The 54567-nt window shown below is 64.3% G+C and carries 58 protein-coding genes and 2 pseudogenes (2 of these 60 running past the window's edge); 24 read left to right on the forward strand and 36 right to left on the reverse strand.

Annotation, left to right across the window (positions count from 1 at the left end; genetic code table 11):
• The 5 genes from EJ077_RS29965 to EJ077_RS29985 form a co-directional block, all read right to left on the reverse strand.
• Nucleotides 1-588, reverse strand: the 5' end (the start) of a protein-coding gene (locus EJ077_RS29965; RefSeq protein WP_208698463.1) for an acetate--CoA ligase family protein. It extends 1491 nt beyond the left edge of the window; the window shows 588 of its 2079 coding nt (coding positions 1-588); the start codon lies at nt 586-588; its stop codon lies beyond the left edge, outside the window.
• An 86-nt stretch (nt 589-674) separates the two neighbouring features.
• Entirely contained in the window at nt 675-1838 is a 1164-nt protein-coding gene (locus EJ077_RS29970) for an acyl-CoA dehydrogenase family protein (RefSeq protein ID WP_208698465.1), read from the reverse strand.
• 4 nt (nt 1839-1842) lie between these two features.
• The gene (locus EJ077_RS29975) at nt 1843-2937 is read right to left on the reverse strand and encodes a carnitine 3-dehydrogenase (protein ID WP_208698467.1); all 1095 of its coding nucleotides are present in this window, start codon (nt 2935-2937) and stop codon (nt 1843-1845) included.
• Complete coding sequence (locus EJ077_RS29980; protein WP_208698469.1) at nt 2934-3563, reverse strand: HD domain-containing protein; 630 nt, start codon at nt 3561-3563, stop codon at nt 2934-2936. The genes EJ077_RS29975 and EJ077_RS29980 overlap by 4 nt, the downstream gene beginning before the upstream one ends.
• A 22-nt stretch (nt 3564-3585) precedes the next feature.
• Nucleotides 3586-4503, reverse strand: a complete 918-nt coding sequence (locus EJ077_RS29985) for a 3-keto-5-aminohexanoate cleavage protein (RefSeq protein WP_091586279.1) — start codon at nt 4501-4503, stop codon at nt 3586-3588.
• A gap of 80 nt (nt 4504-4583) precedes the next feature.
• On the opposite strand from EJ077_RS29985, the gene EJ077_RS29990 reads away from it, so the two are divergent.
• A complete protein-coding gene (locus EJ077_RS29990; protein WP_208698471.1) occupies nt 4584-5561 on the forward strand; it encodes a GlxA family transcriptional regulator in 978 nt (325 codons plus the stop codon).
• A 9-nt stretch (nt 5562-5570) separates the two neighbouring features.
• On the opposite strand, the gene EJ077_RS29995 is transcribed toward EJ077_RS29990, so the two are convergent.
• Both EJ077_RS29995 and xylA read right to left on the reverse strand, forming a co-directional pair.
• Entirely contained in the window at nt 5571-5780 is a 210-nt protein-coding gene (locus EJ077_RS29995; RefSeq protein WP_208698474.1) for a hypothetical protein, read from the reverse strand.
• Nucleotides 5781-5987: 207 nt separating this feature from the next.
• Nucleotides 5988-7313, reverse strand: a complete 1326-nt coding sequence (gene xylA / locus EJ077_RS30000) for a xylose isomerase (protein ID WP_208698476.1) — start codon at nt 7311-7313, stop codon at nt 5988-5990.
• Nucleotides 7314-7425: 112 nt separating this feature from the next.
• On the opposite strand from xylA, the gene EJ077_RS30005 reads away from it, so the two are divergent.
• Complete coding sequence (locus EJ077_RS30005) at nt 7426-7788, forward strand: nuclear transport factor 2 family protein (protein WP_208698478.1); 363 nt, start codon at nt 7426-7428, stop codon at nt 7786-7788.
• 212 nt (nt 7789-8000) lie between these two features.
• Here EJ077_RS30005 and xylB read toward each other — a convergent pair whose 3' ends face one another.
• From xylB to EJ077_RS32660, 4 genes are all read right to left on the reverse strand, one after another.
• A complete protein-coding gene (gene xylB, locus EJ077_RS30010; protein ID WP_208698480.1) occupies nt 8001-9455 on the reverse strand; it encodes a xylulokinase in 1455 nt (484 codons plus the stop codon).
• Nucleotides 9456-9534: 79 nt separating this feature from the next.
• On the reverse strand, nt 9535-10860 hold the full coding sequence (locus tag EJ077_RS30015; RefSeq protein WP_208698482.1) for a tetratricopeptide repeat protein: 1326 nt from the start codon (nt 10858-10860) through the stop codon (nt 9535-9537).
• Between the two features lie 48 nt (nt 10861-10908).
• Nucleotides 10909-11532: a LysE family translocator gene (locus EJ077_RS30020; protein WP_208698484.1), complete on the reverse strand. Its 624-nt coding sequence runs from the start codon at nt 11530-11532 to the stop codon at nt 10909-10911.
• Between the two features lie 167 nt (nt 11533-11699).
• Nucleotides 11700-11822: a hypothetical protein gene (locus tag EJ077_RS32660; protein WP_281040186.1), complete on the reverse strand. Its 123-nt coding sequence runs from the start codon at nt 11820-11822 to the stop codon at nt 11700-11702.
• Nucleotides 11823-12060: 238 nt separating this feature from the next.
• On the opposite strand from EJ077_RS32660, the gene EJ077_RS30025 reads away from it, so the two are divergent.
• From EJ077_RS30025 to EJ077_RS30040, 4 genes are all read left to right on the forward strand, one after another.
• The gene (locus EJ077_RS30025; protein WP_208698486.1) at nt 12061-12831 is read left to right on the forward strand and encodes a L,D-transpeptidase; all 771 of its coding nucleotides are present in this window, start codon (nt 12061-12063) and stop codon (nt 12829-12831) included.
• A gap of 98 nt (nt 12832-12929) precedes the next feature.
• Nucleotides 12930-14096, forward strand: coding sequence for a diphosphate--fructose-6-phosphate 1-phosphotransferase (locus EJ077_RS30030; protein ID WP_208698488.1), 1167 nt, complete (start codon nt 12930-12932; stop codon nt 14094-14096).
• A 34-nt stretch (nt 14097-14130) separates the two neighbouring features.
• Complete coding sequence (locus tag EJ077_RS30035) at nt 14131-14850, forward strand: MBL fold metallo-hydrolase (protein WP_208698491.1); 720 nt, start codon at nt 14131-14133, stop codon at nt 14848-14850.
• Nucleotides 14851-15038: 188 nt separating this feature from the next.
• Nucleotides 15039-16601 (forward strand): DegQ family serine endoprotease, encoded by a 1563-nt coding sequence (locus tag EJ077_RS30040; RefSeq protein WP_208698493.1) that lies wholly within the window; start codon nt 15039-15041, stop codon nt 16599-16601.
• Nucleotides 16602-16682: 81 nt separating this feature from the next.
• Here EJ077_RS30040 and EJ077_RS30045 read toward each other — a convergent pair whose 3' ends face one another.
• The 9 genes from EJ077_RS30045 to EJ077_RS30085 all read right to left on the reverse strand — a co-directional run bounded on the left by EJ077_RS30045 (nt 16683) and on the right by EJ077_RS30085 (nt 26663).
• Nucleotides 16683-17774: a 3-deoxy-7-phosphoheptulonate synthase gene (locus EJ077_RS30045; protein ID WP_208698495.1), complete on the reverse strand. Its 1092-nt coding sequence runs from the start codon at nt 17772-17774 to the stop codon at nt 16683-16685.
• Nucleotides 17775-18197: 423 nt separating this feature from the next.
• Nucleotides 18198-18992 carry an SDR family oxidoreductase gene (locus EJ077_RS30050; protein WP_208698497.1) on the reverse strand — a complete coding sequence of 265 codons (795 nt, stop codon included), beginning with the start codon at nt 18990-18992 and terminating at the stop codon, nt 18198-18200.
• Between the two features lie 377 nt (nt 18993-19369).
• Nucleotides 19370-20362 carry an inositol 2-dehydrogenase gene (gene iolG, locus EJ077_RS30055; RefSeq protein ID WP_208698499.1) on the reverse strand — a complete coding sequence of 331 codons (993 nt, stop codon included), beginning with the start codon at nt 20360-20362 and terminating at the stop codon, nt 19370-19372.
• 115 nt (nt 20363-20477) lie between these two features.
• The gene (locus EJ077_RS30060) at nt 20478-21245 is read right to left on the reverse strand and encodes an ATP-binding cassette domain-containing protein (protein ID WP_023772158.1); all 768 of its coding nucleotides are present in this window, start codon (nt 21243-21245) and stop codon (nt 20478-20480) included.
• A 2-nt stretch (nt 21246-21247) separates the two neighbouring features.
• Nucleotides 21248-22324 carry an ABC transporter permease gene (locus EJ077_RS30065; RefSeq protein ID WP_208698501.1) on the reverse strand — a complete coding sequence of 359 codons (1077 nt, stop codon included), beginning with the start codon at nt 22322-22324 and terminating at the stop codon, nt 21248-21250.
• A 110-nt stretch (nt 22325-22434) separates the two neighbouring features.
• Complete coding sequence (locus EJ077_RS30070) at nt 22435-23376, reverse strand: sugar ABC transporter substrate-binding protein (protein WP_208698502.1); 942 nt, start codon at nt 23374-23376, stop codon at nt 22435-22437.
• Nucleotides 23377-23918: 542 nt separating this feature from the next.
• A complete protein-coding gene (locus tag EJ077_RS30075; RefSeq protein WP_208698504.1) occupies nt 23919-24839 on the reverse strand; it encodes an SDR family oxidoreductase in 921 nt (306 codons plus the stop codon).
• Nucleotides 24836-25990 carry a tRNA epoxyqueuosine(34) reductase QueG gene (gene queG / locus EJ077_RS30080; protein ID WP_208698506.1) on the reverse strand — a complete coding sequence of 385 codons (1155 nt, stop codon included), beginning with the start codon at nt 25988-25990 and terminating at the stop codon, nt 24836-24838. The genes EJ077_RS30075 and queG overlap by 4 nt, the downstream gene beginning before the upstream one ends.
• Entirely contained in the window at nt 25971-26663 is a 693-nt protein-coding gene (locus EJ077_RS30085; protein WP_015314714.1) for a glutathione S-transferase family protein, read from the reverse strand. The genes queG and EJ077_RS30085 overlap by 20 nt, the downstream gene beginning before the upstream one ends.
• A gap of 161 nt (nt 26664-26824) precedes the next feature.
• Here EJ077_RS30085 and EJ077_RS30090 point away from each other — a divergent pair, with 161 nt between their 5' ends.
• Complete coding sequence (locus EJ077_RS30090; RefSeq protein WP_208698508.1) at nt 26825-27631, forward strand: undecaprenyl-diphosphate phosphatase; 807 nt, start codon at nt 26825-26827, stop codon at nt 27629-27631.
• 102 nt (nt 27632-27733) lie between these two features.
• Here EJ077_RS30090 and EJ077_RS30095 read toward each other — a convergent pair whose 3' ends face one another.
• Entirely contained in the window at nt 27734-28111 is a 378-nt protein-coding gene (locus EJ077_RS30095) for a YraN family protein (protein ID WP_208698510.1), read from the reverse strand.
• Nucleotides 28104-29006: a 16S rRNA (cytidine(1402)-2'-O)-methyltransferase gene (gene rsmI / locus EJ077_RS30100; protein ID WP_208698512.1), complete on the reverse strand. Its 903-nt coding sequence runs from the start codon at nt 29004-29006 to the stop codon at nt 28104-28106. The genes EJ077_RS30095 and rsmI overlap by 8 nt, the downstream gene beginning before the upstream one ends.
• Nucleotides 29007-29193: 187 nt before the next feature.
• Here rsmI and EJ077_RS30105 point away from each other — a divergent pair, with 187 nt between their 5' ends.
• Nucleotides 29194-29379, forward strand: coding sequence for a hypothetical protein (locus EJ077_RS30105; protein WP_208698514.1), 186 nt, complete (start codon nt 29194-29196; stop codon nt 29377-29379).
• Between the two features lie 7 nt (nt 29380-29386).
• Nucleotides 29387-29575, forward strand: coding sequence for a hypothetical protein (locus EJ077_RS30110; protein WP_208698516.1), 189 nt, complete (start codon nt 29387-29389; stop codon nt 29573-29575).
• Between the two features lie 55 nt (nt 29576-29630).
• On the opposite strand, the gene EJ077_RS30115 is transcribed toward EJ077_RS30110, so the two are convergent.
• From EJ077_RS30115 to rph, 5 genes are all read right to left on the reverse strand, one after another.
• A complete protein-coding gene (locus EJ077_RS30115) occupies nt 29631-29945 on the reverse strand; it encodes a low molecular weight protein tyrosine phosphatase family protein (RefSeq protein WP_208703170.1) in 315 nt (104 codons plus the stop codon).
• 12 nt (nt 29946-29957) lie between these two features.
• A complete protein-coding gene (gene hemW / locus EJ077_RS30120; protein WP_208698518.1) occupies nt 29958-31136 on the reverse strand; it encodes a radical SAM family heme chaperone HemW in 1179 nt (392 codons plus the stop codon).
• Nucleotides 31133-31780 carry an RdgB/HAM1 family non-canonical purine NTP pyrophosphatase gene (rdgB, locus tag EJ077_RS30125; RefSeq protein WP_208698520.1) on the reverse strand — a complete coding sequence of 216 codons (648 nt, stop codon included), beginning with the start codon at nt 31778-31780 and terminating at the stop codon, nt 31133-31135. Before rdgB ends, hemW begins: the two co-directional genes overlap by 4 nt.
• Nucleotides 31780-32190 (reverse strand): VOC family protein, encoded by a 411-nt coding sequence (locus EJ077_RS30130; protein WP_208698522.1) that lies wholly within the window; start codon nt 32188-32190, stop codon nt 31780-31782. Before EJ077_RS30130 ends, rdgB begins: the two co-directional genes overlap by 1 nt.
• A gap of 182 nt (nt 32191-32372) precedes the next feature.
• The gene (gene rph, locus EJ077_RS30135) at nt 32373-33089 is read right to left on the reverse strand and encodes a ribonuclease PH (RefSeq protein WP_208698524.1); all 717 of its coding nucleotides are present in this window, start codon (nt 33087-33089) and stop codon (nt 32373-32375) included.
• Nucleotides 33090-33323: 234 nt separating this feature from the next.
• Here rph and hrcA point away from each other — a divergent pair, with 234 nt between their 5' ends.
• The 6 genes and pseudogenes from hrcA (at nt 33324) to EJ077_RS30165 (ending at nt 39011) form a co-directional block, all read left to right on the forward strand.
• Nucleotides 33324-34406: a heat-inducible transcriptional repressor HrcA gene (gene hrcA / locus EJ077_RS30140; RefSeq protein ID WP_208698526.1), complete on the forward strand. Its 1083-nt coding sequence runs from the start codon at nt 33324-33326 to the stop codon at nt 34404-34406.
• Between the two features lie 175 nt (nt 34407-34581).
• Nucleotides 34582-34779, forward strand: coding sequence for a hypothetical protein (locus tag EJ077_RS30145; RefSeq protein ID WP_127277913.1), 198 nt, complete (start codon nt 34582-34584; stop codon nt 34777-34779).
• 86 nt (nt 34780-34865) lie between these two features.
• Nucleotides 34866-36215 carry a PQQ-dependent sugar dehydrogenase gene (locus EJ077_RS30150; RefSeq protein ID WP_208698528.1) on the forward strand — a complete coding sequence of 450 codons (1350 nt, stop codon included), beginning with the start codon at nt 34866-34868 and terminating at the stop codon, nt 36213-36215.
• Between the two features lie 115 nt (nt 36216-36330).
• Nucleotides 36331-36948 carry a LysE family translocator gene (locus EJ077_RS30155; RefSeq protein WP_208698530.1) on the forward strand — a complete coding sequence of 206 codons (618 nt, stop codon included), beginning with the start codon at nt 36331-36333 and terminating at the stop codon, nt 36946-36948.
• A 178-nt stretch (nt 36949-37126) separates the two neighbouring features.
• On the forward strand, nt 37127-38107 hold the full coding sequence (gene cysK, locus EJ077_RS30160) for a cysteine synthase A (protein ID WP_135933151.1): 981 nt from the start codon (nt 37127-37129) through the stop codon (nt 38105-38107).
• Between the two features lie 288 nt (nt 38108-38395).
• Nucleotides 38396-39011 (forward strand): annotated as a pseudogene (locus EJ077_RS30165) (glutathione S-transferase family protein).
• A 30-nt stretch (nt 39012-39041) separates the two neighbouring features.
• Here the strand turns inward: EJ077_RS30165 and EJ077_RS30170 are convergent.
• Both EJ077_RS30170 and EJ077_RS30175 read right to left on the reverse strand, forming a co-directional pair.
• Complete coding sequence (locus EJ077_RS30170; RefSeq protein WP_208703171.1) at nt 39042-40286, reverse strand: RNA polymerase sigma factor; 1245 nt, start codon at nt 40284-40286, stop codon at nt 39042-39044.
• A 7-nt stretch (nt 40287-40293) separates the two neighbouring features.
• On the reverse strand, nt 40294-40662 hold the full coding sequence (locus tag EJ077_RS30175; protein ID WP_208698531.1) for a YciI family protein: 369 nt from the start codon (nt 40660-40662) through the stop codon (nt 40294-40296).
• A gap of 129 nt (nt 40663-40791) precedes the next feature.
• Here EJ077_RS30175 and EJ077_RS32450 point away from each other — a divergent pair.
• Nucleotides 40792-40941 (forward strand): annotated as a pseudogene (locus tag EJ077_RS32450) (DUF1850 domain-containing protein); the annotation flags it as partial.
• Nucleotides 40942-41170: 229 nt separating this feature from the next.
• Here EJ077_RS32450 and EJ077_RS30185 read toward each other — a convergent pair.
• Nucleotides 41171-41311: a hypothetical protein gene (locus EJ077_RS30185; RefSeq protein ID WP_013892047.1), complete on the reverse strand. Its 141-nt coding sequence runs from the start codon at nt 41309-41311 to the stop codon at nt 41171-41173.
• Nucleotides 41312-41714: 403 nt separating this feature from the next.
• On the opposite strand from EJ077_RS30185, the gene EJ077_RS30190 reads away from it, so the two are divergent.
• The 3 genes from EJ077_RS30190 (at nt 41715) to ligD (ending at nt 45753) form a co-directional block, all read left to right on the forward strand.
• Entirely contained in the window at nt 41715-42221 is a 507-nt protein-coding gene (locus EJ077_RS30190) for a ferritin-like domain-containing protein (RefSeq protein ID WP_208698536.1), read from the forward strand.
• 109 nt (nt 42222-42330) lie between these two features.
• Nucleotides 42331-43203, forward strand: coding sequence for a Ku protein (locus EJ077_RS30195; RefSeq protein WP_208698538.1), 873 nt, complete (start codon nt 42331-42333; stop codon nt 43201-43203).
• A gap of 9 nt (nt 43204-43212) precedes the next feature.
• Nucleotides 43213-45753 (forward strand): DNA ligase D, encoded by a 2541-nt coding sequence (gene ligD, locus EJ077_RS30200; protein ID WP_208698540.1) that lies wholly within the window; start codon nt 43213-43215, stop codon nt 45751-45753.
• 191 nt (nt 45754-45944) lie between these two features.
• Here ligD and EJ077_RS30205 read toward each other — a convergent pair whose 3' ends face one another.
• Nucleotides 45945-46619: an ArsR/SmtB family transcription factor gene (locus EJ077_RS30205; protein WP_208698542.1), complete on the reverse strand. Its 675-nt coding sequence runs from the start codon at nt 46617-46619 to the stop codon at nt 45945-45947.
• A 161-nt stretch (nt 46620-46780) separates the two neighbouring features.
• Here EJ077_RS30205 and EJ077_RS30210 point away from each other — a divergent pair, with 161 nt between their 5' ends.
• On the forward strand, nt 46781-47113 hold the full coding sequence (locus tag EJ077_RS30210; protein WP_208698544.1) for an NIPSNAP family protein: 333 nt from the start codon (nt 46781-46783) through the stop codon (nt 47111-47113).
• Entirely contained in the window at nt 47110-47445 is a 336-nt protein-coding gene (locus tag EJ077_RS30215) for an antibiotic biosynthesis monooxygenase family protein (protein ID WP_208698546.1), read from the forward strand. Before EJ077_RS30210 ends, EJ077_RS30215 begins: the two co-directional genes overlap by 4 nt.
• A gap of 174 nt (nt 47446-47619) precedes the next feature.
• Here the strand turns inward: EJ077_RS30215 and mbfA are convergent, their stop codons facing one another.
• Nucleotides 47620-48603 carry an iron exporter MbfA gene (mbfA, locus tag EJ077_RS30220; protein ID WP_208698548.1) on the reverse strand — a complete coding sequence of 328 codons (984 nt, stop codon included), beginning with the start codon at nt 48601-48603 and terminating at the stop codon, nt 47620-47622.
• Between the two features lie 172 nt (nt 48604-48775).
• On the opposite strand from mbfA, the gene EJ077_RS30225 reads away from it, so the two are divergent.
• The 3 genes from EJ077_RS30225 to EJ077_RS30235 all read left to right on the forward strand — a co-directional run bounded on the left by EJ077_RS30225 (nt 48776) and on the right by EJ077_RS30235 (nt 50983).
• Nucleotides 48776-49099, forward strand: a complete 324-nt coding sequence (locus EJ077_RS30225; protein ID WP_208698550.1) for a hypothetical protein — start codon at nt 48776-48778, stop codon at nt 49097-49099.
• A gap of 376 nt (nt 49100-49475) precedes the next feature.
• A complete protein-coding gene (locus EJ077_RS30230; protein WP_208698552.1) occupies nt 49476-50453 on the forward strand; it encodes a threonine/serine dehydratase in 978 nt (325 codons plus the stop codon).
• Between the two features lie 104 nt (nt 50454-50557).
• On the forward strand, nt 50558-50983 hold the full coding sequence (locus EJ077_RS30235; protein ID WP_208698554.1) for a hypothetical protein: 426 nt from the start codon (nt 50558-50560) through the stop codon (nt 50981-50983).
• On the opposite strand, the gene EJ077_RS30240 is transcribed toward EJ077_RS30235, so the two are convergent.
• The 4 genes in view from EJ077_RS30240 to EJ077_RS30255 are tightly spaced (at most 13 nt apart) and all read right to left on the reverse strand, a layout consistent with a single transcriptional unit that may run on beyond the window.
• Nucleotides 50980-52116, reverse strand: coding sequence for an ABC transporter permease (locus EJ077_RS30240; RefSeq protein ID WP_208698556.1), 1137 nt, complete (start codon nt 52114-52116; stop codon nt 50980-50982). The two genes, EJ077_RS30235 and EJ077_RS30240, sit on opposite strands and share 4 nt — an antisense overlap.
• Nucleotides 52113-53033 (reverse strand): ABC transporter ATP-binding protein, encoded by a 921-nt coding sequence (locus tag EJ077_RS30245; protein WP_208698558.1) that lies wholly within the window; start codon nt 53031-53033, stop codon nt 52113-52115. Before EJ077_RS30245 ends, EJ077_RS30240 begins: the two co-directional genes overlap by 4 nt.
• The gene (locus EJ077_RS30250) at nt 53030-53983 is read right to left on the reverse strand and encodes an HlyD family secretion protein (RefSeq protein ID WP_208698560.1); all 954 of its coding nucleotides are present in this window, start codon (nt 53981-53983) and stop codon (nt 53030-53032) included. The genes EJ077_RS30245 and EJ077_RS30250 overlap by 4 nt, the downstream gene beginning before the upstream one ends.
• A gap of 13 nt (nt 53984-53996) precedes the next feature.
• On the reverse strand, nt 53997-54567 hold the 3' portion of the coding sequence (locus tag EJ077_RS30255) for a CerR family C-terminal domain-containing protein (protein WP_208698562.1). Its footprint extends 113 nt past the window's final position; the window shows 571 of its 684 coding nt (coding positions 114-684); its start codon lies beyond the right edge, outside the window; its stop codon occupies nt 53997-53999.

A 54567-nucleotide genomic window follows, 5' to 3' on the forward strand; every position in this document is an offset into this window, starting at 1 on the left:
CATTTCCGACAGGCCGGTCTGCGCCTGGTTGCCGGCGGTCATCAGGAAGGCGATCGGCAGGCCGCGCTTCTGCATCGTCATGTTGATGGCGATGTTGGACGACTGGGTGATGATGGCGACGCCCTTGCCGCCTTCGTCCAGCCTGATGCCGCCATGCTGGTCCGGCCACAGCAGCGCGCCGTCGGCATAGTTGATCAGGCCGTAGCAGTTCGGTCCGATGATCGGCATCTGGCCGGCGGCCGCGACCAGTTCAGCCTGCAGCCGTTCGCCGTCGTCGTCATAGGCCTCGGTTTCGAGAAATCCGGCGGCAAAGCAGACGGCGCCACCGGCGCCGCGCTCAGCCAGCGCCTTGACCACATCGATCGTCAGATGCCGGTTGACGCCGACAAAGGCGGCATCCGGCGCGCCGGGCAGGTCCGCCACCGAGCGGTAGGCCTTGCATCCGGCAACCTCGTCCTTGGTCGGGTGCACCGGCCAGATATCGCCGGCAAAGCCCATCTTGATCGATTGCGCCACGACGGCGGCGGCCTGCACGCCACCGAACACGGCGATCGATTTCGGGCGCAGGAGACGTTCGAGTTTATGCATGGTCATCTTTTCGTTTTGAGCGCGATCTCAGGGCAAACGATCTCGTTTGCCCGACAAACCGAATCTCGGCTTTGCGCGATCATGCTCTAAGCGCCGAACGGGCGCAGCAACGCCCGCGAAATAATATGTCGCTGAATCTCCGAAGTGCCTTCCCAGATGCGCTCGACGCGGGCATCGCGCCAGATGCGCTCCAGCGGCAGGTCGTCCATCAGCCCCATGCCGCCATGGATCTGGATTGCCTCGTCGGCGACAAAGGCGAGCATTTCGGTGGCCTTCAGCTTGGCCATGGCCATGTCCTGGTCGGTGACGGTGCCCTGATCGTACTTCCAGCCGGCTTCGAACACCATCAGGTCGGCGGCCTTGAGTTCCGTCGCCATGTCGGCAAGCTTGAACGACACTCCCTGGAACTTGCCGATCTGCTGGCCGAACTGCTGGCGCTGCGCTGCGTATTCGACGGCATGGCCAAGCGCCCGCTCGGCACGGCCGAGACAGGTGGCGCCGACCTGCAGACGCGTGGCGCCAAGCCAGGAATTGGCGACGTCGAAGCCCTTGTGCACCTCGCCCAGAACCTGGGATGCCGGCAGCCGGCAATCGTCGAACTCCAGAATGGCGTTGGTGTAGCCGCGATGCGAGACGTTGCGGTAGCCGTCGCGCACCGCAAAGCCCTTGGTGCCCTTGTCGACGAAGAAGGCGGTGATCTTCTTGCGTTTGCCGCGCGGAGACTCCTCTTCGCCCGAGGCCATGAAGACGATGGCGAAATCGGCGAGATCGGCGTGCGAAATAAAATGCTTGGTGCCGTTGAGCACCCAGTCGTCGCCGTCCTGCACGGCTGATGCCTTCATGCCGCGCAGGTCGGAGCCGGCGCCCGGCTCTGTCATTGCCAGGCAATCCCATTTCTCGCCGCGGATGCAGGGGAACAGATATTTTTCACGCTGCTCCGGCGTGCCGGCGAGCAGAATGTTGGAAGGACGCGCCACGCAGGTCCAGTGCAGCGCGTAATTTGCCCGGCCGAGCTCCTTTTCGTAAAGCAGCCAGGTCACCGTATCGAGCCCCGCGCCGCCGACGTCGGCCGGCATGTTGGCGGCGTAGAGCCCGGCCTCGATCGCCTTGGCCTTGATCTCCTCGATCAGTTCGCGGCGCAGCACGCCGGTGCGCTCGACCTCGCGCTCATGTGGATAAAGCTCGTTCTCGACGAAGGCACGCGTCGTCTCGACAATGAGCTTTTGCTCTTCCGAAAGACCGAAATCCATGGCCTCAGCCCTTCTTCTTTTTCTTCGGCTTTTCGGCTTTCTTCACCGGCTTGGCGGCCTTGGCCTTTTCAGCCGCCTTTGAAGCGGTCGGCTTCTTCGCCGCCAGCTTGGCGAGCTGTTTGGTATAATCCTTGTGCAGCGCGCCGGCGCCCCAGCCCTTGCCCTTGTTCTGCTTCGACAGCGCATCCATGATCGCGACCAGATTGTCGTCGCGGATCTTTTCCAGCTCGCGGATCGACAGGCCGTGCGCCTGGTCGTCCGACTGGGTGGCGATCAGGTCGACCAGCTCGTCGTTGAACTCCGGCACGTCCATCAGCTTGGTCCATGGCCATTTCAGGCAGGGCCCGAACTGCGCCATGAAGTGGCGCATGCCGGCCTCGCCGCCGGCGACGCGATAGACCTGGAACATGCCCATCTGCGCCCAGCGCAGGCCGAAGCCATAGCGCATGATGTCGTCGAGTTCCTCGACGGTGCAGATGCCGTCCTTGATCAGCCACAGCGCCTCGCGCCAGGCGGCTTCGAGCAGGCGGTCGCCGACGAAGGCCTCGATCTCCTTTCGGATCACGACCGGCTTCATGCCGATCGAGGCATAGATTTCCTTGGCGACCTCGACCGCCTCGGGGAAGGTCTGGTCGCCGCCGACGATCTCGACCAGCGGCAGCAGGTAGACCGGGTTGAACGGATGGCCGACGACCAACCGCTCGGGATGCTTCTTCATCGCCACCTGCATGTCGGTCGGCTTGATGCCCGAGGTCGAGGAGCCGACAATGGCGTTGGCCGGCGCATGCGCGTCGATCTCGGCCAGCACCCTGTGTTTGAGATCGAGACGTTCCGGCACGCTCTCCTGGATGAAATCGGCATCGGCGACCGCTTCGGCGATCGTCTTGGCGAAGGTGAGCTTGCCCTCCTTGGGCAGACCGCCGGGCACCATCTGCTTATAGGCGCGGCGCGCGCCCTTCATCACTTCCGAAACCTTGCGTGAAGCTTCTGGATCGGGATCGAAAATGGACACGTCGATGCCGTTCAAGAGCAGGCGCGCGACCCAGCCGGCGCCGATGACCCCGCCGCCAATGGCGGCCGCCTTGTTGATGATGCTCATTGAGAGGCTCCGGTTCTTGTCCTGGCGGTTTCGGGATCGGTGAGGGGCACGCGCTCGCCGGCGCGGATGACTGACAGGTCGTAGGCCTTGCGGGCGAAGACTTCGAGTACGAAGGGCCGGAAGAATTCGATCGGCAGCGTCTCATAGTCGGGGTCGAAGCTCGACTGGTCCCAGCGCTCGCAAAACTGGTCGCAATCGTCGAAATAGGCATGGCCGGCGAAGCGGTCGCGCGCATGGCGATTGCCGCCGAGATGATGGGCGTAATAGAGGCGCTGGAAATCGCCGTGCTTCTCCACCACCCAGGTGCATTGCTCGCGCACGAAAGGCTTCAGGATCGACGCGGCGTATTCGTCGTGATTGTAGGGCGCGTAGATATCGCCGATGTCGTGCAGCAGCGCGCAGGCGATCCAGTCGGTGTCAGCGCCGTCGCGCCAGGCCCGTGTCGCCGCCTGCAGCGAATGGCCGAGCCGGGTGATCTTGTAGCCGGACAGGCCTTCGTCGAGCTGCACCAGCGCGTCGAGCAGCCGCTCGCCGGTTTTGGCCGCATAGTCGATTTCATGGGCGGTCAGGAACTCGTAGTCTTGCCTGTCGCCATCCTTCATCGCGGTGAATTTGACGGTAGCCATAGCGACCCTCCCTGCGAATAATTTATGCCGCTATCGGCGCTCGCTTGGTCAGGTTGAGCTTCTTGCGCACTTCTTCGGGGCCAAGAATCCTGGCGCCGAGATTGGTGACGATGGAGGCGGCGCGCTCGACCAGCTGCGCATTGGTCGCCAGCACGCCCTTGTCGAGCCAGAGATTGTCTTCCAGGCCGACGCGGACATTGCCGCCGGCGAGCACCGCTGCCGCCGCATAGGCCATCTGGTTGCGGCCGATCGCGAAAGCCGACCAGTTCCAGGTCGACGGCACGTTGTTGACCATCGCCATGAAAGTGTTGAGGTCGTCGGGCGCCCCCCACGGCACACCCATGCAAAGCTGAACCAGCGCGTCCGGATTGAGCACTTTCTCCTCGACCAGCTGCTTGGCGAACCACAGATGCCCGGTGTCGAAAGCCTCGATTTCCGGCTTGACGCCGAGCGCCGTCATCATGCCGCCCATGGCACGCAGCATGCCGGGCGTGTTGGTCATGACATAGTCGGCTTCGGCGAAATTCATGGTGCCACAATCAAGCGTACAGATTTCCGGCAGGCACTGGCGCACATGTTCCATGCGGTTGGTGGCGCCGCCCATGTCGGTGCCCTTTTCGTTGAGCGGCAACGGCGCTTCCGGCGAGCCGAACACCATGTCGCCGCCCATGCCGGCGGTGAGGTTCAGGATGACGTCGACGTCAGCCGCGCGGATACGCTCGGTCACCTCGCGATAGAGATGCACGTCGCGCCTGGGCTTGCCGGTTTCGGGATCGCGGACATGGCAGTGGACGATGGCCGCACCGGCCTTGGCCGCATCGATGGCCGAATCGGCGATCTGCTTGGGCGAGCGCGGCACATGCGGGCTGCGGTCCTGCGAGCCGCCGGAACCGGTCACAGCACAGGTAATGAAAACCTCACGGTTCATCGCGAGCGGCATCGAAACTCTCCTCCCATTCGAAAACAGCCACTAGCATCGCTCGACTTGATCAAAGCTGCTTTGCGTTTTACGAAGGCCATATGATAAAAAGCGAAAAATCGGTCTTTCGCGCCGAACGCGAGACCCTCAAGGTGACGTTCCTGGTGTTTTCCGGGTCGTCCATCATGTGCGTCGCCTCGGCCGTCGACCCGCTGCGCGCCGCCAACCGCATCTCCGGCGAGACCCTGTTCGATTTCAAGTTGGTCTCGGTCACCGGCGAGGCTCCGGTCACCACCTGCGGCCTGCCGGTGGCGGTCAGCGGGCGTTTCGACGCGGCAGAGCCCACCGACGTTCTCGTCGTCGTGGCCGGTTTCGGCACGCAGAATTACGCGACGTCGGCTCTGCTTTCAAGTTTGCGGAGGGCGGCGCGAGCGGCCCGCGCGTGCGGGGGCGTCGAGGCCGGCACCTGGCTGGTGGCGCGTGCCGGCTTGCTGGAAGGGCGCAGCGCCACCACCCATTGGGAGGACATGGAAGATTTTTCCTCGGCCTTTCCCGGCGTCGATGTCCGGCCGGACCGCTATGTCATCGACGGGCCGGTGTTCACCTCGGGCGGCGCGTCGCCGACTTTCGACCTGATGCTGCATCTCATTCGCACGCGCCTCGGCATGGCCGTGGCGCTCGATGTCGCCAGCGTCTTCATCTACGACCAGGCCCGGGCGGCGACCGATGCCCAGCCGCTGGTCTCGCTCGGCCGGCTCGACGGCTATGATCCGCGCCTGGCGCAGGCCATTCGCTTGATGGAATCGCATGTCGACCAGCCGTTGACCGTCGAGGCGGTCGCCAAACGCGCCGGCGTGACTGCGCGGACCCTGGAAAGCATCTTCCGCAAGTCGATCGGCGAGACGCCGGGCGCCTATTATCTCAGGTTGCGGCTGGGCGCCGCGCGCCGGCTCGTTGTCGATACGCGGATAGCCATGGCGGATATTGCCGGGCGGACGGGGTTCTCGTCGGCCGCGGCTTTTTCCAGGGCATTTTCAAGAGCTTTTGGCGAAGCCCCTGTCAGGCTTCGCCGGGGTTGATTTGGGAAGTCAGGCAGCATTCTGGCGGTCGCTGCCGCCATCGATCTGCGAGCGCATCTGCCGCGCGAGATGGGTCTCGAAGCGGCTGGCAACGGCGCGGTCCCATTCATTGGTGCTGCGTGCGCCCTGTTTTGGATGCGGCATTTCCATCAGCCGGTCAATGATCGATCCAGCTTCGCCAGGTGAGAGCAGGGCGTCGATTTCACGTTCGTTCTGCATATCGGTTCGCCTCCTTCTTCCTCTTCCGCCACGAGCGATACCTATACGAGATTCGTGACGGCAGTTTGAAGGCAAGAGCGAGGTCATTGAGAGGCGGCAAGGGGCAAAAGCTTGTCGTCGGTTTCAGCATGGCGCGCAAAAGGTTTCCGCGCGCCAAGCTTTCGAAGCGCATAGTGCGCGGCTTGGATTGCCAACGGTCGGGCAGCGTCAGACGTAGCGGTTGACGATGTTTTCGAGCAGTTCCTGGCGGCCGGAGCGCGGCTGCGGCTCGATCTTCTTCTTCACCACGCGTTCGGCGATCTCTTCCAGCGTCCGCTTGCCCGACAGCATCGCCTTGGCCTCGGCGCCGTTCCAGCCGGCGTAGCGTTCGGCGAGCGGAGCCGACAATGCCTTGTCCTCGACCATGCGAGCCGCCGCCTTCAGGCCGCGCGCACACGAATCCATGCCACCGATGTGGCCGATCAGCAGGTCCTGCGGGTCGAGCGACTGGCGGCGCAGCTTGGCGTCGAAATTGGTGCCGCCGGTCTTGAAGCCGCCGGCCTGGAGGACCTGGTAATAAGCGAGCGCCATCTCCGGCACGTTGTTGGGGAACTGGTCGGTATCCCAGCCCGACTGGTAGTCGTTGCGGTTCATGTCGATCGAGCCGAAGACGCCGAGCGCATTGGCCAGCGCCAGTTCGTGCTCGAAGGAATGGCCGGCCAGGATGGCGTGGCCCTGCTCGATGTTGAGCTTGACCTCCTTCTCCAGGCCGAAGCGCTTGAGGAAGCCGTAAACGGTCGCGACGTCGTAGTCATACTGGTGCTTTGTCGGCTCCTGTGGCTTCGGCTCGATCAGGATGGTGCCCTTGAAGCCGATCTTGTGCTTGTAGTCGACGACGAGGTTCAGAAAACGGCCGGCCTGCTCCTGCTCGCGGGCAAGGTCGGTGTTGAGCAGCGTCTCATAGCCCTCGCGCCCGCCCCACAGCACGTAGTTCTCGCCTTTCAGCCGCTTGGTGACGTCGATGCAGCTTTTCACCGTCGCCGCGGCGTAGGCGAAGACATCCGGATCGGGGTTGGTCGCGGCACCGGACATGAAGCGGCGGTTGGAGAACAGGTTCGCCGTACCCCAGAGCAGCTTGACGCCGGTCTGCTTCATCTTTCCCGCGAAATAGTCCGCGATTTCATCGAGCCGGGCGGCACTTTCAGAGAAATCCTTCCCCTCGGGCCGCACATCGGCATCGTGGAAGCAGAAATAGGGAGCGCCGAGCAGCGAGAACATCTCGAAGGCGACATCCGCTTTCAGTTTCGCCAGTTCCATCGTGTCGACGCCGCCGGCCTTGGGGAACCAGGGACGGTCGAAGGTCTGGCCGCCGAACGGGTCGCCGCCCGGCCAGGCGAAGGAATGCCAGTAGGCGACGGCAAAGCGCAGATGGTCTTCCAGGCGCTTCCCGGCCACCACTTCGTCGGGATTGTAGAAACGATAGGCCAGCGGATTGGTCGAATCCGGTCCCTCATATTTGATCTTCTGGATGTCGCCGAAAAAGCCGCTGCTCATGTTCTCTTCCTCTCCAAGATAGTTTTGCCTGATTACCTCAGGCGTAATTGGTTTCACGCCGGCGCTGATCGAAAACGGTCATGTCAAAACCGTCAAACGAAGGAGACAGATCATGACCGACCTCGACACGATCGCCCAAAACTACATCACCGCCTGGAACGAGAGCGATGCCGGCCGCCGGGCAGCCTTGCTCAAGGCTGTTTTCACCGAAGACGTCAGCTATCGCGATCCGCTCATGCAGGGCGACGGCCATGAAGGCGTCGCGGCGCTGATCGACGGCGTGCAGCAGCGCTTTGCCGGCTTCCGCTTCTCGCTGAAGGGGACGCCGGACGGCTTTGCCGATAAAATCCGGTTTTCGTGGAATCTTGGCCCTGAGGGCGTCCCGTCCGTTATCGAAGGCACCGACATCGGCGTCATCGAGGACGGTCGCCTGAAGAGCGTGACCGGCTTTCTGGACAAGGTGCCGGCGCAGTGAAGAGCGCAAACCGCCAAGGCTAGCGCTGCCCCTCATCGCCCTGCCGGGCACTTCTCCCCGTACAGTGACGGGGAGAAGTGGGCTGACCGCGGTGCCGACGCCCTTCTTGCAACATTGGTGATTGGCGAAACCCGCGGCGACAGCTTCCCTCTCCCCGTCCCTATACGGGGAGAGGATGCCGGCAGGCAGGTGAGGGGCAGCGCCGCCATCCGTCATTGCGTCGCGCCCTTGATCGCCGGATACAGCGCCCGGTACCGCGAATACGCATCCGCGTAGGCGCGCGCCAGCCCAGCATCCGGCTCCACTGTCGCATCCGTGCGCGGCGCCGTGCACACGGCCAGCGGATCAGCACCCGTCGCTGCGATCAGTCCGAGCCTCGCCGCACCAAACGCAGCCCCGAAATCGCCGTCGGCGGGGATGTCGACCGGAAGCTGCAGCGCGGTGGCGATGGCCTTCAGCCAGTAACGCGAGCGCGAGCCGCCGCCGATCGCCGTCACCCGCGTCAAGGTGGTGCCGGCCGTCTTCAACGCTTCGAGGCTGTCGCGGAAGGCGAAGGCGACGCCTTCGAGCACGGCCTGGGTCAGCACGGCCCGGCCCGATTCATGCGCGAGCCCGGTGAAGGAACCGCGAATGGCGGAATCATTGTGTGGCGTGCGCTCGCCCGAAAGATAGGGCAGGAAGGACACGCCGGTCGGCGCCTTCAGCGTCTCCCCGAGTTCCGATGTCAGCTCGCCTGCGCCCTTGCCCGTGATCTCCGACAGCCAGTTGAGCGAATCGGTCGCCGACAGGATGACGCCCATCTGATGCCAGGTGTCGGGCAGCGCATGGCAGAAGGTGTGCACCGCGCTTGCCGGGTTGGGCAGATAGGATGCGTTGGCGGCAAACAAAACGCCCGACGTGCCGAGCGAAACAAAAGCGTGGCCGGCGCCGACCGTGCCCATGCCGCAGGCGGAAGCCGCATTGTCGCCGGCGCCGCCGGCCACCGGAATGCCGGCCGCGATGCCCCATTGCGACGCGAGTTCGGCGCGCAGCCCGCCAGCCTTCGCGGTGCCCTCGACCAGCGCTGGCATATGGCTCTCGTCGAGCGATGTCGCGGCGAGCAGGTCCGCCGACCAGCGGCGCTTGCCGACATCGAGCCAGGACGTACCGGCTGCATCAGACATTTCGGAAATGTGTTCCCCGGTCAGCCAAAGCCGCAGGAAATCCTTGGGCAAAAGCACCTTTGCCACCTTGGCGAAGACAGCGGGCTCGTTGTTCTTCACCCAAGCGAGCTTTGGCGCGGTGAAGCCGGGAAAGACGATGTTGCCGGTGAGCGCGCGGAAGCGTGGATCGGCGTCGAGCGCGGCCGCCTCGACATGGCTGCGCGTGTCGTTCCACAGAATGCAGGGGCGCAGCACCTGGTCGGCGGCATCGAGCAAGGTCGCGCCATGCATCTGGCCGGACAGGCCGATACCTTTCACCGCGGCGAACTGCCCGGGGTGCGACGCCTTCAGTTCGGCGATCGCATCTTCGCAGGCGCGTATCCAGTGCAGCGGATCCTGCTCGGACCAGCCGGGATGCGGGCGCGAAACGTCAAGCGTGCCATGGCCGGAGCCGATGACGCCCTGTCCGGCATCGATCAGCAGCGCCTTGACGCCCGATGTGCCCAGGTCGAGGCCGAGATACATGGTTTCCTCCCACGTTCTTATTTTTTCGGAACCCGAAAAATATGCTTGAGCCAGTTTTTAAGGCAAGATCAGCTCCGGGTCAATTCTCCGACAAATTGGCGGCGCGCCGTGAAAACAGCGCCGACAGCGGACTGCCCGAGCGTACCATCGAGCGCTCCATCGTCAGCACCTTGGCGAGCGCGGCGTCGCCGGCGCGCAGGGCGGCCTCGATCAGCGTGAGATCGATGACGTCGCGCTGCGCGTGGCTGCCGCCAAAGCGATGGGCGATGGCCCGGATCGGAGTGATCAGTCGGGTGGTTTCGGCGTAATTGCCCTCTCCGAACGCCTTGATCGCAAGCGTCAGTGGATGGCCGACATCCCGCGTGAAAGCGGCATTGTCGTCATTGCCGCGCATCGCCTCGCGCTGGGCCTCGAGCAAGGACCGGGCCGGGGCGTCGAGCCCGGCACCGACAAAGGCCATCATCGCGTGGGCGTCGTTGAAGGCGTAATTGCTGGAGGCGGCCTTGGGCGTCCAATTGGCGGCCAGCGCCGCCCAGCGGTCGCCGACATCGACGCCACCGAGATGAAGCCGCCACAGAATCGCCGATGCATCGACCATGTTGAGCGCTAGCGTCGATCTGGCACCGTAGATCGGCCCGTCATAGAGCGCCAGCACCTCGCCCGTCTCGCCGAGATCGTAGTGAAACAGCGCCAGGTGCCACCAATTGTGCACCTGGAGGAAGCTCTCCTTGGTCCAGGCATCGGGATCGGCGCGCATCCAGGCAATGCCGTCCCTTTGCCGGCTTTGCATCTCCATCACATGCGCCACCGCATGTTGCGCCCAGCCGTCGCGCGGTTCAATCTCGACCGCTGTGCGACCCAGCCTTTCGGCCTGTTCGTACTCAGCCATCTCTTCGAGCCCGAAGGCCTGCATGCCGAGGATGGCGTGGTAACCCGGCATGTCCGTCCGCCATGACGGCAGGGCGCGGGCGATGCGGTCGCGCAGCATGCGGGCATTGCCGGTGAAGAAGTCGACCTGGTGTCCGACCTGGAGCGCCACGGCATCGAGCGGGAAATCGATCGCTATGTCCTGCAGCATGCCGGAAGCCTGATGCCAGCGGCCCTTGGCGAGCTGGCCGAGGGCCGAGACATGCGCCCGCTCGCGCGTTGTCGCGGCAAGCGGCAGCGCCGCCTCGTGGCAGATCCTGGCCACCGCCGTCGCCTCCGGCTCGGTGGCAAGGCCGAAAAGGTAGCCCTTGAAGACATGCGCCATGACGAAACCGGGGTCCTGCGCGATGGCGCGATCGACGGAGTTGACCGGATCGCCGATGAAACACTGCAATTCGCGCACGGCCTGGCTGTAGGGCGTGAACCCGGCTTCGGTGGCGCCCGAAAATGTCAGGCCGAATGCATCCTTGATTGCCATGCAATGTCCTTTGATCGGCCTTCGATCCTTCGGCCCAAGGAGATGTCCCTAATTGCCCGACCGCATCGCCACCGTGGCGATGCCGGCGCCGACCAGCAGCGTGCCGCCGGTGCGGTTGAAGATGCGGATCGCCTTGGGATTGCGTACGATGTTGCGGGCGCGTGCCGCGATCAGCGCGTAACCGAAGGCGTTGGCGAAGGCGAGCACCAGGAAGGTCGTCTCGAAGATCAGCATCTGCGTCCAGAAATTGGCATGCCGGTCGAGAAACTGCGGCAGGAAGGCAACGAAGAAGGTGATGCTCTTCGGGTTGAGCGCGGTGACCAGCCAGGCATGCGCCATCATCTTGGCCGAGGATACCGCGTCGGTGCGCGGTTCGGCCTTCAGCGTGCCGCCGGCGCGAAACAGTTTCACGCCGAGATAGATCAGATAGCCGGCGCCGATCAGCTTCAGGATGGTGAAGACGGTAGCCGATGCGGCCAGCAGCGCGCCGATGCCGAGCATCGACAAGGTCATGGCGGTGAAGTCGCCGAGCGCCACGCCGACGGCCATCGGCAAAGCGGTGCGCCAGCCCTGGCCCAGCGCATAGGACACGACCAGAAGGATGGTCGGACCCGGAATGATGAGGAGGATGGTCGACGCGGCAGCGAAGGCGGCCCAGTTTTCGAAGGACATGCTCGTCTCCTTTGAGCTCAAAGAAGAGGATAAATCCTTGGGTCCTGAAGAATGTAAAGGGCCGAGTTTTTGTTTTTGCGCATACCGGCCGGGGCAACCGGCACGACTTTTACCGGGGCCGCGGTTACTGGGACCGCAATGTCAATTGCGCCAGCGGCAGCACGGCGTCAGTTCGCGCCGCCCAGCGTGCTCACGATATCGGCCAGGGTGACATTGGCACCCAGAACCAGGGCTGCGGCGACAATGGCGGCGGCAAAAAGCTTGATGTCGGTTTTTAACGTCTTGCACATGGAAGCCCCTCGCTGATCGCCTGGAGAGGTAGGAAACACCGGCGCCGGGATTATGACCCGACGGGGGTGATTTTGTGCCGGGACCCCGGATGGCGACCGTCGGGAAGGGCGAAACGGTACTACCGCCGCACGCAAACGCAAGCAGCGCAAGGCATTCACGCTTTATCAACCATGAATGATGAAAATGCCCGCTATCCGGCCGGACCGTGCTTCCCGCCGACAGCGTAGGGTTGGGTATATGCGTGAGTTGCCGCAAGGTCCGACGCCGCCGCGAAACGGCGACGCAACCGAAACCGATCTTCTCCTCTCTCGCCGCGCCGTCCTGTCCGGGGCGGGCGCTTTGGCGCTGCTTGGCGTCGCCGGCTGCTCGACTTCCGGTGGCGGCGACCTGCCGGCGCTGCAGCTCGACGATACGGTTACCGGTTCGGTGCGGCCGATCCGGCCCTCGATCAGCGTCGACAAGAACATCACCAGCGCGGACGTCATGTATGCCGCGCTGACCGACAACGGCTTCAACGTGCCCGAGGTGCCCTATCTCAAGGTGAAGCCGGAATTCCGCCGCCAGATCGTCGTCGACACGACAGGCGAGGCGCCCGGCACCATCGTCGTGCATCTCAAGGAGCGCATGCTCTATCTCGTCCAGCCTGGCGGCGACGCCATCCGCTACGGCGTCGGCATAGGCAAGGACGGGTTCCGCTGGTCCGGCCGCGCCAACATCCAGTACGGAAGGGAATGGCCGACCTGGACGCCGCCGCCCGAAATGATCCAGCGCAAGCCGGAACTGGTGAAGTGGCAGGGCGGCCAGCCCGGCGGCCTCACCAATCCGCTCGGCGCCCGGGCGCTCTACATCTACCAGGACGGCAAGGACACCGGCTACCGCATCCATGGCTCGCCGGAATGGTGGAGCATCGGCCAGGCGATGTCGTCGGGCTGCGTGCGCCTGATCAACCAGGACATCATCGACCTCTACAGCCGGGTATCGAAGAAAAACCCCGTCGTCGTCATGTGATCGTGGCCGCGGTTTGCAACCGTCAGACTCTCCCGTTGCGCGATAGCGAAAGACAGGCCAAGGTGCCTTGAAAACCATCGCCTCGGGAGACGTCAGGAATGGCCGGAACTTTTGTTATCGCGCAGGGTGGCGGTCCGACCGCCGTCATCAACCAGACGGTGGTGGGCGCCACGTTGGAGATCCGCAAGCGCCATCCCGGCGCCAAGGTGCTGGGCTCGATCCACGGCGTGCGCGGCATCCGTGACGGCAATTATGTCGACCTTTCGGCCATCCCCGAGGACCGGCTGCGGCTGATTGCCGGAACGCCGAGCGCGGCATTGGGCTCGACACGCGACAAGCCGGATGCCGCCTATTGCGAGGTCATCCTGAAGGGCCTGCAGAAGGCGGGGGCCGACGCCTTCATCTATATTGGCGGCAACGACACCTCAGGCACGCAGCAGATCCTGACCGATGCCGCCGGCGGCAAGATCGCTTTCGTCCATGCGCCGAAAACCATCGACAACGATCTGGAAGAGAACGACCATACGCCGGGCTTCATATCGGCGGCCGAGTTCGTCGCCGGCGCCTTCCTGTCCGTCGACCTCGATTTTCGCGCGCTGCCCGGCATCTATGTCGGCATCGTCATGGGCCGGCATGCCGGCTTCCTGACCGCGGCCGCCGCGGCCTGGCAGCTCGATTCCGACAGCGGCCCGCATCTCGTCTACGTGCCGGAGCGGCCGTTCTCGGCGGCCGGCTTCATCGACGACGTGCGCGCCACGCTCGACCGCCACAAGCGCTGCATCGTCGCCGTGTCGGAAGGCGTCAGCACCGCCGACGGCAAGGCGCTGGTCGAAAGCCTGGTGCCGGCGGACAAGCTCGAACGCGACCAGCACGGCAACGTCAAACTGTCGGGCAGCGACCTGCCGGCGGCGCTCGAACGGGCATTGGCCGAAGGGCTGCCGGGCAAGCGCGCCCGCGTCGACGCACTCGGCTACATGCCGCGCGGCTATGTCGGCGCCATCAGCGCGGTCGACGCGCAGGAGGCCTTCGATGCCGGCGCCTTCGCCGTCGGCGTCGCCGAACAGGGCGGCGGCTCGGTGGCGCTGCAGTATGATGGCAGCAAAATAGTGCTGAAGAAGGTGCCGCTGAAGAACGTCGCCGGCAAGACCCGCCACATGCCCGACGATTTCATGAAGCCCGACGCCAACCAACTGTCCGAGACCGGCATGGCCTATCTCAAGCGGCTGGTGCCTGAAAAATACAAGGTCGGAAAACCGTTCGTCTGATGTGGGGCTTGGAATTAATGCCTGGTCCCGCCTGATGGACACCTGGTTCAGCAAGCGCATCGTCGACGACAGGACGACGATGCTGACCGAGCCGTTCGTGCACGACTATGTGCGCGCCAACACCTGGCATTTCACCGGCCGCGACGCCGACCTTCTGGTCGACACCGGCATGGGCATCTGTCCGCTCGCGCCGCAGATAGAGACGCCCGCAGGCAAGCCGCTTCTGGTCGTCGCCACCCATATCCACCTCGACCATGTCGGCTCGCTGCACGAATTTCCGCTACGGGCCGGGCCAAGGATGAGCGCGGCGCAATTCGCGAGCATGGACGAGGCCGCGACCTACGCCTACATGTTTCACGATCTCGAGGGCGCGGTTTCGAAGCTGCCCGAGCCGGGTTGGAGGTCGGCGGATTACAAGATCCCATCGGCGCCGCTGACGCGGACCCTTGACGAGGGCGACGTGGTCGACCTCGGCGACCGGCAATTTCGCGTGCTCCACCTTCCCGGCCACTCGCCGGATTCGATCGCGCTGTTCGACGAGGCCGACGGCCTGTTCTTCAGTGGCGACGCCATCTATGACGACACGCTGATCGACGATCTGCCGGATTCCGACAAGGGCGCCTATGCCAGCACGATGCAGCGCCTGCTCGACCTGCCGATCCGCGTCGGCCATGGCGGCCATGGCCCGAGTTTCGACGGCAAGCGCATGCGTGAAATCGCGTCGGCCTATCTGCGATCCGTAAGCGCACTCTGAATTAAATCTTCGTAAGGTCGGGCAAAAACCCTAATTCAGGCCATTCGGGTCCCTAGATACCTCATGTCGATCCGGCCGGCCGCCATGTACGGCGAGACAGGCCATCCCGGCCGTCGACACGCTGACGGGCGCCTTCTCCCAAGAGCCGCCCGCGGCGCCGGATCAACCCTCGCCCGGACAGAACGACCATGTCACCTCTTGGTATTCTTCGCAGGCATCGCGTCGCCGCCCTGTTGGGCGCTGCGCTGATCATCTCCCCCGCCGTCGTCTCCTTCGCTCAAAACGCCGGCAATGGGGACTTGACCAAAATCGTTGCGACGACGCAGACCCCCGTCGCCGGCATAACGGCTCCGAACGGATCGTTCGCGCCTATCGTGGCTGCGGCCAAGCCCGCTGTCGTCACGGTCACGACAGTCATGAAGGGGCAACCGGAAGCCATGAGCGAAGGTTCGCCTGACAATTCGCCCTTTGGCGGCAATTCGCCCTTCGACGACTATTTCCGCCAGTTCTTCGGCGATCAGGCCACGCCTGGTCCAAGGACGCCTCCGCAGCAGCAGCAGTCGCAGCGCGCCGAGGCGCTCGGTTCGGGCTTCATCGTCAGCGCCGACGGCACCATTGTGACCAACAACCACGTCGTCGACGGCGCCTCCTCGATCAAGGTCACGCTCGACGACGGCACGGAGCTTCCGGCCAAGCTGGTCGGTCATGACGCCAAGAACGATCTCGCGGTGCTGAAGATCAAGGCCGGCAAGGTCTTGCCAACCGTGAAATGGGGCGACTCCGACAAGCTCATGACAGGCGACCAGGTGCTGGCGATCGGCAATCCGTTCGGCATCGGCACCACGGTGACGGCCGGCATCGTCTCGGCGCGTGGCCGCGACCTGCATAGCGGGCCCTTCGACGATTTCATCCAGATCGACGCGCCGATCAACCACGGCAATTCCGGCGGCCCGCTGGTGGATGTCAGCGGCAACGTCGTTGGCATCAACACGGCGATCTATTCGCCTAATGGCGGCAGCGTCGGTGTCGGCTTCGCCATTCCGTCGGACCAGGCTCAGAAGGTGGTCGCCAAGCTGATGAAGGGTGGCGACATCGAATACGGCTATCTCGGCGTCGAGATCCAGCCTGTCACTCCGGACGTGGCCAGCGCCATCGGGCTCGACCATCCCGGCGGTGCCTTGGTCTCGCAGGTCAATGACGGCTCGCCCGCGGCCAAGGCCGGTGTCGAGACCGGCGATGTCATCACCAGTTTCGCCGGACAGGACGTCAAGGATCCCAAGGACCTGTCGCGGGCCGTCGCCGACGTCGCGCCGGGTGCCAGGGAGACGCTGGATGTCTGGCGCAAGGGCAAGGCCACGCGGATTTCCGTCGATGTCGGCCGCAACAGCGACGATGTGAAAACGGCATCGACCGACGATTCCAGTGCGCCGGGCACCGAACAGGGCTCGCGCGCGCCGGCCATCGGCCTCGGCCTGATGGACATCACGCCCGACATCCGCCAGCAGATGAACCTGGCCGACAACGAGCACGGAGCGGTGGTCGCCACCGTCAACCCGGACAAGGCCGCGGCCACCGCCGGCATCCAGCCCGGCGACATCATCGTTGCCGTCAACCAGGCGCCGGTCAAGAGCGCCAGGCAGGTCACGCAAGCCATCGCGCAGGCCGGCAAGTCAGGCCGCAAGTCGGTGCTGCTGCTGGTCGAACGCGAGGGCAGCCAGATCTATATCGCCATCCCGTTCGCCAATGGCTGACCGTGATCCCGCATTTGGCTGGTAGCAGGTTCGACGAACCTGCTACCAGCGAGCGCCGCCCTTTCCCGCATCGCCATAATGTCAGGCGGCGCCCTGACGGCTGTCCAGCACGGCGCGTCTCGCCGAGCGGCGCCATTCGACCGCACCGGCAAGGCCATGCAGCACCGTTTCGGTGGTCGCCCAGTCGATGCAGCCATCGGTGATGCTCTGGCCGTAGACCAGCGGCTTGCCCGGCACGACATCCTGCCGGCCGGCGACGAGATTGCTTTCGATCATGACGCCGATGATGCGCTCGTCGCCCGCCGCCACCTGGCCTGCCACGTCCGCTGCCACCTTCGGCTGGTTCTCGGGCTTCTTGCCGGAGTTGGCGTGGCTGACGTCGATCATCAGGCGCGGCGCGATACCGATGCGGGCGAGTTCCACCGAGGCGGCCCCGACGCTTGCCGTGTCATAGTTCGGCTGAACACCGCCGCGCAGGATGACATGGCAATCCTCGTTTCCGGTCGTCGCGGCGATCGCGCTGCGTCCGCCCTTGGTCACCGCCATGAAATGGTGCGGCTGGGCGGCCGACTTCACCGCCTCGCCGGCGATCCTGAGATTGCCGTCGGTGCCGTTCTTGAAGCCGACCGGGCAGGACAGGCCCGAGGCCAGTTCGCGATGGATCTGGCTCTCGGTCGTGCGCGCGCCGATGGCGCCCCAGGCGACGAGGTCGGCAATGTATTGCGGCGTCGTCATGTCGAGGAATTCGGTCGCCGCCGGCAGGCCGAGATTGTTGACGGCGGAAAGCACATTGCGCGCCATCCGCAGCCCCTTGTCGATGTTGAAGCTGCCGTCGAGGTCGGGATCGTTAATCAGGCCTTTCCAGCCGACAGTGGTGCGCGGCTTTTCGAAATAGACCCGCATGACGATCTCGAGCCGGTCGGCCAGGGCCTCGCGCAGCGCCGCCAGACGGCTGGCATAGTCAACGGCCGCGACCGGATCGTGAATGGAACAAGGGCCGACGATGACAACAAGTCGATCGTCGGCCCCTGTCAGGATGGAATGGATGGCGTTACGCGAGGCGGCAACGGTGCGTGTCGCCGTGAGTGAGCGCGGTATCTCGCGCATCACCTCTTCCGGCGTGCTCAGCAGTCTAAGTTCCTTGACCCGAAGGTCGTCTGTGGTGGTCAACACGGCTTTCTGCTCCTGTTTGGGAACCTGCCGGCTGAAACAAAAAAGCCGCCAGGTCTGGCGGCTTGTCGGACTGTTTGCTGCAATCTTCAGATCGAGCGCAATCCTCCCGCCGCCAGCGAGCTGCTAAAGTACCAATAGGTGGCGGACAGGTGGATCATGCCGCTCATATAGTCGAAGCGGAGGCGTTTGTCGATGGGGCGATGAGGGTGGCGAAACCGTCGATGACAGCACCCCTCTCCCCGTCCCTATACGGGGAGAGGATGCCGGCAGGCAGGTGAGGGGCGGCGCCTACGTCGCAGAGACAAGCAAGGTGGGCAGGGTTTGGATCGGTAACTGTCAAAGTCGGTGCTCCCCCTCATTGCCCTGCCGGGCATTTCTCCCCGTATAGTGACCGGGGAGAAAGGGCCAGCCGCAACGTCGGCACTACTCCGGCGACGAACCGGCGACGCTCTGATCATAGTCGACCAGCGATCCGGTCATGACGCCCGATTGCGGGCTGACCATGTAGCTGATCAGCCGCGCGAGCTGATCCGGCTTGACCAATTGGCCCATCGGCTGCGCCGCTTCGGCCTTCGCCAGCCAGTCGTCGGGCGCGTCGTGCCATTTTTTCTGCACGATGTCCTCGCCCTCGGTATCCATCCAACCGGGCAGCACGGCGTTGCAGCGGATGCGGTTGAAGCGATAGGCGTTGGCGACGTTCTTGGTCAGCGTCATCAGCGCGCCCTTGCTGGTCGAATAGGGCGTCAGGAAGGACTGGCCGGTATGCGCCGACATCGACAGCACGTTGACGATGGAGCCGGGTGCCTTTTTCTCCAGCAGATGCGCCACCACGCCCTGCATCAGGAAGAAGGGGCCGCGCACATTGGTGTCGAAGATCTGGTCGAAGAGCTCTTCCGATGTTTCGACCAGCGAGCCGCGCGCCGAGGTGGCGGCGGCGTTGACCAGCGCGTTGATCGTACCGAAATGTGAGAGCGCGGTGGCGACCGCGCGCTTGCACTCGGCGACCTTCGAAACGTCGGCGCTGATGAAGATGGCGTCGACGCCTGATTTCTTGAAATGGGCAACAGCCTTGTCGCCCTTCTCCTGCGAGCGGCCGATGAGCGCCAGCGCCCGGCAGCCCTCGTCGGCCAGTGCCTCGGCGACGGCAAAGCCGATGCCTTGCGCGCCGCCGGTGACGATGGCGCGGGTGTTCGAATTGCGATCGGCGGATGCGCTCATCGCTGTGCTCCTGTGTTTTTGAAGACTAATGGTTTCCTGAGGTTCATTGAAGTTCCGATCGGTTTCTTCGGTGCCTTGTCGCGGCGTTGACAACCTGGTCGAAGCATCCTCAACGTCGTCATCCTAGGGCGAAGCAGGAGCAAAGCTCCGTCGCGGAGACCCTAGGATCCATGCCGTGACCCCGACCGAAGAAACCAGCGGAGCAGAATTCTGCACCGTTAGCATCGTTGCGATGTAACGGCATGGATCCTGGGGTCTGCGCCGCGTCGCTTCGCTCCTTGCTCCGCCCCAGGATGACGAAGCGATGGGTGTTCCGGCTAATCGCCAAGCCTTGTGGACCGACAATCTGACCGCCTCAAAACGTTCGCCCTTTCGATTCAATCAACGCGAACGGTCTTGCCCGTGGTCGCCGACTTCAGCGCCGCATCCGCCAGCTTCAGCGCGACGAGGCCGTCGGCCCCGCTCGGCGCCGCCTTCTTGCCGGATGTCACAGCGGTGATGAAGGCTGCGATCTCGTTGGCGTAGGCGTCGAGATAGCGGGTCATGAAGAAGTCGTGCAGCGGGGGGCGCGTATAGCCCTTCTCGTTGGCCAGTTCGATCGACACCGGCCGCTGGTTCTCCGCCGCCACCATGCCTTTCGAGCCATGCACCTCGATGCGCTGGTCGTAGCCATAGGTGGCGCGGCGCGAGTTGGAGATGACCGCCTGCTTGCCCGATGCGGTTTCGAGGATGACGCTGACCGAGTCGAAATCGCCGGCTTCGCCGATCTTCTTGTCGACCAGCACCGAGGCATGGGCGCTGACCGCCACCGGCTCCTCGCCGAGCAGGAAGCGCGCCATGTCGAAATCATGGATGGTCATGTCGCGGAAAATGCCGCCGGAGCGCGCGATGTAGTCGAGCGGCGGGGCGCCGGGATCGCGCGAGGTGATGGTGACCATTTCGACCGTTCCGATGGCGCCGTCGTCGATCGCCTTGCGCACGGCGGCGAAATGCGGATCGAAGCGCCTGTTGAAGCCGACCATCAGCGTCGCCTTGGCCTTGTCGACCACGGCCAGGCACTTCTCGACGCGCTTGACGTCGAGATCGATCGGCTTCTCGCAGAAGATCGCCTTGCCGGCCTTGGCGAAGCGCTCGATCAAATCGGCATGCGTGTCGGTCGGCGTGCAGATGACGACCGCATCGATGTCTTTCGATTTTTCGATGGCGTCGATGGTCCGCATCTCGGCGCCATAGGCGCTCGCCAGTTCGCTCGCCGCCTTCTCGAAGGCGTCGGCAACGGCGACCAGTTTTGCCTGGGGGTTGGAACCCACGGCGCGGGCGTGGACCTTGCCAATGCGGCCGGCACCAAGGAGGGCGAAGCGAACAGTCATGGAAATTTTCCTCTGGGGATGGTTCGAAGCGGGGCGCCGGTCATGAGCGCTGGATGTTTTTCCGGTCAACACAAATCGACGGGAAGGCGATGACCATCGCCGCCGCGCCCGGCTCTTAGGCCGCGAGTTCCGCCTCCCCGGTCTTGGCGCCGGTGATGTAGGAAACGATGTCCTGTCCGTCGGTATTCTCCTTGCGCAGATTGGCAACGATGCGGCCGCGCCGGAACACGACGATACGGTCGCAGAGGTCGAACACCTGGCGCATGTTGTGGCTGATCAGGATCAGCGGCTCGCCATTGTCCTTCAGCGTGCGGATGATGTTTTCGACCTGCGCCGTTTCCTGCACGCCAAGGGCCGCCGTCGGCTCGTCCATGATGATCAGCTTTGAGGCGAAGGTCGCCGTCCTGGCGATCGCCACGCACTGCCGCTGGCCACCCGACATGTGGCGGATGGTGTTGGACAAATTGGGGATTTTCACCGCCGTGCGCACCAGAGCCGCCTCGGTCGCCTTGCGCATGTATTTACGGTCGAGGATCGAGAATGGCCCCAGATTGAACAGCACCTTTTCGCGGCCGAGGAACAGGTTCGACGGCACGTCGAGATCGTCGGCCAGCGCCAGGTTCTGGAACACCGTCTCGATGCCCGCCTCGCGCGCCTCGATCGGGCCGGCGAAATTCACTTCCTTGCCGTCGAACCAGACCTGGCCGCTCGTCCGCTGCTCGACGGCGGTGATCTGGCGCACGAAGGTCGATTTGCCGGCGCCGTTGTCGCCCATGATGGCGACGTGTTCGCCCTTGCGCAGCTCGAAGTTCGCGCCTTCCAGCGCATGCACGCCGCCATAGCGCTTGGTGAGGTTTTCGGTCTTCAGGACGATGTCTGACATGGTCAAGCCCTCAATGCCCGCATGCGCTGGCGCCACTGGTCGAGAACGACCGCGCCGACGATGATCACGCCCTTGACCATCTCCTGGTAGTAGGCGTCGAGGCGCAGGAAGGTGAAGCCGGAGATGATGACGCCGAAGATGAGCGCGCCGATCACCGTGCCGATGATGGAGCCACGGCCGCCCGACAGCGAGACGCCGCCGATGACCGCCATGGCGATGGCGTCGAGTTCGTACATCACGCCCATGCCGGCCTGGGCGGTGAGGTTCTTGGAGGAGAGCACCACGGCGGCGAGCGCGGCGAGAATGCCGGCGATGACATAGACGAGGATCTTGTGGTTGGCGATCTTGATGCCCGACATGCGCGCGGCATCCTCGTTGGAGCCGATCGCGTAACAGTGCTTGCCGTATCGGGTGTAGGTCATGATCAGCTGGAACAGCACGGCCAGCGACAGGAAGATGATGACCGGCATCAGGCCCTTGCCTATTGCCGCGAAACTGTCGGTGGGAAACGAGATCGGCTGCCCCTTCGACCACCATTTGGCGATGCCGCGCGCGGTGACCATCATGCCGAGCGTGGCGATGAAGGGCGGGATGCGCGTGTAGGCGATCAGGGCGCCGTTGACGAGGCCGGCGAGCAGGCCGCAGCCGATCGCCACCAGCACCGGGACGATGACCGGCAGGTCGGTCCAGCCCTGCGCCAGGAACATCGCCTTGGGATTGGGATTGCCGTTGACGGTCGCGACCTGGGCGAAGCTCATGGCGATCATGGCGGTCGCGCCGACGATCGACCCCGAGGACAGGTCGATGCCGCCGGTGATGATCACTTGCGTGACGCCGATGGCGATGATGCCGACGATCGACACCTGCAGGATGATGATCTGCAGGCGCGCCTCGTTGAAGATGCCGGAGACGTCGCTGCGGGTGTTGAACAGGAAGCTGTCGCCGAGGAAGATCCGGCCGATCAGTTCGAAGATGACGACGAGGATGACGAGCGCCAGGAAGACGTTGAATTCAGCCGGCCATGTGCGCTTCTTGGCGTCATAGCCGACCCCGCCGACGCCGTGAGATGTCTGTGCCAATCTTCTATCCTCCGTCAGCCGCAGTCGTTCCTCGAGCACCTTTCAGGCGGCGAGGGGGAAGAGGAGCGGCGCTGTCTTGACGCCAGAGCGCCGCTCCATATGTCCGCGGCTCAGTTCTTCTTCAGGAACTTGTCGATGTTCGCAGGCGTAACCAGCTGGAACGGGACATAGACCTTGTGTTCGACCTTCTCGCCCTTGGCGAGCTTCAGCGCCGCATCCAGCGCGCCCGCGCCCTGGCCGGCGGCGTCCTGGAACACGGTGGCGTCGAGGTCGCCAGCCTGCATGGCGGCAAGCGCGTCCTGGGTGGCGTCAACGCCGCCGACGACGACCGACTTCATGTCGATGTTGGCGGCCTTCATCGCCTGGATGGCACCGATGGCGCTTTCGTCATTGTTGGCGATGACGCCATCGAACTTCTTGCCGGTCGACAGCCAGTTGGTCATCAGGTTCTGAGCCTGGTCGCGATCCCAGTTCGAGGTCTGCTTGTCGATGATCTTGATGAAGCTGCAGTCCGGGGTGGCGATGACATCGTCGATGTCCTTGGTGCGCTGCACGGCGGCCTGGTTGGAAAGCTCGCCCATGATGACATAGACATTGGCTTCCTTCTTGCCGGCTTCCTTGAACAGGCGGCAGACTTCCTTGGTTTCGAGCGTGCCGGAATCGGCCTCATTGGAAGCGACGAAGGCCTGGTTGTCGGGGAGCGTGTCGACGTTGACCGGCTGGCGGTTGACGTAGACCAGCGGGATCTTGGCCGCGGCGGCCGCATCCGACATTGCCTGCGTGGCCGAGGTGTCGACCGGGTTGACGATGATGGCGTCGACGCCCGAAGCGGCGAAGTTCTTGATCTGGTCGAGTTGCTTGGCGACGTCGTTCTGCGCGTCCTCGACCTGCAGCTCGACGCCGCTCATGCCCTTGGCCTGCTCGATCATGCCGTTGCGCAGCACGGTGAGGAAATTGTCGTCGAACTTGGCCATCGAGACGCCGATCTTGGCGGCCATGGCCGATGAACTCATCAGCGCCGCGAAGGCGACGCTCAAAAGCAGTTTCTTCATTTTAGTCTCTCCTCCACTTTTGGTGTCCGGTTGCACCGATCTCTCCGGAATCCCCGATCTCCCCGGGGAATCTCTCCCGATTGTCTTCTCTCCCCCGGGTGGCGCCTGCCGTTTGCTGGAACCTCAAGGCCTCTGTTTGAAACAGATGTTCCCGGAACGAAAGAACCAAAATGCATGATTGGTGAAATATTTATTCCATTTCAACGGAAGGCGTCAAGGGCGATTCCAAAACCGGATGCGTGATTTTGGCGGACGCGTCGACGCTGTGCGGATGCTGCCGGGTGAATGCCGCTACCTTGGTGGCGCGGAGCAGGCAGGCGCACGCCTGCCTGCGGCGACACCTATGGCATTCGCGCGCCAGCTCCATTCCTTGGATACCGTCGAAGGCAATGGAATCGCGTTCAGAAATGCCAGATGTCTCTCTGCAGCAAGAGATCGAGCGGCGTTCTCCAGACCCTGTAACCCGCCGCCTGCCTCACCTGCTGTTCGACACTGAGTTTGCTGCTGAGATCGAAGAAAGCTCCAATTCGTGGAAAACCGTTTCACACTTTTCCTGGAATTGCTTGTCCCTTCATTGGGCTGCGCGGCTCGCCGTCGTGCCAGTCGCCGCTTGCCCACATATGGTCGAAGGCGGCGCGATAGTCGGGAAAGCGAAACCGATAGCCTGCCGCCTTGAGCGCCGCATTGGCGACCCGCTTGTTCTCGCCATAGAAGGACCGCGCCATGGGCGAAAGTTGGGCGGTCTCGAAGGGAATTTCGGGCGGCGCCTCGATCCCCATCAGCGATGCGGCATAGGCGACGACATCCTGAGGCGGCGCCGGCTCATTGTCGGTGACGTTGAAGATGCCACCCCTGTTGCCGACGATCAGATGCCAGAGCGCGCCTGATATGTCGTCGCAATGGATGCGGTTGAACACCTGGCCCGGCTTGACCAGCCGCCTTGCGGTGCCGTTCTGCAGATTGACCAGCGCGTTGCGGCCCGGACCGTAGATGCCGGAGAGCCGCAGGATCGCCACAGGCCGGTCGATTTCCCGGCCGAGCTTCTGCCAGGCCTGCTCGGCCTCGACCCGCATGACCGAACGCTTCGAGACCGGCCGGCACACGGCCGTCTCGTCGACCCAGGCGCCGCCATGATCACCATAGACACCGACTGTCGAGAGATAGCCGATCCATTCCAGATCAGGCATCCCTGCGATCGCCTCGCCGGCGGCATTCAACACGGGATCGCCGGCGTCTTCCGGGGCGACCGAGATCACCAGATGGGTGGTTTTCTCCAGCGCTTCGCCGATGTCGGTCGTCAACTTGCCGTCGAACAGCAGCGGGGCGATGCCAGCCTGGCGCAGCGCATCGAATTTTTCCTCGTAGCGTGTCGTGCCGAAGATGGTTGCGGCTCCCCTATTGGCGCGGGCAAAGGCCTTGCCCGAATAGCCGGCGCCGAAGATAAAGATCCGCTTCTCGCTCATGCATGCGTCCTGGTTGGCCACGCCAGGCGCCATTCCTCGCGCACCATAGCGTCGTCCTCGGTTTCCAGGCCGTTCGCGGCCCGTTCGGCATATTCGGTTTCCGGCACCAGCCGCGCCAGCGCCCAAATTGCCGCGCCCCGCACCAGCGGCGATGCGTCGCCGAGCAGGCCCCGGACGATGGCGGCAAGCGCGACCTCGCCGGAATTGCCGGCGGCGATCAGCACGTTGCGGACAAAGCGGTCGCGGCCGATGCGTTTGATCGGCGAGCCGGAGAAGAAGGCGCGGAAGGCCGCATCGTCGAGGGCCAAAAGGTCGGCGAGCGCAGGCTCGCGCAAATCGTCGCGCGCGGCGAGCTTGGCCTCCGACGCCGCATTGGCGAACTTGTTCCACGGGCAAGCGGCGAGGCAATCGTCGCAGCCATAGATGCGGTTGCCGATCGCCTCGCGGAACTCATACGGGATCGGTCCCTTGTTCTCGATGGTGAGGTAGGAGATGCAGCGCCGCGCATCGAGCCTATAAGGCGCGGGGAACGCGTCGGTGGGGCAGGCGTCGAGGCAGGCGCGGCAGGAGCCGCAATGGTCGATCTCGGCCTTGTCGGGTGCCAGTTCGGCCGTGGTGAAGATGGTGCCGAGGAACAGCCAGGAGCCGTGCTCGCGGCTGACCAGATTGGTGTGTTTTCCCTGCCAGCCCAGCCCGGCGGCTTCGGCCAGCGGCTTTTCCATGACAGGTGCGGTGTCGACGAACACCTTCACGTCGCCGCCGGCGCGTGCGACGATCTTGCCGGCGATTTCCTTCAGCCGGCCCTTCATCACCTCGTGATAGTCGCGGTTTTGCGCATAGACCGAGATGGCGCCACGGTCGCGCTTCCACAACAGGTGGCGCGGGTCACGGTCAGGCCCGTAATTCATCGCCAGCACGACGATCGAGCGCACGTCGGGCCAAAGCGTGGAAGGCTCGCTGCGGCGCGCAATCGTTTCGGCGATCCAGTCCATGGAGCCGTGAAAGCCGTCGGCGACGAATTCGGCGAGTCTCGCCGGCGCCAGCGGGATCGCATCGGGAGCGGTGACGGCGACGGCATCGAAGCCGGCGCGCCGTGCCTCCGCGTCGATCAGCGCACGCAGTTTTGCCGCGTCAGAAGTCGAGGTCCGCATAGTGCGACACCGGCGAGAGGCCGCGCACGCGGTCGGTCAAGAGCGGCCGGAACGAAGGCCGCGACTTCACCCGCGTGTACCATTCGCGCGCGGCGGGATGTTCGCGCCAGTCGATCTCGCCGAGATAGTCGAGCACGGACAGCGTCGCGGCGGCCGCGAGATCGGCATAGGTGACCCTGCCGCCGGCCAGCCAGTGGCGGGTGCCGGCCAGCCAGTTGGTGTATTTCATGTGCTGGCGGATGTTGGCGCGCGCGGCGCGGATGGCGCCCGAATCGGGCGAACCGCCGCCAGCCGTTTCCGGCATCACCGGCTTCAGCACGCGCTCGCGCACCAAGTGCCGGGTGACCTCGCTTTCGGCCTTGTTGAGATACCAGTCGATCAACCGGCGGATTTCGGCGCGCTGCATCGGATCCTCGGCGAACAGCCGTTTGTCGCGTTTCAGCACACCGCGCGTCTCGTCGAGATATTCCGAAATCACAGTTGCGCCGATGATCGGCACGTCGCCCTCGGCCAGCAGGATCGGCAGCGTGCCCGCCGGGTTCAGCGCCAGGAACTCCTTGCGCCGCGTCCACGGCTTTTCCTCGATCAGCGCCAGCTCCTCGCCATACTCGCCAAAGGCGAGGCGGACGAAGCGGCAGGTGGCGAACATGGGATGGTGGAAAAGCGTCAGCATGGTTCCGCGATGATAAAGCGCACTGGCGAATCGCAGGGCGCACCGGTAAGTCTTGGCCGCCCGGTTTGCGGGCCGTCAGGGGTGTTGCGACCTATAGGGGCACTTCGGCGCCATGACAAGCAAGCCATTCCGTTAGCCATCACGCCAATGCCGAGGTAGAAATGGAAAGCCAGACCATCGTCGAAGCCCTGCTGCTCGGCTTGCTGGAGGGGTTGACCGAATTCATACCGGTATCCTCGACTGGCCATATCCTGCTCGCCGGCCATTTCCTGGGCTTTCAGTCGACCGGCAAGGCCTTCGAGATCCTGATCCAGCTCGGCGCCATCCTGGCGATCCTCAGCGTCTATTTCCGGCGGCTGTGGCAGATGCTGCTCGACCTGCCGCATGACCGGCTGACGCGGCATTTCGTCATCGGCATCCTCATCGCCTTCCTGCCGGCGGCGATCATCGGCGCTCTGGCGCACGACTTCATCAAGACGGTGCTGTTCGAATCGCCACGACTGATCTGCATCATGCTGATCATCGGCGGCGTGGTGCTGCTGGTGGTCGACCGCATGAACCTCAAGCCCGTCTATCGCGACGTCGAGCGCTTCCCGACCCGGCTTTACCTGCAGATCGGCCTGTTCCAGTGCCTGTCGCTGATCCCCGGCACGTCGCGCTCGGGCTCGACCATCGTCGGCGCGCTGCTGCTGGGCGTCGACAAGCGGGCGGCGGCGGAATTTTCCTTCTTCCTTGCCATCCCGACCATGGTCGGCGCCTTCGCCTTCGACCTGTTCAAGAACCGCAACGTGCTGACCTCGGCCGACCTGCCGATCATCGCCATCGGCTTCGTCGCCGCCTTCGTCACGGCGCTGTTCGTTGTGCGCTTCCTGCTCGACTACGTCTCGCGCAACGGCTACTCGCTGTTCGGCTGGTGGCGGCTGGTGGTGGGTGTCGTCGGGTTGGTCGCCCTGCTGATCTGGGGGTGAGGAGCGGTCCGCGACCTACTCACTTCGTCATCCACGGGCGGAGCAAGGAGCGAAGCGACGCAGCGCAGACCCGAGGATGACGAAACCAGGAGTGGCTCTCCTTCAATTCCGTCCATAAAACGCGTTCGGGACATGCACGGGCCAGCGCCAGGGCAGCACGGCGACCATGTCGAAGCGCATCGACAGCCTGCCATAGTCCGGCTGGCGCGACAGCCAGATGTCGGCCGCGCCCTCGATGCGGCGCTCCGATTCGTGGCCGATCGCCTCCATGGCCTCGATCAGCGTGCGGCGCGCCTTGACCTCGACGAACAGCACCAGATCGCCGCGCCGGGCGATCAGGTCGATCTCGCCGAAGCGGGTGCGATGGCGGCGCGCCAGGATCCGGTAGCCTTTCAGCATCAGCGCGGCAGCCGCCAGCCATTCGCCGCGATGGCCGCGCCGGTAGGCCTTTTGACGGCTGGCGCTCGGGCGCTCAACCATCGCGGCCTTCTCTAAGTTCGAGCAGCCGCCGGTAGAGCGCCTGCTTCTGGCCGCCGGTCATTTTCGCGGCTTCCGCCGCCGCCTTGGAGGCCGGCATCTCCGCCGCCAGCGACAAAAGCAGGCGGTCGATGTCTTCCGGTTCGTCGGCCTTGGCCTCGGCGGGACCGATGCACACGACGATCTCGCCCTTCGGCGTGTCCGCCGTCGCGTAATGATCGGCAAGCTCCTGCAGCGTGCCGGTGCGGATTTCCTCGAAAGTCTTGGTCAATTCCCGGCCGATGGCGGCCTTGCGGTCGCCGCCCAGCGCCTCGACCATGGCGCCGAGCGATTCGGCCAGCCGGCGCGGCGATTCGAAGAAGATCAGCGTCGCCGGTACCGCCCTCAGCGCCTCCAGCCGCGACAGCCTCTGACCAACCTTGACCGGCAAAAAGCCGGCGAACAGGAAGGCGTCGGACGGCAGGCCCGACGCCGTCAGCGCGGCAAGCGGCGCCGACGGGCCCGGAATCGGCACGACGCGAATGCCCTGGTCGAGCGCCTCGCCGACCAGCCGGTAGCCAGGATCGGAAACCAGCGGCGTGCCGGCATCGGAAATCAGCGCCACGCTCTGGCCTGCCGCAAGTGCCGCGATCAACTTCGGCCCGGCCTCGCCGGCATTGTGCTCGTGATAGGCCGTGGTGCGTCGGCGGATGCCGTAGCGGTCGAGCAGCACGCGCGACACGCGCGTGTCCTCGCAGGCGACGATGTCGGCGGCGGCCAGCGTCTCCAGCGCGCGCAGCGTGATGTCGGCCAGATTGCCGATGGGCGTCGCCACCAGATAGAGCGCCGGATCGAGCGGACGGGCCGCGATCTCGGTCTGCCCGACCACATAGCTGCGCTTGCCCGTCTCGCCAGTCACCAATGCCGTCTCCGTTCAGGCCCGTTTGGCCTGCCAAATCCTGTTTGGCCTGCCAAATCCTGTTTGGCATGGCTGGCGCCGGCTTGCAAAACTCACGCCGATGTAAGGTGGCCGCCATTCCTTCGCCACAGTAGGGAACGAAACCGGTTTTGGCAGATTTAGCCCCTGATTCCCTTGGGAGGACAGGATGGACAGCCTGACGATTCAAGACGCTTTCGCGCCCTACTATGCCGGTCGCAGCCCGATTGCCGCACGCCACGACAAGCGGCTGCCAGCCCGGAACGACACCAGCCTGACCAAGCAGGCCGCGAGTGCCTTGCCGACCAATGTCAGACTTTCAGACAACAAACCCGACAGCACGACGGAGCACTGACCGGACGATGCCCAATCGCTTTGATATCTTCATCACCCGTCTTGAAACGAAAAATGCCCGCAACGGCGCACCCATGCCCTCTTTGGGAGACCAGCACCGTGGCCGCCGCGACAAGGACAATGCAAAGCCAGTCCGGAACGGCGAGGCGCACGCCGACAAAGAGCGCGGAAAGCACCGCCACAAGCACGACGCCTGATCTAACCGAGATCGGCAAGGCGGCCGCCCAAAGGTGGCGAACTTGGGCCAGGCGCTCAATCCAGATATCGTGAAACGCGTCCCTTCAGAAGCGCTATCAGCTCCGGGTCCATGAATTCGTAGTCGTCCGGGATGTCGAGGCAGATCACCTTGGCTGCCTTCAGACTGTCCTTGAATTTCTTCTGCAGCTTGGTGCGGTGGGTTTTCTCCATGACAAAAATGACGTCGGCCCAGGCGACCAGTTCGTACGTCAGCGGCGTATCGGCATCATAATTGGTGCCGGCCGAGGCGACTTCGATGTCGCGCCGCGTGGAATACACCTGCTCGGCGGTCGGGCTGCGCAAGCGGTTCTGACTGCAGACAAAGAGGATTTTTTCAAAGGATTAGCGCGCCAGGTCCGCCACCACGGCGTCGAGCACGATCATGCCGGCCGGCGTGGCGCGCAGGCGGGCATTGCCGATCGGCGCCACCAGCCCCTCGCCCTGCAGCACCGACAGCCGTGCGCTCGACAGGCCGCGCCCGGAAAACGCTTCGTAGCGGGTGAGGTCGATGCCTTCGGCGAGCCGCAGCCCCATCAGCAGGAATTCGTCGGCCTCTTCGGAACGCGTCAAGAGCTCGCCGCCGGTTATGCCATGGCCCTTGGCCTCGACCAGATTGGCCCAGGTTTCCGGCATTTTCTCAGCAATCGTCACCACCCGATGGCCGTTCTCGACGAAGCGGCCATGCGCGCCGGGGCCGACGCCGACATATTCGCCGTAGCGCCAGTAGGTCAGATTGTGCCGGCTCTCGGCGCCTGGCCGCGCGTGGTTGGAAATCTCATAAGCCGGCAAACCATGCGCCGACGTGATCTCCTGCGTCAGCGCATAGAGGTCGGCGGCGTGGTCGTTGTCGGGAATGGCGAATTTCTTCGCCGCGTGCAGCGCATGGAAGGGCGTGCCTTCCTCGATGGTCAGCTGGTAGAGCGACAGATGGTCGGCGGCATGGCCGATCGCCTGTTCGAGTTCCGCCTGCCAATCCTCGGGCGTCTGTCCGGGGCGGGCATAGATCAGGTCGAAGGAGAGGCGCGGAAAGATTTCGCGCGCGAGCCCGATGGCATGCAAGGCTTCCTCGACATTGTGCAGCCGGCCGAGGAAGCGCAGATCCTTGTCGTTCAGGGCCTGTACGCCGAGCGAGACGCGGTTGACCCCCGCGATCCGGTAACCACGAAACCGCTCCGCCTCGACCGAGGACGGGTTGGCCTCGAGCGTCACCTCGATACCGTCAGGCACCGTCCAGTTCTTGGCCACCGCGTCCAGAACCCTGGCCACCGTTTCCGGCTTCATCAGCGACGGCGTGCCGCCGCCGAGGAAGATGCTGGTCACGTCGCGCGGCCCGGTGCGCTGGCGCATCGTCGCAAGCTCGGCCTCGAAGGCGGCGGCAAAGCGCTCCTGGTCGACTGGCTGGTGGCGGACATGGCTGTTGAAGTCGCAATAGGGGCACTTGGCGGCGCAGAACGGCCAATGCACGTAGACGCCGAAGCCGGGACTACGGTCGAGCGCCATGGTGGTGTTGGACCCGATCATTCCGAACCGAGCCGAGCGCGCGCGAATTTCTGGAAGGCGCGGGCGCGGTGCGAGAGCGCCGTCGCCTGGCCTGGCTTCCAGCCGTGCTTTTCCTCCGCATTCATCTCGCCGAAGGTTTTGTCGAAGCCATTGGGCAGGAACACCGGATCGTAGCCGAAGCCGAGTTCGCCGCGCGGAGGCCAGACCAGAGTGCCCTCGGCCTCGCCGCGATAATATTCGGCCTCGCCGTCGGGAAAAGCGAGGCAGATGACGGCGACGAAGCGGCCCGTGCGCCGTTCGGGCGTGGCCGCGCCGACTTCCTGCAGCGCCACTTCGGTGCGCTGCATGGCCATGGCGAAATCGCGCGATCCTTCCGGCGTCTCGGCCCAGTTGGCGGTATAGACGCCGGGCGCGCCATCGAGCGCGTCGACGCAGAGGCCGGAATCGTCCGACAGCGCCGGCAGGCCGGTCGCCTTCGCGGCGGCGAAGGCCTTGATGTAGGCGTTTTCCTCGAAGGTGGTGCCGGTCTCGTCCGGTTCGGGCAGGCCATACTCCTTGGCCGATTTCGCCTCGAAGCCGAACGGACCCATCAGGTCGGCGAATTCGCGCAGCTTGCCATCATTGTGGCTGGCGACGACGATCTTCTTGCCATGGAGTGAATGCATCAAAGGCCCCAGATTCTCGGCTCGGCGAATTCGATCGAATTGCCCGAGGGGTCGCGTATATAGATCGAACGCCCACCTTGCAGCCATTCGAATTCACTTTCGATGGCGATTTTCTTCGCTTGAAGATGGGCTTTCCAGCCGTCGATTTCAGCGGCGGTTGCGGCAAAGCACAGATGACCTTCGCCAACAGCGCCGTGCGGCGGTACTTTCAGCTTCGCGTCGGGAGCGGGCGGAATTCTGGTCGCCTCGGCGTTGAAGATGAGCAGAACGCCCTGGCCGCAGCGGAAGAAGAGGTGGCGGCCTTCGACCTTGCCGAGGAGGGTGAGATTGAGGATGTCGGTGTAGAAGGATTCTGCGGCGGTGAGGTCGGTGACGTAGAGCGCGGATTCCAGGATTGCGGAGGGTGTCACGAGGCCCCCCTCTTCTCTGCCCTGCCGGGCATCTCCCCCCAAGGGGGGAGATCAGCAGCTTCGAGGCCGCTGTCCTTTTTGCGGCGTTCGAGATTGGCGAAAGCCCAGGCGACAATCGATCTCCCCCTTGAGGGGAGATGGCCGGCAGGCCAGAGAGGGGGTCTCAAGCTCGGCATATAAAATCAAGCCACCGCCATCTGCTGCAAACTCACCAACCGCTGGATGCCCTTCTTGGCCAGGCCCATAAGCGCCGCGAACTGGTCCTCGGAGAAGGGCTCGCCCTCGGCGGTGCCCTGGATCTCGACGATGCCGCCCTTGCCGGTCATGACGAAATTGGCGTCGGTGCCTGCCGAGGAATCCTCGATATAGTCGAGATCGATGACCGGCTGGCCGTCATGGATGCCGCAGGAAATCGCCGCGACATGATCCTTCAGCACTTTCGAAACGCTGGCCATCTGCCGCGCTTCCATCCAGCGCAGGCAGTCATAGAGCGCCACCCAGCCGCCGGTGATCGAAGCGGTGCGGGTGCCGCCATCGGCCTGGATGACATCGCAGTCGACGGTGATTTGCTGTTCGCCCAGCGCCTGCAGGTCAACCACGGCGCGCAGTGAACGGCCGATCAGGCGCTGAATTTCCAGCGTGCGGCCGCCCTGCTTGCCGGCGGAAGCCTCGCGGCGCATGCGCTCGCCGGTCGAGCGCGGCAGCATGCCGTATTCGGCCGTGACCCAGCCCTTGCCGGAATTGCGCATCCAGCCCGGCACCTTTTCCTCAAGGCTCGCGGTGCACAGGACATGCGTGTCGCCGAATTTCACCAGGCACGAGCCTTCGGCATGCTTGGAGACGCCGCGCTCGAAGGAGATGGCGCGCATTTCGTCGAATTGGCGTTTTGAGGGGCGCATTCAGGCTTCTTTCCAGTCATTTTTCGGAATCGTGGCCGGCTTGTAGCCCCACCAAGCCCATGGCGCAAAGGAAAATGGCCGAGCGATCCGGCACCGGTGATCTGACGCAGGCACCGGGTGATCTGGCACAGACACCGGGTGATCTGGCACAGACACCGGGTGATCTGACACAGACACCGGGTTGCGCGCGGGTAACGGAAGTCTATATCCTTGAGCCGGAGGTTTTTGGCCGCAATGACCAAGGCAGTCGATCCCGCGTCGCGGTCGCCCGCGCTTCAATCGCTCGACATGCGCTCGCGCGACATCTTCCGGCGCATCGTCGATTCCTACCTGAAGGACGGCGAACCCGTGGGCTCGCGCAGCCTGTCGCGCATCCTGCCGTCCTCGCTGTCGCCCGCTACCATCCGCAATGTGATGAGCGACCTCGAGCATCTCGGGCTGATCTACGCGCCGCACATTTCGGCCGGGCGTCTGCCGACGCAGGCCGGCCTGCGTTTCTTCGTCGACGCCTTCATGGAACTCGGCGACCTTTCCGACGAGGAGCGCCGCACCATCGAGGCGCAGGTGCGGGCCTCCGGCTCGGGCGCGACGCTGGAGCACATGCTGACAGAGGCCAGCCAGATGCTGTCGGGCATGTCGCGCGGCGCCGGCCTGGTGCTGGCCGCCAAGAACGAGGTGGCGCTGAAGCACATCGAATTCATCCAGTTGGAGCCAACCAAGGCGCTGGCCGTGCTGGTGTCCCAGAATGGCGATGTCGAGAACCGCGTCGTCGACCTGCCGGCCGGCATCACAGTCTCGCAATTGCACGAGGCCTCGAATTTCCTCAACGCCCATATTCGCGGCCGCACTTTGGCCGAGGCGCGCACCGAGATCGCCCGCATCAAGGAAGAGACAAGAGCGGCGCTCGACACGCTGTCGCAGGACCTCGTCGAGAAGGGACTGGCGGTGTGGGCGGGCGCCGAAAGCGGCCTGCCGGCGCGGCTCATCGTGCGCGGCCGCGCCAATCTGCTCGAAAACGTAACCGCCCAGGCCGACATCGAATTGCTGCGCCACCTGTTCGAGGACATGGAGACGCAGGACGGGCTGATCCAGTTGCTCGACCTCGCCGAGGAGGGATCGGGCGTGCGCATCTTCATCGGTTCTGAAAACAAGCTGTTCTCGCTGTCGGGCTCATCGCTGGTGGTGGCGCCCTATCGCGACAAGGACGCGCGCGTCGTCGGCGCCCTCGGCGTCATCGGTCCGACCCGGCTCAACTATGCCCGCATCGTGCCGATGGTGGATTACACGGCGCAGCTGATATCGCGCATGCTGCGCTAGGTGTATCGAGATTCAGGTGAGGCCGGTCTGCAAACGGCTGCTACCTGCGCTTCCGGTGCTCACGTACAAAAGTACGCTCCGCTCCGGTTCTCGGCATCAACCGTTTTCGACTCGGCCTGACCAGAATCTCGACACCTGGAGCCCAAGTCGAAACAGGCCGCAAAGGAGAAAAAGAATGGCGCTGGAATCATTCAAGGCCCAGATCAGTCTGCTGCTCGAGGAGATGGTCAACCAGCCGGAGGACCAGCACGAAATTCAGGAACAGCTGCGCGAAAAACTGCGCGAAATGCGCGCCATGGGCCTGCCGTTGCCCGCAGATCTCGTTGCCCTGGAAAAACGCTTGGATGACGATTTTTACGCTGCCGGAACCTGATTCCGGAAGTTTGCTTCGAACCACCGTGCGTGACGGAACCCACGGACAGACCGATCGTTGGTTTCCTTCACGATCGAGTGGAGGAAATGATGCGATTGGCCGGACTGGCGATGTCCGCACTGTTTCTCACGACCGCGGCTCTCGCCCAGCAGGCCGATCAGCCTGTGCTCAAAGGCGCGGCGGCCTTCGGCGACTGGCGGGCGGACAGGCCCGGTGTGCGCCGGCTGATCAAGCCGGAAGACCTGCCAAGGCCCTATGCCACCAAATCCGCCTCGAACGGCGCCGGCATTGTCGATATGCCGGCGGATGCAAAGCCGCACCTGCCGTCCGGGTTCTCGGCCAAGCTGATCGCCTCGGGGATCGACAATCCGCGCGTCGTGCGCGTCGCCCCAAACGGCGACCTGTTCGTTGCCGACAGCGAAGCCAACCAGGTCCGCGTCTATCGCCTGACGAAGGACAGCGCGAAACCCGCCGAAAACGGCATCTTCGCAGGCGGCCTCAACCAGCCCTATGGCATTGCCTTCTATCCCTTGGGCAACGATCCGCAATGGGTCTATGTCGCCAACAGCGACAGCATCGTGCGCTTTGCCTATCGCAATGGCGACCTGAAGGCCTCGGGTGGCCCGCAAACCATCGTCGACAACATTCCAGCGAACCACCACTGGACGCGCGACATCGCCTTTTCGCCCGACGGCAAGACACTTTACCTCTCCGTCGGCTCCGGCTCGAATGTCGCCGAGGATATGGGCAAAAGACCCAAAGGCGGGCTCGATGCCTGGGTCAAATCCAAGCCGCTCGGCGCCAGCTGGGGTTCCGAGGCGGGCCGGGCAGAGGTGCTGGCCTTCGACCCCGACGGCAAGAACGGCCGCGTCGTCGCCACCGGGCTACGCAACTGTTCGGGCATGACCGTGCAGCCGGCAACCGGCGCGCCGTGGTGCGTCGTCAACGAACGTGACGCACTCGGCGACAATGTGCCGGCCGAATACGCGACATCGGTCAGGGAAGGCGCCTTCTATGGCTGGCCCTGGTATTACATCGGCAACAATGAGGACCCGCGCCATAAGGGCGAGCGTCCCGACCTCGCCGGCAAGGCCGATATTCCCGACGTGCTGATGCAGGCGCATTCGGCGCCGCTCAACATCGCCTTCTATGATGGCAAAAGCTTTCCGCCGGAGTATCGAGGCGATGCCTTCGTGGCCCTGCACGGCTCGTGGAATCGCGGCAACAGAACCGGCTACAAGATCGTCCGCCTCCTGTTCAAGGACGGCAAGCCGACCGGCGAATATGAGGATTTCATGACCGGCTTCGTCACCTCCAATGGCGAGGTCTGGGGCCGGCCTGTGGGCGTGGCGGTGGCCGGCGACGGATCGTTGATCGTGAGCGAAGACGGCAACGGCACGATCTGGCGCGTGACTTATGATGGCGGCCGATCCTGACCCATCCTTGCGGCCGGACCATTGCTGTCTGGTGCAAGCGAATCCCGCGCGCAGGGCGTTCTTCCGGAGCCGGCCTCGTGCGACAAGGGCGTAATCGCCCGTGGACGCCGACACCATGACCCTCACCGGATTCCTTGCCTACAGCGCCGCTCTCGGCATCGCCGCCGCCATTCCCGGCCCCGGCATCACCGCGCTGGTCGCGCGTGCGCTGGGCTCGGGCTTTCGCTCTTCGCTGGCCATGTCCTTCGGCCTGATGCTCGGCGACCTCACTTATCTGACCGCCGTGGTGCTGGGCCTCGCCTTCGTCGCACAGGAGTTCGGCATGGTTTTCCTGGCGATCAAATGGGCCGGCGTCGCGTATCTCGCTTTCCTCGGCTGGCGCTTCTGGACCGCCGGTATCACGCCCGAAACCATCGAAGCCAGGAAGGGCAAGGGCGGATTGCTGTCGAGCTTCGCCTCCGGCGTCACCGTGACGCTCGGCAATCCTAAGACGATGATCTTCTACCTCGCCATCACGCCGACCATCGTCGACCTGAAGACGATCACGCTTGCCGATTACGGCATTCTCGTCGCACTGACGGTCGTCGTCCTGTTCGTCGTGCTGGTGCCTTACCTGGCGCTCGCCGCCAAGGCACGCTGGTTCCTGAAGTCGCCGCGCGCGCTCAAGGTGCTGAACCGCACCGCCGGCGCGTTCATGGTTGGCGCGGCGGCGGCGATCGCTGCTCGTCAGTAGGTCGTTTCGGCCAAACCATTCCGTGGCCCGGCTGTTTCGAGAAATGCTTTTCCGAGGGCCAGGCGTTTTCAGGCACACGCCCCACTCGGATATTTTCGAGCCGCAGCCTATCTTGCGCGGCTGAAAGCCCTATTCTGTCGGCTACTGCCAATTGCCTGAAATCCAGGGAGCGAAACCAATGAACAAGCCCGTCACTTCCGCCCGCGTGCCCGGCCGCGGCCGCATCTACAATTCCATCACCGACACGATCGGCGATACGCCCCTGGTACGGCTCGACAAGTTCGCCAAGGAGAAGGGCATCGTCGCCAATCTGGTCGCCAAGCTCGAATTCTTCAATCCGATCGCCTCGGTCAAGGACCGTATCGGCGTGGCGATGATTGAAGCGCTGGAGGCAGCGGGCAAGATTGCGCCCGGCAAGACCACGCTGATCGAACCGACATCCGGCAACACCGGCATCGCGCTTGCCTTCGCCGCCGCCGCCAAGGGCTACAAGCTGATCCTGACCATGCCGGAGACGATGTCGGTAGAGCGCCGCAAGATGCTGGCGCTGCTCGGCGCAGAGCTGGTGCTGACCGAAGGCCCGAAAGGCATGAAGGGCGCCATCGCCAAGGCCGACGAACTGGCCGCGACGATCCCCAACGCCATCATTCCGCAGCAATTCGAAAACCCCGCCAATCCGGAAATCCACCGCAAGACGACGGCGGAGGAAATCTGGAACGACACCCAGGGCGAGATCGACATCTTCGTCGCCGGCATCGGCACCGGCGGCACCATCACCGGCGTCGGCCAGGTGTTGAAAAAGCGCAAGCCCGCGCTGCATGTCGTCGCCGTCGAGCCGGATGCCTCGCCGGTGCTGTCGGGCGGCCAACCCGGCCCGCACAAGATCCAGGGCATCGGCGCCGGCTTCGCGCCAAAAATCCTCGACACCACGGTCTATGACGAGATCGTCAAGGTCTCGAACGAGGACTCCGTCGCCAATGCGCGGCTCATCGCCCGCCTCGAGGGCGTGCCGGTCGGCATCTCGTCGGGCGCGGCGCTGCAGGCGGCGATCGTCGTCGGTTCGCGGCCCGAGAACAAGGGCAAGACCCTGGTCGTGGTCATCCCCGACTTCGCCGAGCGCTATCTGTCGACGATCCTGTTCGAGGGACTTGGGGCCTAGGGTTTCGAACTCCCGTCTTTCCTTCTCCCCTTGTGGGAGAAGGTGGATCGGCGAGTTAGCGCCGAGACGGATGAGGGGTGTTCCAGCGGAGTGAGACGTTGGTATTCCCTGGAGCACCCGTCATCCGACCTCGCTTCGCGAGGCCACCTTCTCCCACAAGGGGCAGGGAAGGCCCCGCGTGCCTGGCCCGCAGAAAAACCTGCCGTGGCGCGCCGTACCCGACTTGAGCAGACCCCTGCTTCCAGTGCAAATCTCCAGCGGCCCTGGTTCGGGCCGGGGGAGGATTTCATGTACAAGCTCTACACGCGTCCCGGCAGCGGCGGCTTTGTCGTCGAGGCTGCACTGGCGCTGATCGATGCGCCATTCGAACAGATCGACGTGCCGAAGAGCGAGGCGCCCGATCCGGCCTTTCTCGCCATCAGCCCGTTGAACCAGGTACCGGTGCTGACCTTGCCGGACGGACTTTCGATCACCGAATCGGCGGCGATCTGCATCCTTCTCGCCGCGCGCCGGCCTGGCGCCGGCGGCCGATGAGCCGGCGCGCGCGGAGTTCCTGCGCTGGATGGCGTTCATGTCCTCAGTGCTCTACCCGGCGGTGCTGCGGCTTTACTATGCCCATCGCTACACGACGGATGCCGAGGGTACGAAGGCGGTGAAACAGGCGGCGGTCGCCGAGATGGACCGTGGTTTTGCCGTTGTCGATGCGGCCTTGCGCGGCCGCGACTGGCTCGTCGGCGATAAGATGTCGCTGGCCGACATCTATCTCGTCATGCTTGTGGCCTGGCATCCCGACATCGACAGAGCGCGGGCGGCCTGGCCTGATATCGAACGCCTGTGGGCGCGGTTGCGCCAGCACCCGCTTATGAAGACGCTCAACACGTCACACGAGATGTGGCCGGCCTGATCGGCCGAAAGCCGCCCGCGCTCCTGGACCTCACTGTATGAGCGCGGTGCGTTTTGCCTGCAGGAAACGGCGCACCGCCGGATCGCGCTCAAGGCCGATCGCGCGATCAAAGGCCTCGACCGCCTGCGGTCCCTGGCCGAGCCTGGCCAGGAGACCGGCACGCGCGGCCCAGTAGGGCTGATAGTCATTGAGCCGCTTGTCGTCGCCCAGCACGTAAAGGGCCGCCAACCCCGCCACCGCGCCCTCGGTCTCGGCGATCGCCACCGCGCGGTTGATCGCCACGACCGGCGATCCCGCGATCGACAACAGCGCGTCGTAGAGTTCGCGAATCGCGATCCAGTCGGTGCGGCCGGTGAGCCGCCGCGCCGCATGCACGGACTGCACGGCCGCCTCCAGCTGGTAGCGGCCGATGACACCCTTGGTGGCGGCGCCGCGAAGACATGCTTCGGCCTCGTCGACCAGGACATGATCCCACAATGCATGGTCCTGATCGGCGAGCGGCACATAATCGCCGGCCGGGTCGCGCCGCGCCGCGCGGCGCGCCTCGGCGAACAGCATCAGCGACAGCAGGCCCAGCGCCTCCGGCTCGTCCGGCAGCAGCGAAGCCACCAGCCGGCCGAGCCAGATGCCTTCGGTGGCGAGGTTGCGGCGCCGAGTCTCGGTACCAGCCGGATCGGACCAACCCTCCGCGAAAGCGGCGTAGATCGCCTCCAGCACCGCATCCAGCCTTTCACCGAGCTCGGCCCGCTCCGGCACGCGGAACGGAATGCCGGTCTCGCGGATGCGGCTCTTGGCGCGCACCAGGCGCTGGCCCATCGTGGCCGGCGAGAGCAGGAAGGCGGAAGCGATCGTCGCGGCATCGAAGCCGAGGATGGTCTGCAGGATCAGCGGCGCCCGCACGCCGGGTTCGATCGCCGGATGGGCGCAGGCGAACATCAGACGCAATCGTTCGTCAGGCAGGTCCTCTTCGGTCATGCGCGCCTCCGCCTCCTCGGCAATCAGCTTGAGATGGTCACGACCGGCTTCGCTGGTCAGCCGCCGCCGCACCGCATCGACACGCCGCCTCCTGGCCACGGCGAGCAACCAGGCTTCCGGCTTTTCCGGCACGCCGGAGCGCGGCCAGCGTTCGAGCGCCGCGGCAAAGGCGTCGGCCAGCGCATCCTCGGCGGCGGCCACGTCGCGCGTGCGCGCGGCGAGCCAGGCGACCAGCTTGCCATAGCTCTGCCGGGCGGCGGCCTCGGCGGCCGCCCGGGCGATCTCCGGGCGACTGTCCATCACGCCGTCACGCCTTGGGCATGTATTCATCCATCTCCCAGATCGGCCGCAACTCGACCGTGCCGGTGCTGGCGGCAGGACAGCGCGCCGCCCATTCGATGGCGGTGTCGATGTCGGCCGCCTCGATCATGTAGAAGCCGGCGAGCTGCTCCTTGGTGTCGGCATAGGGGCCGTCGATCACGTTGGTCTTGCCGCCAGCCATGCGCACCGAGGTCGTCGCCTGGGAGGGACGCAGCCTCTCGCCGGCCAGCCACGTGCCGGATTTCTTCAACGCTTCGGTATAAGCGCCATAGGCGGCGCTCATCTGACGGGCCGCCTCGACCGGCACGTTCGCCAGCGCGGCTTCGTTGGCGTAGATCAAAATCATGTATCGCATGGGTCTTCTCCCGTGGTTTCGAAGGCCGCGTCCTTGCGGGGCCAGACGTATGTCGCGCGGCGGTGGCCGATTTCGACAGGTTGCGGAAAAAACTTTCGTCTCCGGCCGCGCCTTGCGCAAGCGGGCATGCGTTTCAAGGGCTCGGGGGCCGGCATGGAGCCGCCGGAAGGTGCCGGGCTGAGAGATGGCTGGTGGATTTATGCGCCCAAAGTGGGCGCGCAGCGTCGCGTCATGCTCGCCGCCTCCGGCGCCACCGGCGATGGCTGGACGCTGTGCACGGATGGCTTTGCATCAAAGGATGGGAAAGGCGGCTTGGGACGGTCGGTCACGCTGGCCTCGGCTGCTTATGTCCTGTGACACTAAGTCAGCCGATGGCGGTCTCAAAGACGCGGCGATGTCGCACGCTGTCTGCCGGCGAAAGCCGGACGTTCGGCGCGATAGGTCGTGGCGCGCGACGATGCACCCGGCCTGCAGATGCGGCTGTTGTGGCGGCTCTCGAAAGTCATGGTCAGTGCGCGCCCAGCGAGGTGCCGCGACGGGCGCAGGCCGGACCGGGGCCGCGCATGTAATAGCGCTCGGGCCGATAGGTCGGCGCGACGAATTCGCGGATGGCGGCGGCATAGCCGATGAGGTGCGTGAGGAAGTTCATTTTACCTGGTCCCTGTCCCGATTTTCGGATGTCCCTTCCGAAGTGCGAGAACGATAGCATCGAGGCGTGAATACTCAGTGAACGCGATGTTAATTTTTGGTCGAAAACCCGTCGCTTCGTGGCCGGAATGCGGCTGATTCGGGGTGTTTCGGTGCTCTTTGTCGTCATTTCGGCTGGTGTGACTTTTGCATCACATATGTTTCGTTTGAATGTCGCCTTGGCGCGCTTTTGTTTCAACTTTCGAACCGTCCCTGGAATTTCCTTGCCGGATGGCTGGTAGGCCCGGAACCGGCCCGGGCAACGGACGTTTGGGATCATAGGACCGGCATTGCCGGCTCACAGCTGCCGCCTGCCGGCAGGCCGGAATCCCGACACAAGCAAGAGCAATGGAAAGGCTGAGATCATGGGTTTCTTTTCGAAGGACATCAAAACACTGGACGATCTCTTCGTGCACACGCTGCGCGACATCTATTATGCCGAGAAGCAGATCGAGAAGGCGTTGCCGAAGATGATCGACAAGGCAACCGATCCGCAATTGAAGGCCGGCTTCGAAAAACATCTCGAACAGACCAAGGGCCATATCGAACGCGTCGAGGAGGTGTTCGAGTTGCACGGCGTGAAGGCCAAGCCGGTGAGCTGTCCGGCCATCGACGGCATTCTCGAGGAGGCCGACGACGTCAGCAGCGACGTCGACGACAAGGATGTACTCGACGCCGCGCTGATCGCCTCCGCCCAGGCCGTCGAGCACTATGAGATGACTCGCTACGGCACATTGATCGCCTGGGCCAAACAGCTCGGCCGCAGCGACTGCGCCAATGTGCTGGCCAAGAACCTCAGGGAAGAGCAGGCGACGGATCGCAAGCTGACCGAAATGGCGGAAAGCAAGATCAACCTGCAAGCCGCCGAATAGGGGCTGACAGCCAGGGCCGGCGGCAACCGCGCCGGCCCCGGCCGGATCGCGTTGGAACCGAGCGGGGTGGTCGTCCGTTCCAGCTGATCTTTCTCAAGGGGAAATCATCATGGCGCCGCGCCCGGCCTGGAAAGGCTATCTGAAGCTCTCGCTGGTCACGTGTGCCATCGAACTGACCAATGTCGTCACCCATGCCGAGAAGGTCTCGTTCCGCATCCTCAACCGCAAGACCGGCAATACGGTGAAGCGGATCTACGTCGATGCCGAGACCGGCAAACCGATCGAGGATGGCGACGAGATCAAGGGCTACGAGATCGACAAGGGCGATTTCGTCCGTATAGAGGAGGATGAGATCGAGGCGGTGCAGATCGAATCCTCGCACACGATGAGCCTCGACGGCTTCGTCGACAAGGCCTCGATCGAGCAGATCTATCTCGACACGCCCTACTATGTCGTGCCGGCCGACAAGGTTTCGGAAGAGGCCTTCGCCGTCATCCGCGACGCCATGGCGGGCAAGAAGATGGCGGGGCTTGCCCGCATCGTTCTGTACAGCCGCGAGCGTCCCGTGGTCATCGAGCCGCTCGGCAAGGGCATGGTGCTGACGACGCTGCGCTACGACAACACGGTGCGCCAGCCGGAGAGCGTCTTCGGCGACATCAAGGCGGTGAAGACCGACCAGGAGATGACCGATCTCGCCGAACTCATCATCGACAAGAAGAAGGCGAAATTCGATCCCTCGAAATTCGAGGACAAATATGAAGATGCCCTGCTTGAGCTTATCCGGGCCAAGAAGGCGGGGCACAAGGCGCCGAAGGCCAAGGCCGCGCCCAAACCCTCCAATGTCGTCAACCTGTTCGATGCGCTGAAGAAGAGCCTCTCGTCGGACTCCGGCCTGTCGAAACCATCATCCTCGGCGAAAGCCAAGCCGGCGGCCAAAGGGGCCAAGGCGAAAAGCGTTGCGCCGAAGCGCAAATCGGCCTGAGGATACGAGATGGCAAGCCTCGAACAGTATCATTCGAAGCGCGACTTCAAGAAGACCGCGGAGCCGGCCGGCAAGGTTACGCGCGGACAGAAAGACGGCGGCATCTTCGTCATCCAGAAGCATGCCGCCACAAGGCTGCACTACGATTTTCGCCTTGAGCATGACGGCGTGCTGTGGAGCTGGGCGGTGACGCGCGGTCCTAGCCTCGACCCGCACGAAAAGCGGCTGGCCGTGCATGTCGAGGATCATCCCATCGACTATGCCGGCTTCGAAGGCACCATCCCCAAGGGCGAATATGGCGGCGGCTCGGTGCTCGTCTGGGACGAAGGAACCTGGACGCCCGAGGACGATCCCGCGAAGATGATGAAAAAGGGCCACATCAACTTCGAACTCGAAGGCCACAAGCTGCGTGGCAAATGGCATCTGGTGCGGCTGCGGCCGCGCCCGGGCGAAAAACGAGACAACTGGCTGCTGATCAAGTCCGACGATGCCGCCGCACGCCCCGGCGAGGATATTCTGGCGGACGAGCCGAAGTCGGTGAAATCGGGCCTGACGATCGAGGAGGTCGGCGAAGGCAAGGCGGCCAAGGGCGAGAAACCCAAGGTCTGGCACTCGAACAAGCCGGCCACCGGCAAGGCCAAGGCCGGGGCCAGGAAACTCGACTTCATCGAGCCGCAGCTCGCGACGCTTGAGCGGGACGCACCGTCGGGCCAGGACTGGCTGCATGAGGTGAAGTTCGACGGCTATCGCATGCAGGCGCAGATCGCCGGCACCGACGTGCGGCTCTTGACCCGCACCGGGCTCGACTGGACGGAAAAATTCGGCGGCGAAATCGCGGCCGAACTCGCCGGGCTGAAATGCAGCGATGCCATCATCGACGGGGAGATCGTCGTGCTGGCCGACAGCGGCGTGTCGTCCTTCGCGCTGCTGCAGCAGGATCTGTCGGCGAAGCGGACGAACCGATTCCTCTATTATGTGTTCGACCTGATGCGGCTCGACGGCAAGGATTTGCGCCGGAAACCGCTGGTCGAGCGCAAGCAGGCCTTGCAGGACCTGCTCGGCGAGCAGGCCGACAATGCGGCGGTGCGTTTCTCCGACCATTTCGCCGAACCGGGCAAGATCATGCTGGAACATGCCTGCCGCATGGGGCTGGAAGGCGTGGTCTCAAAACGCGCCGATGCGCCCTACCGGAGCGGGCGCGGTCCGACATGGGTCAAATCGAAATGCACCGCACGGCAGGAATTCGTCATCGGCGGCTATCTGCCGTCGGACAAGACCGGACGCGGCCTGCGTTCGCTGCTGGTCGGCTATTTCGAAGACGGCAGCCTGCACTATGCCGGCCGGGTCGGCACCGGCTTCTCCACCAAGGGTGCCAACGACCTGAAGAAGAGGCTCGATGCGCTGAAGGCAGACGCCTCGCCCTTCGATGCGGCGGTGCCGAAGGGCAAGGGCCTTGTCTGGGTCAAGCCGGAACTGGTCGGCGAAGTGGAGTTTCGCAGCTGGACCTCGGACCGTATAATACGCCATGCTTCGTTCCAGGGGCTGCGCGAGGACAAGCCGGCGGAGGAAGTCGTGCAGGAAAAGCCAAAGGCGGCGACAGGCAAGCCAGCGACAGGCCAGCCAGCGACGGGCAAGAGCCCGGCCAAGGCCAAGCCGGCGGCAAGCAGCGCCGGTAGGCCTGCCGGTGGGATGACGACTTCCGTAAAGCTCTCCCATCCCGACAAGCTTTTGTGGCCCGACGAGAAGATATCCAAGCAGGGCCTGCTCGATCATTACGCGCTGGTCTGGCCGCGCATGGAACAGTTCGTCGTCAACCGGCCGCTCAGCCTGGTGCGCGCGCCGGACGGCGTTGGCGGGCAGCGTTTTTTCCAGAAACACGCCTCGGCTGGCATGAGCGACAAGATCGCCCGGATGAAGGATCCAACCGACGGCGAGGAAATCCTGTTCATCCGGGATTTTGACGGGGTCGCGGCGCTCGTCCAGTATGGTGTGGTCGAGATCCACATCTGGGGCTGCACGATCGACAAGCTCGAACAGCCGGACCAGATCGTCTTCGACCTCGACCCCGACGAGGGCGTCGATGTTAAGGCAGTGCGCGAGGCGGCGCTCGACATCAGGGGTAAGCTCGACGAGCTGTCGCTGCCCAATTTCGTCAAGACATCGGGCGGCAAGGGCTTTCATGTCGTCGTGCCGCTGAAACCGTCGGCGGATTGGGCCGAAGTCAAAGACTTCGCCCATGATTTCGCCAGGGCGCTGGAGCAGGGTGCCCCCGACCGCTACACGGCGACGCTGTCGAAGAAGGCGCGTACGGGAAAAATCTTCGTCGACTATCTGCGCAATGGCAGCGGCGCCACCACCGTCGCACCCTACTCCTCACGGGCCAAGAAGGGCGCGACGGTGTCGATGCCGGTGACCTGGCCCGAGATCGAGGCCGGCCTGGCGCCGAACGCCTTCCCGATCGGCGACAAGACGACGCTGGCGAAGCTGGCGGAAGCCGACCCATGGAAGGACTTTTTCAGGCAGGGGAAGGCTTTGAAGCGGACCCCATGATTTCGTCATCCTAGGGCGGAGCGACGCAAAGCGTCGCGCAGAACCCTAGGATCCATGCCGCGACTTCGGCCGCAGATCGGGGCAGAGCGGACTTCAGGACCGTATTATCGTTGGGAAGTTCCCGGCATGGATCCTCGGGTCTGCGCCGCGTCGCTGCGCTCCTTGCTTCGCCCGTGGATGACGAAGCAGGTTCACCCCAAAAACACCCTTTCGAACGCCTGCTTGCCCGGCGGCGAAAATACCACCGCGCGGCTGTCCTTCTCGCGGCGTGCCCATTTCTCGGCAAGGATCTTGTCGAGGATGGCGGCGCCCAGCGTGCCGGCGAGGTGCGAGCGCCGCACGCTCCAGTCGAGGCAGGCGCGGCACACCGGCCGCCTAGGCTTGGTGTAGACATCGATGCCGATCGCCGCGAAGTGTGAGGCCGCCGACGGGCCGAGCCTGATCTCCTGGTCATCGCGGACCAATATGTTCTTGTCGACAAGACGATCCAGCATCGCCACCGCCTGCTCGCCGGCAAGGTGATCGTAGCAGACGCGCGCGACGCGCATCGCGCCGTCGCGGGGGCCCGGCCGCACGCGCTTGGGGCCTACCGCTTCGGCCACGCCGGTGATGGCTTCGATCATGCCGGCCACTTGCGGGCCGGCCAGCCCGTAATAGCGATGCCGGCCCTGGCTGGCCACGGTCAGCAGGCCGCCCTCCATCAACTTCGACAGATGCGAGGACGCGGTCGGCAGCGACACGCCGGCCTCCAGCGCCAGTTCGCTCGCGGTCAATGCCGTGCCGCCCATCAGGGCGTTCAGCATGTTGGCGCGAGCCGGATCGCCGACCAGGCTGGCGATGCGGGCAATGTCGGGTCCTTCACGCATGGTTTGATCCTCATCGAAGCATTCTTGTCAGATAACCAGTATTCTCGGTCCAGTTCAAGGAGTTGGCACGATGCTCCTGACACCAGGCTGACTAGCACAGAGATGCGCGTGACGTTTCGACCGCCCTCGAACCGTCGTTGCAAAACCCCGAGGAGACCGAGATGACCATCACCTGCTTCATCCGCTATGAGATCGACCCGTTCGGCAAGGCGGCCTTCGAGGAATATGCCCGCAACTGGGGCCAGGCCATTCCGCGCTGCGGCGCCGATCTGATCGGCTATTTCGCGCCGCATGAGGGCTCGGCCACGACGGCCTATGCCGCCTACAACATCGAAAGCCTGGCGGCCTACGAAGCCTATCGCGCCCGGCTTGCCGCCGACCCCGCCGGCAAGGCAAACTACGAGTTCGCGCGCCGCGAACGATTCATCCTCAAGGAGGACCGCATGTTCCTGAAACTGGCGTCCGGCCCCCACGCGCCGTTGGTGAAGGTATGATCGCCGTCATCTTCGAGGTGCAGCCCGCGGAAGGCCGGCGCGATGCTTATCTCGGCATCGCCGCCGAGTTGCGTCCGCTGCTCGACGGCATCGATGGGTTCATCTCCGTCGAGCGCTTCCAGAGCCTGGCCGACCCGAACCGGGTTCTGTCGCTGTCGTTCTGGCGCGACGAGGAGGCGGTCAAGGCCTGGCGCAATACGGAAGAACACCGGCAGGCACAGCAGGCCGGGCGCGACGGTATTTTTGCCGGCTATAGATTGCGGATCGCCCATGTGGTGCGGGACTACGGGCTGGCCGAGAGGGACGAGGCGCCGGCGGACAGCCGGCGGTGAATGGGTAGCGCCTTCCCTTCTCCCCTTGTGGAGAAGGTGGATCGGCGCGTCAGCGCCGAGACGGATGAGGGGTGTTCCAGCGGAGTGAGACGTTGGTGTTCCCTGGAACACCCCTCATCCGACCTCGCTTCGCGAGGCCACCTTCCCCCACAAGGGGGAAGGAAGAAGCGCGCCTCACGCATTGCCGATCAGCACGCCGGCCGCGAACACCAGGGCGCCGCCTAGAACCACCTGGAAGGCGGCACGCAGGAACGGTGTCTGCATGTAGCGGTTCTGGACGAAGGCAATGGCCCACAATTCGAAGAACACCACCACGGCGGCAACGGCGGTGGCTGTCCAGAAATGCGGGATGAGGTAGGGCAGCGCGTGGCCGAGGCCGCCCGCGGACGTCATGACGCCGGTGGTGATGCCGCGTTTTACCGGCGAGCCCCTGCCCGACAGCTTGCCGTCGTCGGAAGCCACCTCGGTGAAGCCCATCGAGATGCCGGCGCCGATCGAGGCGGCCAGCCCGACCAGAAAGGTCTGCCAGGTATCATGGGTAGCAAAGGCGGCGGCGAAGATCGGCGCGAGTGTCGAGACCGATCCATCCATCAGACCAGCCAGCCCGGGCTGCACGTAGGTCAGGATGAACTGGCGCTGTTCGGCGGCGGCTTCTTCGTCCTTCACGTCGCCCGGTACGTGCGTCTGCTCGAGGCGCTGCGCCAGCGTTTCGTGCCCTTGTTCGGCCAGCGCCAGATCGTCGAGCAGCTTTCGCGTCGAGGCATCGGTGGTGCGCTTCGCCGCCTCGACGTAGAACAGGTAGGCCTGCCGTTCCATCGCCTCGGCCTGGCTGCGCACGGCCTCGATGCCGAGCGGCCGCACCAGCCAGTCGGGCTTGCGTTCGTAATAGCCTTTCACATGTTCGCGGCGGATCAGCGGAATCCGCTCGCCGAAACGCTTGCGGAAAAGCTCGATCAGAGAGTCGCGATGGCCATCCTCTTCCTCGGCCATCTCCTCGAACACCTTTGCCGATTGCGGGAAAGTCTCGGCCAGCCCGTCCGCATAGGCCCGGTAAATGCGCCCGTCATCTTCCTCCGATGAAATGGCGAGCGCCAGGATCTCCTGTTCGGAGAGCGAATCGAAGGGGCGGCGGCCGAAGCCGAAAACACGGGAAAGCATGAGAAATCACCCTAGTTTAGAATTGTTCTAAACTAGAGTTTACGGGGTCCGTGGTCAATCGCGCGCTTGGCCGCGGTCAAGAATAGTTGAAGCTCCGCTCTGGGTATCGCCCTTCATTATCAGTGAATGTTCGCCTATATTTGGGAAACAAGCCATAAAAAGGAACGAGCTGATGACGGCAAAGACGCCTCCGCACGCCTATGATCCGAAACCGGTCCTCGATCTCATCGCCAGCATCGAGGCCGACCTGCAGCGCCTGAAGGGTCTGGTCGAGCAACAGGTCGAGAAATTCGACCCTGCCAATCCACACAACAAGGCGCCGGACGGCAAGCTGACCGAGGAAGGCGTCGAGTGCTGCTACCGCATGTTCGACGAAGGCAAGTCGCGCTATTCGGTGGCCCAGCAGATGAAGATCTCGTTCGCCGCCGCCACGCATCGGTTCAACAGCTGGCGCAAGCTGGGCGGGAGCAAGCGGCAGCGGACGTTGCTGGGCTAGCGAGCCGCTCCATCGCATCGTCATCTTATGGCGGAGCAAGGAGCGTAGCGACGCGGCGCAGCCCATAGGATCCATGCCGCGACCTATGCCGAAGGACACGACGGCTCAAACGATCGGCTGTGATGATGAGGTGCCCAATTCTGTACCGCATTCGTGCCACGAAGGTCACGGCATGGATCCCAGGGTCTCCGCGACGCCGCTTCGCGGCTGCTCCGCCCAGGGATGGCAAATGTTCAGAGCGTCTCGCCAATCACGGATGTAGCGGCAAAGAGGGCAATTGCTGGTGAGATCGATTTGTATCGGTCACATTTTTTCGTTGGCATCGCGTGAGCCTTTCCGTGCACCATGGCCGGATAGCATCACCACAGGACCCGCCATGACCACCCCTCCCGGCATCGCCGACATCCACGCCGCCGCCGCCCGCCTCTATGGCCTGATCGTCGAGACCCCCTTGCTCGAATCGCAGGAGCTGAACCGGCGCTTCGGCGGCCGCATCCTGTTCAAGCCGGAGACGCTGCAGCGCACCGGTTCGTTCAAGTTCCGCGGCGCCTACAACAAGCTTTCGTCGCTGAGTGAAGAAGAGCGGTCCCGTGGCGTCGTCGCCTTCTCCTCGGGCAACCATGCGCAAGGGGTGGCGGCTTCCGCCGCCATGTTCGGCGTCAAGGCGGTCATCGCCATGCCGGCGGATGCGCCTGACATGAAGATCGCCAATGTCCGCAAAATGGGAGCGGAGGTGGTGCCGTTCGACCGTTTCAAGGACGACCGCATGACGGTGGTCCGTCCCTATCTGGACAAGGGCATGGCGTTGGTGCCGCCCTTCGACGATCCGGCCATCATCGCCGGCCAGGGCACGATCGGACTGGAGCTGGTGAAGCAGGCGCGGATGCTCGGCGTATCGCTCGACGCGGTCGTCATCCCCTGTGGCGGCGGCGGCCTGACCAGCGGCATTTCCGTCGCGGTCAAGGATGCCTCGCCCGGCACCGCGATCTGGGCGGTCGAGCCCGAGCATTTCGACGACACGCGCCGCTCGCTGGCAGCGGGCGCCAGGGTCTCGAACGAGCCGGGTTACAGCTCGATCTGCGACGCCATCCTCACCGCCGAGCCGGGCGCCATCACCTTCGAGATCAACCGCCGCAACCTCGCCGGCGCCGTCGCCGTTTCCGACAAGGCGGTTGCGCAGGCGATGCGCGACGCCATGGCCTATCTCAAGCTGGTGGTCGAGCCCGGCGGCTGCGTGGCGCTGGCAGCCCTGTCATCGGGCGAGATCGAACTGTCGGGCAAATGCGTTGCCGTGGTGCTGTCCGGCGGCAATGTCGATTTCGGCACCTATGCCGGGATCATGGCGGCGGCGTAAATCGGCTTCATCTGCGATTGGACAATCTGAAGGCGCTCGATTACTTTGTCAGGTGCTAGCATTGCGGCGATGTTCCGCGCAGCGAACACGGTTTTCGAGTAATTATGGCCCTTTCGATCTACCTTGCCACGAGGCGGAAACTGACACTCCGTGGCGTAAAGAATACATGCGATGGCAATCCCATCCTTATCGACAAAGATCTATTCCTACTGTTCGTCACACTTGAGCGAGCACTACGCTCGAAATCTTTTGACGCCGTTCAGGCGGCAGTTCAGGCCATCGAGAGTTACGCAACCTCCATCGGCAAACGATATCTCGTCCTTTTTGCATATTGGTATATCCATTTTTCGGATGGAACGCCGAAAATGACCACAATCGACAATGGCTTGGAGGGCGACGGTATGAGGATAACAATGGAATACAGGCGAGCGGTCACGGACGAAGAGATCGCTATCGCTGCTTGGGCCAAGGTGAAGTTCAGCCGATACGGGGATAGTTTCTTCCGTGTGTTGTATTCCCATCAACTTTAATCCAGCGTCCGCCTGAAGCGCACCAGCGCGACGCCGGCGAACAGTGCCACGAAAGCCACCAGCCAGCCGATCTCGGTCGCCACCGCCGGCAGCTGGGCGCCTTTCAGCATCACCGAGCGGGTGATGCGCAGGAAATGCGTCAGCGGAAAGATTTCGCCGAAGGTCTGCGCCCAGTCCGGCATGCCGCGATAGGGGAACATGAAGCCAGACAGCATGATCGAGGGCAGGAAGAAGAAGAAGGTGAGCTGCAACGCCTGCATCTGCGTGCGGGCGATTGTCGAGATCGTGTAGCCGAGCAGCACCAGGGACAGCACGAACACCAGCACCGCCGACAAAAGCAGCGTCATCGAGCCGGTGAACGGGATGGCGAACAGAAGCTTCGACGCCGCCAGCACCACCACCACCTGCACCGCGCCGACCGCCAGATAGGGCAGCACCTTGCCCATCATGATCTCCAGCGGGCTCGACGGCATCGCCAGCAGGTTCTCCATCGTGCCGCGCTCGGTCTCGCGCGTCAGCGCGATCGAGGTCATCATCACCATGGTCATCTGCAGGATGACGCCGAGCAGGCCGGGCACGATGTTGTATTGCGAGATGCCTTCGGGATTGTAGCGCCGGTGGACGACGACATCGAGTTGTCCCTTGGCGGCCTCCGCGGCGGCTTCCTGCATGCCCCGCGCTCTCAGCAGCGCCTGGCCGGCGACGGTGCCGAGCGTCGAGATGGCGCCGCTGGCGACCGCCGGATCGGTTGCATCGGCTTCGATCAGGATCTGGGGCTTGTCGCCGCGCTCGACGCGCCGGGCGAAATCGGCGGGGATAGTGACGACGAAGGCGACGTCGCCGCGCGCCATCAGGAACTCGGCCTCCTCGGCGCTCTGCGCGACATGGTCGAAGCGGTAGTAGCCGGTGGTCTGCAGCGCCGAGACCATGGCCCGGGTGTAGGGGTCGCTGCTGGTCGCCACCAGTGCGGCCGGCAGGCTTTTCGGGTCGTTGTTGATGGCGTAGCCGAACAGGACGAGCTGTATCAGCGGCACCCCCAGCATCATGGCGAAGGTGATGCGGTCGCGCCGCATCTGGATGAACTCCTTGATCAGCAGCGCGCCGAGCCTGGCGAAGGAAAAGACGCTGTTCATGCCATATTGTCCTTCGAACCAGACATGAACTGGATGAAGACGTCCTCGAGGCTGGTTTCGCCCGGCGCCACGGTCACGCCCTTGTGCTCTCTCTCGACATCGGCAAGCGCTGCTTCGAGCTTCTTGCGGTCGGAGCCGACGACATGCAGCGTGGCGCCGAACGGCGCCACCTGGTCGACGCCGGGGCGGCCCTCAAGCGCTTCGGCCACCTTGTCAAGCCGCGGACCCTGCACCACGAAAGTGGTCAGCCCTGCGTTCTTCACCACTTCGGCCACGGTGCCGGTGGCCAGCATCTTGCCGTAGGAGATGTAGCTGATGCGGTGGCAGCGCTCGGCCTCGTCCATATAGTGGGTTGAGACCAGCACGGTCAGCCCGCCGCTGGCCAGGCGATGGATCTCGTCCCAGAACTCCCGCCGTGCCTTCGGGTCGACGCCGGCCGTCGGCTCGTCGAGCAGAAGCAGCTTCGGCTTGTGCATGATGCAGGCGGCCAGCGCCAGCCGCTGCTTCCAGCCGCCGGACAAGGTGCCGGCAAGCTGGTTGCGGCGCGTCGCCAGGCCGAGCTCCTCCAATGTCCGGGCGACGTACTCTTCGACCGGTCTCAGCTGGTAGAGCCGCGCCACGAATTCCAGATTCTCGCCGATCGTGAGATCCTCGTAGAACGAGAACTTCTGCGTCATGTAGCCGACTTCGCGCTTGATCCTGAGACTGTCCGTGCGGATGTTGAAACCCAGCACCGTGCCTTCGCCCTCATCCGGCGTCAGCAGGCCGCACATGATGCGGATGGTGGTGGTCTTGCCCGAGCCGTTGGGGCCGAGGAAGCCGACGATCTCGCCCTCGGCGACCGACATGGTCACATGGTCGACGACGGTCTTGTCGCCGAAGCGTTTGACCAGGCCGTGAACGTCGATGGCGTTCATTTTCCTGAAACCGTGAGATCGACATCGACGATCTGGCCGGGCTGCAGCAGCCCTGCATCGCCCTCCGGCCGCGCCTCGACGAGGTAGACCAGCTTCTGACGGTTTTCCAGGGAGTAGATCACCGGCGGGGTGAATTCGGGATCGGGCGAGATATAGCTGACGCGCGCCTTCACGTCCGGGCCGCAGCCGTCGCAATGGACGCTGAGCAGACTGCCGACCTTGACCGAGGAGAAGGCCGCCTCCGGAATATAGACGCTGAGCTTCACCGCGCCGTCGGGGAGGACCGAGATGACAGGCGCGGTCGGGCCCGCCGTGTCGCCGGGATTGCGGATGACGTCGTTGACGCGGCCGGGCGAAGGCGCCGCGAGCGTGCGCTTGGACAGGCGCCACACCGCCTGCTCCAGCTCGGCCTGCGCCTGCTTGACCTGGTTGTCGGCGGCCTTGATCGTCTCGGCGCGCGCCGGCAGGCCGCCGACGGCGAGATTGGCCTCGGCCTGGCCGACCTGGGCGTTGGCGGTCTCCAGCGTTGCCGAGGCGGTGTCATAGTCGGCCTGGGTGCCGGTGCCGCGCTTGTACAGATCGGCGGCCCGGTCGTTCTTTCGCTTGGCGTCGGCGGCCTGTGCCTTGGCCATGTCGACCTCGGCCTTCAGCACGGCGATCTCTTCCGGCCGTTTGCCGACCTGAAGGTCGGCAAACTGCGCCTGCGCCTGTGCCAGCGCCGCCTGCGCTTGCGCCACCGCGATCTTGGCGTCGGCATTTTCAAGTGTCACCACGGTGGCTCCCGGCGTGACGCGATCGCCGCGCTTCACCGTCACCGTCTCGACCTGCGCCACCTCGATCGGCGCCAGCAGCACGTAATCGCCCTCGACATAACCGACGGCGAGCGGTGCGGCCGGCGCGCAGGCACCGAACAGCTGGGCGGCGAGCGGCAGCGAACACAGGAAGCTCATTGTCTTGGTCCCTTCATCCCTGCCCCTTTCGGGCGGCCAGCATGGCGCCGAGGTTGTCCGTGGTGGCCGCCACCACCTTGGCGGCCTCGGCGGCACCGATGTCGGGCCAGCCCATACGGCGCACCACCGCCTCGCGGCCGATGCGGAAATAGATGACCTGGCCGATCAACGTGAACACGGTGAGCCGGGTCCGTTCGCTCTCGGCCGGCTCGCCGGTGGCCTGCTCCCAGAGCAGACACAGGCGGCGATGCGCCGGCTCGAAGACGCCGTCATAGATGCGGTCGAGCGCCGCCGTCGGATGCGACAGCTCGCGCAGCACGAACTGCACGATCTCTCCGGCCTGCGGGCTGGCCACGACAAAGCCGACCATCCGTTCCAGGGCGGCGAACAGCTGCGCGCGCGCCGCCTCCGGGTCGCCAGCCGTCGCGGCCTGTTCATTGAGCGCCTGACCGGCGACGGCCTGAATGGTCTCGACGATGAAGTCGGCGGCAGCGGCGCGAAGCCCTTCCTTGCCGCCGAAATGATAGGCGATCGAGCCGATATTGGCCCCCGCCTCGGCGGCGATCTCGCGCGTCGAGGTGCCG

Origin of the sequence: Mesorhizobium sp. M8A.F.Ca.ET.057.01.1.1, assembly GCF_003952565.1 — a bacterium.
Classification (GTDB): Bacteria; Pseudomonadota; Alphaproteobacteria; order Rhizobiales; family Rhizobiaceae; genus Mesorhizobium.

Coding starts and splice junctions, on each gene's coding strand:
- ligD (WP_208698540.1), top strand. CDS start 43,213: ATGGCAAGCCTCGAACAGTATCATTCGAAGCGCGACTTCAAGAAGACC.
- EJ077_RS30075 (WP_208698504.1), bottom strand. CDS start 24,839: ATGAGCGAGAAGCGGATCTTTATCTTCGGCGCCGGCTATTCGGGCAAG.
- EJ077_RS30005 (WP_208698478.1), top strand. CDS start 7,426: ATGACCGACCTCGACACGATCGCCCAAAACTACATCACCGCCTGGAAC.
- EJ077_RS30090 (WP_208698508.1), top strand. CDS start 26,825: ATGGAAAGCCAGACCATCGTCGAAGCCCTGCTGCTCGGCTTGCTGGAG.
- EJ077_RS30230 (WP_208698552.1), top strand. CDS start 49,476: ATGACCACCCCTCCCGGCATCGCCGACATCCACGCCGCCGCCGCCCGC.
- xylA (WP_208698476.1), bottom strand. CDS start 7,313: ATGAGCAGCGGCTTTTTCGGCGACATCCAGAAGATCAAATATGAGGGA.
- EJ077_RS30250 (WP_208698560.1), bottom strand. CDS start 53,983: ATGAGCTTCCTGTGTTCGCTGCCGCTCGCCGCCCAGCTGTTCGGTGCC.
- EJ077_RS30210 (WP_208698544.1), top strand. CDS start 46,781: ATGACCATCACCTGCTTCATCCGCTATGAGATCGACCCGTTCGGCAAG.
- EJ077_RS30070 (WP_208698502.1), bottom strand. CDS start 23,376: ATGAAGAAACTGCTTTTGAGCGTCGCCTTCGCGGCGCTGATGAGTTCA.
- EJ077_RS29980 (WP_208698469.1), bottom strand. CDS start 3,563: ATGGCTACCGTCAAATTCACCGCGATGAAGGATGGCGACAGGCAAGAC.
- EJ077_RS30035 (WP_208698491.1), top strand. CDS start 14,131: ATGGACACCTGGTTCAGCAAGCGCATCGTCGACGACAGGACGACGATG.
- EJ077_RS30225 (WP_208698550.1), top strand. CDS start 48,776: ATGACGGCAAAGACGCCTCCGCACGCCTATGATCCGAAACCGGTCCTC.
- mbfA (WP_208698548.1), bottom strand. CDS start 48,603: ATGCTTTCCCGTGTTTTCGGCTTCGGCCGCCGCCCCTTCGATTCGCTC.
- EJ077_RS30195 (WP_208698538.1), top strand. CDS start 42,331: ATGGCGCCGCGCCCGGCCTGGAAAGGCTATCTGAAGCTCTCGCTGGTC.
- rph (WP_208698524.1), bottom strand. CDS start 33,089: ATGCGCCCCTCAAAACGCCAATTCGACGAAATGCGCGCCATCTCCTTC.
- hemW (WP_208698518.1), bottom strand. CDS start 31,136: ATGATCGGGTCCAACACCACCATGGCGCTCGACCGTAGTCCCGGCTTC.
- EJ077_RS30245 (WP_208698558.1), bottom strand. CDS start 53,033: ATGAACGCCATCGACGTTCACGGCCTGGTCAAACGCTTCGGCGACAAG.
- EJ077_RS30050 (WP_208698497.1), bottom strand. CDS start 18,992: ATGAGCGCATCCGCCGATCGCAATTCGAACACCCGCGCCATCGTCACC.
- EJ077_RS30040 (WP_208698493.1), top strand. CDS start 15,039: ATGTCACCTCTTGGTATTCTTCGCAGGCATCGCGTCGCCGCCCTGTTG.
- xylB (WP_208698480.1), bottom strand. CDS start 9,455: ATGTATCTCGGCCTCGACCTGGGCACATCGGGCGTCAAGGCGCTGCTG.
- hrcA (WP_208698526.1), top strand. CDS start 33,324: ATGACCAAGGCAGTCGATCCCGCGTCGCGGTCGCCCGCGCTTCAATCG.
- EJ077_RS30235 (WP_208698554.1), top strand. CDS start 50,558: ATGGCCCTTTCGATCTACCTTGCCACGAGGCGGAAACTGACACTCCGT.
- EJ077_RS30145 (WP_127277913.1), top strand. CDS start 34,582: ATGGCGCTGGAATCATTCAAGGCCCAGATCAGTCTGCTGCTCGAGGAG.
- EJ077_RS30205 (WP_208698542.1), bottom strand. CDS start 46,619: ATGCGTGAAGGACCCGACATTGCCCGCATCGCCAGCCTGGTCGGCGAT.
- EJ077_RS29970 (WP_208698465.1), bottom strand. CDS start 1,838: ATGGATTTCGGTCTTTCGGAAGAGCAAAAGCTCATTGTCGAGACGACG.
- EJ077_RS30020 (WP_208698484.1), bottom strand. CDS start 11,532: ATGTCCTTCGAAAACTGGGCCGCCTTCGCTGCCGCGTCGACCATCCTC.
- EJ077_RS29985 (WP_091586279.1), bottom strand. CDS start 4,503: ATGCCGCTCGCGATGAACCGTGAGGTTTTCATTACCTGTGCTGTGACC.
- EJ077_RS30105 (WP_208698514.1), top strand. CDS start 29,194: ATGGACAGCCTGACGATTCAAGACGCTTTCGCGCCCTACTATGCCGGT.
- EJ077_RS29975 (WP_208698467.1), bottom strand. CDS start 2,937: ATGAGCATCATCAACAAGGCGGCCGCCATTGGCGGCGGGGTCATCGGC.
- EJ077_RS29990 (WP_208698471.1), top strand. CDS start 4,584: ATGATAAAAAGCGAAAAATCGGTCTTTCGCGCCGAACGCGAGACCCTC.
- cysK (WP_135933151.1), top strand. CDS start 37,127: ATGAACAAGCCCGTCACTTCCGCCCGCGTGCCCGGCCGCGGCCGCATC.
- EJ077_RS30095 (WP_208698510.1), bottom strand. CDS start 28,111: ATGGTTGAGCGCCCGAGCGCCAGCCGTCAAAAGGCCTACCGGCGCGGC.
- iolG (WP_208698499.1), bottom strand. CDS start 20,362: ATGACTGTTCGCTTCGCCCTCCTTGGTGCCGGCCGCATTGGCAAGGTC.
- EJ077_RS30215 (WP_208698546.1), top strand. CDS start 47,110: ATGATCGCCGTCATCTTCGAGGTGCAGCCCGCGGAAGGCCGGCGCGAT.
- EJ077_RS30155 (WP_208698530.1), top strand. CDS start 36,331: ATGACCCTCACCGGATTCCTTGCCTACAGCGCCGCTCTCGGCATCGCC.
- EJ077_RS30110 (WP_208698516.1), top strand. CDS start 29,387: ATGCCCAATCGCTTTGATATCTTCATCACCCGTCTTGAAACGAAAAAT.
- EJ077_RS30085 (WP_015314714.1), bottom strand. CDS start 26,663: ATGCTGACGCTTTTCCACCATCCCATGTTCGCCACCTGCCGCTTCGTC.
- EJ077_RS30190 (WP_208698536.1), top strand. CDS start 41,715: ATGGGTTTCTTTTCGAAGGACATCAAAACACTGGACGATCTCTTCGTG.
- queG (WP_208698506.1), bottom strand. CDS start 25,990: ATGCGGACCTCGACTTCTGACGCGGCAAAACTGCGTGCGCTGATCGAC.
- rdgB (WP_208698520.1), bottom strand. CDS start 31,780: ATGCATTCACTCCATGGCAAGAAGATCGTCGTCGCCAGCCACAATGAT.
- EJ077_RS30025 (WP_208698486.1), top strand. CDS start 12,061: ATGCGTGAGTTGCCGCAAGGTCCGACGCCGCCGCGAAACGGCGACGCA.
- EJ077_RS30240 (WP_208698556.1), bottom strand. CDS start 52,116: ATGAACAGCGTCTTTTCCTTCGCCAGGCTCGGCGCGCTGCTGATCAAG.
- EJ077_RS30170 (WP_208703171.1), bottom strand. CDS start 40,286: ATGGACAGTCGCCCGGAGATCGCCCGGGCGGCCGCCGAGGCCGCCGCC.
- EJ077_RS30030 (WP_208698488.1), top strand. CDS start 12,930: ATGGCCGGAACTTTTGTTATCGCGCAGGGTGGCGGTCCGACCGCCGTC.
- EJ077_RS29995 (WP_208698474.1), bottom strand. CDS start 5,780: ATGCAGAACGAACGTGAAATCGACGCCCTGCTCTCACCTGGCGAAGCT.
- EJ077_RS30185 (WP_013892047.1), bottom strand. CDS start 41,311: ATGAACTTCCTCACGCACCTCATCGGCTATGCCGCCGCCATCCGCGAA.
- EJ077_RS30015 (WP_208698482.1), bottom strand. CDS start 10,860: ATGGCAATCAAGGATGCATTCGGCCTGACATTTTCGGGCGCCACCGAA.
- EJ077_RS30150 (WP_208698528.1), top strand. CDS start 34,866: ATGATGCGATTGGCCGGACTGGCGATGTCCGCACTGTTTCTCACGACC.
- EJ077_RS30060 (WP_023772158.1), bottom strand. CDS start 21,245: ATGTCAGACATCGTCCTGAAGACCGAAAACCTCACCAAGCGCTATGGC.
- EJ077_RS32660 (WP_281040186.1), bottom strand. CDS start 11,822: ATGTGCAAGACGTTAAAAACCGACATCAAGCTTTTTGCCGCCGCCATT.
- EJ077_RS30175 (WP_208698531.1), bottom strand. CDS start 40,662: ATGCGATACATGATTTTGATCTACGCCAACGAAGCCGCGCTGGCGAAC.